General features: G+C 70.4%; 53 protein-coding genes and 5 pseudogenes (1 of these 58 running past the window's edge). 34 read left to right on the top strand and 24 right to left on the bottom strand.

The window, feature by feature from the left end; all coding sequences use genetic code 11:
- A protein-coding gene (locus IG90_RS0131515; RefSeq protein WP_030592202.1) for a nucleobase:cation symporter-2 family protein crosses the window boundary here: on the top strand, positions 1-417 show its final stretch. It extends 1,041 nt beyond the left edge of the window; 417 of the gene's 1,458 nt are visible here — the last part of the coding sequence; its start codon lies off the left edge, out of view; the stop codon is at positions 415-417.
- A 316-nt stretch (positions 418-733) separates the two neighbouring features.
- Positions 734-1,417, top strand: a complete 684-nt coding sequence (locus IG90_RS0131510; RefSeq protein WP_030592192.1) for an alpha/beta fold hydrolase — start codon at positions 734-736, stop codon at positions 1,415-1,417.
- A gap of 302 nt (positions 1,418-1,719) precedes the next feature.
- On the opposite strand, the gene IG90_RS0131500 is transcribed toward IG90_RS0131510, so the two are convergent.
- The gene (locus IG90_RS0131500) at positions 1,720-2,337 is read right to left on the bottom strand and encodes a TIGR03086 family metal-binding protein (RefSeq protein ID WP_030592186.1); all 618 of its coding nucleotides are present in this window, start codon (positions 2,335-2,337) and stop codon (positions 1,720-1,722) included.
- A 158-nt stretch (positions 2,338-2,495) separates the two neighbouring features.
- On the opposite strand from IG90_RS0131500, the gene IG90_RS0131495 reads away from it, so the two are divergent.
- The 4 genes and pseudogenes from IG90_RS0131495 to IG90_RS0131480 all read left to right on the top strand — a co-directional run bounded on the left by IG90_RS0131495 (position 2,496) and on the right by IG90_RS0131480 (position 7,228).
- The gene (locus tag IG90_RS0131495) at positions 2,496-3,488 is read left to right on the top strand and encodes a fibronectin type III domain-containing protein (protein WP_030592183.1); all 993 of its coding nucleotides are present in this window, start codon (positions 2,496-2,498) and stop codon (positions 3,486-3,488) included.
- Between the two features lie 73 nt (positions 3,489-3,561).
- Positions 3,562-3,753 (top strand): annotated as a pseudogene (locus IG90_RS0131490) (hypothetical protein); the annotation flags it as partial.
- Between the two features lie 397 nt (positions 3,754-4,150).
- On the top strand, positions 4,151-6,547 hold the full coding sequence (locus IG90_RS40885; RefSeq protein WP_169779601.1) for a NucA/NucB deoxyribonuclease domain-containing protein: 2,397 nt from the start codon (positions 4,151-4,153) through the stop codon (positions 6,545-6,547).
- A gap of 39 nt (positions 6,548-6,586) precedes the next feature.
- A complete protein-coding gene (locus tag IG90_RS0131480; RefSeq protein WP_051860332.1) occupies positions 6,587-7,228 on the top strand; it encodes an SMI1/KNR4 family protein in 642 nt (213 codons plus the stop codon).
- Positions 7,229-7,314: 86 nt separating this feature from the next.
- Here IG90_RS0131480 and aceB read toward each other — a convergent pair whose 3' ends face one another.
- Together aceB and IG90_RS0131470 are read right to left on the bottom strand one after the other, a co-directional pair.
- Positions 7,315-8,934 carry a malate synthase A gene (gene aceB, locus IG90_RS0131475; RefSeq protein ID WP_030592171.1) on the bottom strand — a complete coding sequence of 540 codons (1,620 nt, stop codon included), beginning with the start codon at positions 8,932-8,934 and terminating at the stop codon, positions 7,315-7,317.
- A gap of 263 nt (positions 8,935-9,197) precedes the next feature.
- Positions 9,198-9,839: a nucleotidyltransferase family protein gene (locus IG90_RS0131470; protein WP_411572654.1), complete on the bottom strand. Its 642-nt coding sequence runs from the start codon at positions 9,837-9,839 to the stop codon at positions 9,198-9,200.
- Between the two features lie 200 nt (positions 9,840-10,039).
- Here IG90_RS0131470 and IG90_RS0131465 point away from each other — a divergent pair, with 200 nt between their 5' ends.
- Entirely contained in the window at positions 10,040-10,342 is a 303-nt protein-coding gene (locus IG90_RS0131465; protein ID WP_033894811.1) for a DUF5955 family protein, read from the top strand.
- A gap of 45 nt (positions 10,343-10,387) precedes the next feature.
- On the opposite strand, the gene IG90_RS0131460 is transcribed toward IG90_RS0131465, so the two are convergent.
- Positions 10,388-11,029, bottom strand: a complete 642-nt coding sequence (locus tag IG90_RS0131460) for a response regulator (RefSeq protein ID WP_030592162.1) — start codon at positions 11,027-11,029, stop codon at positions 10,388-10,390.
- Entirely contained in the window at positions 11,026-12,225 is a 1,200-nt protein-coding gene (locus IG90_RS0131455) for a sensor histidine kinase (RefSeq protein ID WP_030592160.1), read from the bottom strand. Before IG90_RS0131455 ends, IG90_RS0131460 begins: the two co-directional genes overlap by 4 nt.
- 110 nt (positions 12,226-12,335) lie before the next feature.
- Here IG90_RS0131455 and IG90_RS0131450 point away from each other — a divergent pair, with 110 nt between their 5' ends.
- Complete coding sequence (locus IG90_RS0131450) at positions 12,336-13,418, top strand: ABC transporter permease (protein WP_030592157.1); 1,083 nt, start codon at positions 12,336-12,338, stop codon at positions 13,416-13,418.
- Positions 13,415-14,095, top strand: coding sequence for an ABC transporter ATP-binding protein (locus IG90_RS0131445; protein WP_030592154.1), 681 nt, complete (start codon positions 13,415-13,417; stop codon positions 14,093-14,095). Before IG90_RS0131450 ends, IG90_RS0131445 begins: the two co-directional genes overlap by 4 nt.
- A gap of 69 nt (positions 14,096-14,164) precedes the next feature.
- Here the strand turns inward: IG90_RS0131445 and IG90_RS0131440 are convergent, their stop codons facing one another.
- Positions 14,165-14,968 carry an IclR family transcriptional regulator gene (locus tag IG90_RS0131440; protein WP_030592152.1) on the bottom strand — a complete coding sequence of 268 codons (804 nt, stop codon included), beginning with the start codon at positions 14,966-14,968 and terminating at the stop codon, positions 14,165-14,167.
- Positions 14,969-15,304: 336 nt separating this feature from the next.
- Between IG90_RS0131440 and allB the strand changes: the two genes are divergently transcribed.
- The 3 genes and pseudogenes from allB to IG90_RS46260 all read left to right on the top strand — a co-directional run.
- Complete coding sequence (allB, locus tag IG90_RS0131435; protein WP_030592148.1) at positions 15,305-16,648, top strand: allantoinase AllB; 1,344 nt, start codon at positions 15,305-15,307, stop codon at positions 16,646-16,648.
- Between the two features lie 63 nt (positions 16,649-16,711).
- Positions 16,712-17,833: an allantoicase gene (alc, locus tag IG90_RS0131430; RefSeq protein ID WP_030592145.1), complete on the top strand. Its 1,122-nt coding sequence runs from the start codon at positions 16,712-16,714 to the stop codon at positions 17,831-17,833.
- A gap of 155 nt (positions 17,834-17,988) precedes the next feature.
- Positions 17,989-18,123, top strand: a pseudogene (locus tag IG90_RS46260) (putative quinol monooxygenase); the annotation flags it as partial.
- A 94-nt stretch (positions 18,124-18,217) separates the two neighbouring features.
- Here the strand turns inward: IG90_RS46260 and IG90_RS0131425 are convergent.
- The 3 genes and pseudogenes from IG90_RS0131425 to IG90_RS42700 form a co-directional block, all read right to left on the bottom strand.
- The gene (locus IG90_RS0131425) at positions 18,218-19,048 is read right to left on the bottom strand and encodes an aldo/keto reductase (RefSeq protein WP_030592142.1); all 831 of its coding nucleotides are present in this window, start codon (positions 19,046-19,048) and stop codon (positions 18,218-18,220) included.
- A gap of 339 nt (positions 19,049-19,387) precedes the next feature.
- Positions 19,388-20,167, bottom strand: a complete 780-nt coding sequence (locus IG90_RS0131420) for an SDR family NAD(P)-dependent oxidoreductase (RefSeq protein WP_030592140.1) — start codon at positions 20,165-20,167, stop codon at positions 19,388-19,390.
- A 113-nt stretch (positions 20,168-20,280) separates the two neighbouring features.
- Positions 20,281-20,415, bottom strand: a pseudogene (locus tag IG90_RS42700) (TetR/AcrR family transcriptional regulator); the annotation flags it as partial.
- Between the two features lie 205 nt (positions 20,416-20,620).
- On the opposite strand from IG90_RS42700, the gene IG90_RS0131410 reads away from it, so the two are divergent.
- On the top strand, positions 20,621-21,550 hold the full coding sequence (locus tag IG90_RS0131410; RefSeq protein WP_030592137.1) for a DMT family transporter: 930 nt from the start codon (positions 20,621-20,623) through the stop codon (positions 21,548-21,550).
- Between the two features lie 53 nt (positions 21,551-21,603).
- Here the strand turns inward: IG90_RS0131410 and IG90_RS46255 are convergent, their stop codons facing one another.
- The gene (locus IG90_RS46255) at positions 21,604-21,786 is read right to left on the bottom strand and encodes a hypothetical protein (protein WP_078585475.1); all 183 of its coding nucleotides are present in this window, start codon (positions 21,784-21,786) and stop codon (positions 21,604-21,606) included.
- A 16-nt stretch (positions 21,787-21,802) separates the two neighbouring features.
- Between IG90_RS46255 and IG90_RS42690 the strand changes: the two are divergent.
- Positions 21,803-21,952, top strand: a pseudogene (locus IG90_RS42690) (DNA-binding response regulator); the annotation flags it as partial.
- A 202-nt stretch (positions 21,953-22,154) separates the two neighbouring features.
- On the opposite strand, the gene IG90_RS0131400 reads toward IG90_RS42690, so the two are convergent.
- Positions 22,155-23,174 carry a Gfo/Idh/MocA family protein gene (locus IG90_RS0131400; protein ID WP_030592128.1) on the bottom strand — a complete coding sequence of 340 codons (1,020 nt, stop codon included), beginning with the start codon at positions 23,172-23,174 and terminating at the stop codon, positions 22,155-22,157.
- Between the two features lie 130 nt (positions 23,175-23,304).
- On the opposite strand from IG90_RS0131400, the gene IG90_RS0131395 reads away from it, so the two are divergent.
- From IG90_RS0131395 to IG90_RS0131370, 6 genes are all read left to right on the top strand, one after another.
- Complete coding sequence (locus tag IG90_RS0131395; RefSeq protein WP_030592126.1) at positions 23,305-24,063, top strand: GntR family transcriptional regulator; 759 nt, start codon at positions 23,305-23,307, stop codon at positions 24,061-24,063.
- Between the two features lie 338 nt (positions 24,064-24,401).
- Positions 24,402-25,412: a sugar ABC transporter substrate-binding protein gene (locus IG90_RS0131390; protein WP_459170905.1), complete on the top strand. Its 1,011-nt coding sequence runs from the start codon at positions 24,402-24,404 to the stop codon at positions 25,410-25,412.
- Complete coding sequence (locus IG90_RS0131385) at positions 25,409-26,464, top strand: ABC transporter permease (RefSeq protein ID WP_030592121.1); 1,056 nt, start codon at positions 25,409-25,411, stop codon at positions 26,462-26,464. The genes IG90_RS0131390 and IG90_RS0131385 overlap by 4 nt, the downstream gene beginning before the upstream one ends.
- Positions 26,461-27,327 carry an ATP-binding cassette domain-containing protein gene (locus tag IG90_RS0131380; RefSeq protein ID WP_030592119.1) on the top strand — a complete coding sequence of 289 codons (867 nt, stop codon included), beginning with the start codon at positions 26,461-26,463 and terminating at the stop codon, positions 27,325-27,327. The genes IG90_RS0131385 and IG90_RS0131380 overlap by 4 nt, the downstream gene beginning before the upstream one ends.
- A 133-nt stretch (positions 27,328-27,460) precedes the next feature.
- A complete protein-coding gene (locus IG90_RS0131375; RefSeq protein ID WP_030592117.1) occupies positions 27,461-28,627 on the top strand; it encodes an ROK family glucokinase in 1,167 nt (388 codons plus the stop codon).
- A 71-nt stretch (positions 28,628-28,698) separates the two neighbouring features.
- Positions 28,699-29,295: a hypothetical protein gene (locus tag IG90_RS0131370; protein ID WP_030592115.1), complete on the top strand. Its 597-nt coding sequence runs from the start codon at positions 28,699-28,701 to the stop codon at positions 29,293-29,295.
- A 483-nt stretch (positions 29,296-29,778) separates the two neighbouring features.
- On the opposite strand, the gene IG90_RS44475 is transcribed toward IG90_RS0131370, so the two are convergent.
- The 3 genes and pseudogenes from IG90_RS44475 to IG90_RS0131355 all read right to left on the bottom strand — a co-directional run bounded on the left by IG90_RS44475 (position 29,779) and on the right by IG90_RS0131355 (position 33,671).
- On the bottom strand, positions 29,779-30,495 hold the full coding sequence (locus IG90_RS44475) for a hypothetical protein (protein ID WP_030592114.1): 717 nt from the start codon (positions 30,493-30,495) through the stop codon (positions 29,779-29,781).
- A gap of 1,438 nt (positions 30,496-31,933) precedes the next feature.
- Positions 31,934-32,188: pseudogene (locus IG90_RS43935) on the bottom strand (helix-turn-helix domain-containing protein); the annotation flags it as partial.
- Between the two features lie 667 nt (positions 32,189-32,855).
- Entirely contained in the window at positions 32,856-33,671 is an 816-nt protein-coding gene (locus IG90_RS0131355) for a WG repeat-containing protein (protein ID WP_030592110.1), read from the bottom strand.
- Between the two features lie 73 nt (positions 33,672-33,744).
- Between IG90_RS0131355 and IG90_RS0131350 the strand changes: the two genes are divergently transcribed.
- Positions 33,745-34,296 (top strand): hypothetical protein, encoded by a 552-nt coding sequence (locus IG90_RS0131350; RefSeq protein WP_030592107.1) that lies wholly within the window; start codon positions 33,745-33,747, stop codon positions 34,294-34,296.
- Positions 34,297-34,344: 48 nt separating this feature from the next.
- Here IG90_RS0131350 and IG90_RS0131345 read toward each other — a convergent pair whose 3' ends face one another.
- Together IG90_RS0131345 and IG90_RS0131340 are read right to left on the bottom strand one after the other, a co-directional pair.
- Entirely contained in the window at positions 34,345-34,737 is a 393-nt protein-coding gene (locus IG90_RS0131345; RefSeq protein WP_030592106.1) for a hypothetical protein, read from the bottom strand.
- 77 nt (positions 34,738-34,814) lie between these two features.
- Positions 34,815-35,888, bottom strand: coding sequence for an SMI1/KNR4 family protein (locus tag IG90_RS0131340; protein WP_030592105.1), 1,074 nt, complete (start codon positions 35,886-35,888; stop codon positions 34,815-34,817).
- Positions 35,889-36,345: 457 nt separating this feature from the next.
- Between IG90_RS0131340 and IG90_RS0131335 the strand changes: the two genes are divergently transcribed.
- The 5 genes from IG90_RS0131335 to IG90_RS0131315 all read left to right on the top strand — a co-directional run bounded on the left by IG90_RS0131335 (position 36,346) and on the right by IG90_RS0131315 (position 40,427).
- Positions 36,346-36,825 (top strand): tyrosine-type recombinase/integrase, encoded by a 480-nt coding sequence (locus IG90_RS0131335; RefSeq protein ID WP_051860331.1) that lies wholly within the window; start codon positions 36,346-36,348, stop codon positions 36,823-36,825.
- Complete coding sequence (gene pcaDC, locus IG90_RS0131330; protein WP_030592103.1) at positions 36,822-38,111, top strand: bifunctional 3-oxoadipate enol-lactonase/4-carboxymuconolactone decarboxylase PcaDC; 1,290 nt, start codon at positions 36,822-36,824, stop codon at positions 38,109-38,111. Before IG90_RS0131335 ends, pcaDC begins: the two co-directional genes overlap by 4 nt.
- Positions 38,112-38,123: 12 nt before the next feature.
- The gene (locus IG90_RS0131325) at positions 38,124-38,777 is read left to right on the top strand and encodes an MBL fold metallo-hydrolase (RefSeq protein ID WP_030592102.1); all 654 of its coding nucleotides are present in this window, start codon (positions 38,124-38,126) and stop codon (positions 38,775-38,777) included.
- Between the two features lie 42 nt (positions 38,778-38,819).
- On the top strand, positions 38,820-39,599 hold the full coding sequence (locus IG90_RS0131320) for an exodeoxyribonuclease III (protein ID WP_030592089.1): 780 nt from the start codon (positions 38,820-38,822) through the stop codon (positions 39,597-39,599).
- A gap of 81 nt (positions 39,600-39,680) precedes the next feature.
- Positions 39,681-40,427, top strand: a complete 747-nt coding sequence (locus tag IG90_RS0131315; protein ID WP_030592087.1) for a Clp protease N-terminal domain-containing protein — start codon at positions 39,681-39,683, stop codon at positions 40,425-40,427.
- Between the two features lie 48 nt (positions 40,428-40,475).
- Here IG90_RS0131315 and IG90_RS0131310 read toward each other — a convergent pair whose 3' ends face one another.
- A complete protein-coding gene (locus IG90_RS0131310; protein WP_030592084.1) occupies positions 40,476-41,255 on the bottom strand; it encodes an SDR family NAD(P)-dependent oxidoreductase in 780 nt (259 codons plus the stop codon).
- A gap of 109 nt (positions 41,256-41,364) precedes the next feature.
- Here IG90_RS0131310 and IG90_RS0131305 point away from each other — a divergent pair, with 109 nt between their 5' ends.
- From IG90_RS0131305 to IG90_RS0131285, 5 genes are all read left to right on the top strand, one after another.
- Positions 41,365-41,805: a DUF6278 family protein gene (locus IG90_RS0131305; RefSeq protein ID WP_030592081.1), complete on the top strand. Its 441-nt coding sequence runs from the start codon at positions 41,365-41,367 to the stop codon at positions 41,803-41,805.
- A gap of 144 nt (positions 41,806-41,949) precedes the next feature.
- Positions 41,950-42,693, top strand: coding sequence for an amino acid ABC transporter ATP-binding protein (locus IG90_RS0131300; protein ID WP_030592078.1), 744 nt, complete (start codon positions 41,950-41,952; stop codon positions 42,691-42,693).
- 12 nt (positions 42,694-42,705) lie between these two features.
- A complete protein-coding gene (locus IG90_RS0131295) occupies positions 42,706-43,635 on the top strand; it encodes a glutamate ABC transporter substrate-binding protein (RefSeq protein WP_030592074.1) in 930 nt (309 codons plus the stop codon).
- A 16-nt stretch (positions 43,636-43,651) separates the two neighbouring features.
- On the top strand, positions 43,652-44,296 hold the full coding sequence (locus IG90_RS0131290; protein ID WP_007454866.1) for an amino acid ABC transporter permease: 645 nt from the start codon (positions 43,652-43,654) through the stop codon (positions 44,294-44,296).
- Positions 44,293-45,180, top strand: coding sequence for an amino acid ABC transporter permease (locus tag IG90_RS0131285; protein ID WP_030592069.1), 888 nt, complete (start codon positions 44,293-44,295; stop codon positions 45,178-45,180). The genes IG90_RS0131290 and IG90_RS0131285 overlap by 4 nt, the downstream gene beginning before the upstream one ends.
- Before the next feature lie 32 nt (positions 45,181-45,212).
- On the opposite strand, the gene IG90_RS0131280 is transcribed toward IG90_RS0131285, so the two are convergent.
- A complete protein-coding gene (locus IG90_RS0131280) occupies positions 45,213-46,829 on the bottom strand; it encodes a CocE/NonD family hydrolase (protein ID WP_030592066.1) in 1,617 nt (538 codons plus the stop codon).
- A 150-nt stretch (positions 46,830-46,979) separates the two neighbouring features.
- Positions 46,980-48,188: a L,D-transpeptidase gene (locus IG90_RS0131275; RefSeq protein ID WP_030592063.1), complete on the bottom strand. Its 1,209-nt coding sequence runs from the start codon at positions 48,186-48,188 to the stop codon at positions 46,980-46,982.
- Between the two features lie 156 nt (positions 48,189-48,344).
- Here IG90_RS0131275 and murJ point away from each other — a divergent pair, with 156 nt between their 5' ends.
- On the top strand, positions 48,345-49,994 hold the full coding sequence (murJ, locus tag IG90_RS0131270) for a murein biosynthesis integral membrane protein MurJ (protein ID WP_051860330.1): 1,650 nt from the start codon (positions 48,345-48,347) through the stop codon (positions 49,992-49,994).
- A 188-nt stretch (positions 49,995-50,182) separates the two neighbouring features.
- Entirely contained in the window at positions 50,183-50,518 is a 336-nt protein-coding gene (locus IG90_RS41170; protein ID WP_063739508.1) for a hypothetical protein, read from the top strand.
- A gap of 341 nt (positions 50,519-50,859) precedes the next feature.
- On the opposite strand, the gene IG90_RS0131260 is transcribed toward IG90_RS41170, so the two are convergent.
- Genes IG90_RS0131260 through IG90_RS0131240 form a run of 5 tightly spaced genes read right to left on the bottom strand, consistent with a single transcriptional unit; the run spans position 50,860 to position 53,947 of the window.
- On the bottom strand, positions 50,860-51,495 hold the full coding sequence (locus IG90_RS0131260) for a DUF6875 domain-containing protein (protein WP_030592057.1): 636 nt from the start codon (positions 51,493-51,495) through the stop codon (positions 50,860-50,862).
- Positions 51,492-52,055, bottom strand: a complete 564-nt coding sequence (locus tag IG90_RS0131255; protein WP_030592054.1) for a hypothetical protein — start codon at positions 52,053-52,055, stop codon at positions 51,492-51,494. Before IG90_RS0131255 ends, IG90_RS0131260 begins: the two co-directional genes overlap by 4 nt.
- A 9-nt stretch (positions 52,056-52,064) precedes the next feature.
- Positions 52,065-52,265 (bottom strand): MbtH family protein, encoded by a 201-nt coding sequence (locus IG90_RS0131250; RefSeq protein WP_030592051.1) that lies wholly within the window; start codon positions 52,263-52,265, stop codon positions 52,065-52,067.
- Positions 52,266-52,310: 45 nt separating this feature from the next.
- Entirely contained in the window at positions 52,311-52,523 is a 213-nt protein-coding gene (locus IG90_RS0131245) for a hypothetical protein (RefSeq protein WP_124265141.1), read from the bottom strand.
- Between the two features lie 20 nt (positions 52,524-52,543).
- On the bottom strand, positions 52,544-53,947 hold the full coding sequence (locus IG90_RS0131240; RefSeq protein ID WP_063739507.1) for a class I adenylate-forming enzyme family protein: 1,404 nt from the start codon (positions 53,945-53,947) through the stop codon (positions 52,544-52,546).
- Between the two features lie 616 nt (positions 53,948-54,563).
- Between IG90_RS0131240 and IG90_RS0131235 the strand changes: the two genes are divergently transcribed.
- Positions 54,564-55,937 (top strand): condensation domain-containing protein (locus tag IG90_RS0131235; RefSeq protein ID WP_267958703.1); only part of this gene is annotated, 1,374 nt, incomplete at its 3' end.

Genomic DNA, 55,937 nt, shown 5'->3' with positions numbered 1-55,937 from the left:
GTCGCGGTGGGCGGCGCGATCCTGATCGTCCTCGGCATGGTCCCGGTCGCCGCCTCGGTCATCGCCCTCGTACCGCTGCCCGTGCTCGGCGGCGCGGGCATCGTCCTGTTCGGCACGGTGGCGGCCAGCGGCATCCAGACCCTGGCCACCGCCGCCCTGGAGAAGGGCGAGAACGCCCTGATCGTGGCGGCGGCGGTCGGCATCGGCCTGATCCCGATCGCCGCGCCGCAGTTCTACCACGCCTTCCCCGAGGACCTGCTGGTCGTCCTCGACTCCGGCATCTCCACCGGCTGTGTGGTGGCGATCGTGCTCAACCTCGCCTTCAACCACTTCGGCCGCAGGCCGGACGCGGACGACGAGGAGACGGCGAACGGCGAACACGTGGTGCCGGCAGCCGCCGGGGTCGGCGTCCACTGACCTGACCCGTACGCTCACCGCCCCAGGGCCCGCGCGACGCGGGGCCCTGGGGCGTCTCTGCCGCGCCCCGTTCCCCGGAGTCGGCCCTCGTCGATCCGTAGGCGTCCCCGTACACCTTCCACCGCAACGGCGTCTCCAGCCCGAGCTTTCCCTCCCGTACGAAGACCCGCTGGGAGGTCGTCTCCACCCGGCCGGCGTCGGTGTCCGCGATGAGGACGTTCCAGCGCCTGGCGATGCACCGTGCGGACTGTCCGGCCCTGGTCGACGAGACACCCTCTGGAGCCGACCGGCACCCGTCGGCTGTAGCGTCAGGGGCATGGAAGATCAGTCTGTTGTGGATGTCGGCGATGTGCGCCTCGCGTACCGGACCTGGGGCGATGCGTTCGGCTCGCCCGTCGTGCTGCTGCACGGCCTCGGCGGTTCGGCCGCGAACTGGGAGGCGGCCGGCACCCTGCTGGGCCAGGAGTGGCGGGTCTTCGCCCTGGACCTGCGCGGCCACGGCGAGAGCGACTGGCCCGACGACTACGACCTGGACCTGATGGTCGAGGACGTGGTGGGCTTCCTCGACGAACTGGAACTGGACCGGGTCGGCCTCGTCGGCCACGGCATGGGCGGTGTCGTCGCCCGGCTGCTGGCGCAGGAGCACTCCGACCGGGTGGAGCGGCTGGTGCTGGTGGAGACCCCGGCCCCGTTCCCCGGCGACCCGGGTCCGGCGGGGCGGGCCGAGGGCCCGGTGGACTACGACGAGAACGCGGTGCCCGCCGTGCGGGACCAGCTCGCCGACCCCGGCCCGGACGCGGACGAGGCCCTCGGCGACATCGTGTCCCCGACGATGATCATCAGCGGGGGCCCGGAGAGCGCCATGGAGCAGCACCGGCAGGCCGACGTGGCCTCCCTGATCCCGGACTGCCGGCTGATCACGGTCCCGGGCGGCCACCGGATGCACGAGACCCGGGCGGACCAGGTGGCCGCGCACATCACGGAGTTCTTCACCAGCTGAGCCGCTGCGCCGGCAGGGCCCGACCCAACTGTGCGCTCGCATCAACGCGGCAGTCAGGCCTGGAAGATCCTGCGGACCAGTTCCGGTGTCCAGCGGCGGTGCGTGGTCGAGGTCGTCGGTCCGGAGGCGTGCGTACGTATGAGGAAGATGGTCATGAGGGCGCTCCCCGCGGTTTCTTCGTGTGTCCCGGGAACCGCGGGGAGCGGGGAGCCGACGGGGGAGAAGGTGCTTTTCGGTGAGAGAGGCACCTGAGCGAGACCGAGCGGCGCGACGCGGCCCTTCGACGTCGGGACCGCCACCGCTCAGCCGCTCCGCCGCCAGTCCGGACGGCGCCCGCTGAGGCCGATCACCCGGTCCAGCAGCGGGGCGTCGTCCGGCACCGGGACCGGCGGCCCGAAGATCCCCCCACGGTCCGGGTCGTCCTCGTCCGGAGCGAGCAGGGCCTCGCAGGACCGCAGCTCGGCCTCCCCGGCCGCGTACGGCTGCCCGGTCGAGCGGGCCAGGTCCCAGCCGTGGACGACGAGTTCGTTGAGCGCGACGGCCCCGGCCACCTCGCCGGGCAGCTCCACCCCGCCCGCCCGGGTCATGCCCGTCCAGGCGTCGGGGGAGCGCCAGGCCGCCGCGACCTCCTCCAGCCGCCGGGGCAGCACCTCACGCCAGTCGTCGTCGAGGGTGGGGAGAGCGGCGTCGGGGGAGGTGGCCGTGCTCGGCCCGAGGTCCTTGCGGGCGGCGTCGCGGAAGGCGGTGGTCAGCCCGGTGAGGTGGCCGAGCAGCTCCCGTACGGTGTAGTCGGGGCAGGGGGTGGGGCCGTCCAGCCTGCCGTCGTCGACCGAGCCGAGCAGCCCGGCGATCCGCTGGGCGGCCGGCTCCAGGTCGGGAAGGCCAGCGGCACCCCACACAGGGGTCTCATCTGTATCCATGCAGGGAAGACCCCTTCACCGCCGAAAACTCATCGGCCGAAGGGCCTGCCCGGACCGCCGACGGGGGCGCAACCCGGCATATAGCGGAAGGTTCCCGGCCGGACTCTTGTCGGAGGCCCCCACGCCATGTCATACAGGTCTGGACCATTGCTGTCCGGATGGAAGGCACCCCCGTGCAACGCCCCCACATATCTGCCGCGTTGGCCTGTTCCGCCCTGCTTCTCACCCCCCTCCTCTCCGCCTGCGGTGGCGCCGCCGAAGCCGATACGCAGCCCCCCAGCACCCCCGAGGGCGTGACCGCCCAGGCCAGCAGTTCCACCTCGGTGCACGTCATGTGGGAAGGCGCCTCCGACAACAAGAAGGTCGCCGGATACGAGATCTACCGTGGAAAGGCCAAGGTCAAGAGCGTCCCGGCGACGAAGACCATGATCGACGTCGACGGGCTGACGGCCTCGACGGACTACACCTTCAGCGTCCGGACCAAGGACACGGCAGGGAATCTCTCCGCGCCCAGCAAGGGCGTCCCCGTCACCACCCAGGCCACCCCGCCCAAGGACGACACGCCTCCCACCGCCCCCGTGAAACTGGCCGGAACCGCCGAGGGCGGCCGCGCGGCCACCCTGACCTGGCAGGCGGCCAAGGACGACGTCGGCGTCACCTCGTACGACATCTACCAGGAGGACTCCCGGATCCACAGCGTGCCGGGCACCGCGACCACGGCGAAGGTGACGGGCCTGCGCCCCGGGACCGTCTACACCTTCACCGTCCGGGCCCGGGACGCCTCCGACAAGTCCTCGCCCGACAGCAACGCCGTCGACCTCACCACCGCCCAGGCCGCCGGCGCGCCCGCGAGCACCGCCCCCACCGGGCTGCGCACCGAGGTCGGCAAGGAGGGCGCCGAGTTCACCCTCGACCTGTCCTGGGACCAGCCCGGGACGGGCGGGGTGATCCCCGCCTACGAGCTCTACCTGAACGGCAAGCTGACCACCACCATCGTCTGGGGCGGCACGCCCCCGAAGGGCCGGGCCACCTACCGCCTGAACCTCCCCGACCCGGCGGGCACCCGCTATTCGGTCAAGCTCAGGGCCAAGCTTCCGGACGGCAAGTGGGGCGACTTCTCGGCCCAGCCGACGGTGGTCCTGACGGACTGACGCGGCGAGCGTGCGACTTGTCCTCGGGTCGCCGCCTCCCTGGTGTGCGGCGACCCGCCCCTCATGGTCCATTGATCGCGGCTGGATGAACCTCTGGGTCCCGACGACGGCGGTCACCATCGGCGGGGTGGCCCTGGCGAAGGTCGGCTACGACACGTACCTGCGGTTCGTCTGGCCGTTGCCGGCGATCCTGTTCGCCCTGAACTGCGGGTTCGTGGCGCTGGGGGCGGTGTGGACCTGGGGGCGGGCGCGTCGCTGCCGTTGACCCTCACATCCTGAGACCTGCCTTGGGGCGCCACTCAGGGCCTCGGCGTGGTCGCGCTTCGAAAAGCTCTTCCATAAATGCCATGCCCATGTAATCTCTCGTGAACATCCAATAGGCGCACCCCCCACCGCCTGGGCCGAGCCCTGTGGTTGAGGAGAGGTATGCGCCAGGAACCCGCGTGTCCGCGGCCTGGCGTCCACTGTGACCCCGAGGCGTCAACAGTTGGTCCGGGGCGACGGTCGAACCTTCGCCCGCCCCGCACGCATCTCCGACCTGAGCCGGCCCGGTGTCGAGCACCTGGATTTCGTTCCGCATGCCAACGCCGAAAGAGATATTCGTGCCGCGAAGATCCAGATATTGTGCAGTGTTCTTCACTGCTCTCGTCATGGTATTGACCATGGCCCCGCAAGCGACAGGAAGTGATGCGACTCAAACGTTCGCCAAGTTATCGGTGACGGACTTCGAAGGGAATCCGTTCAAGCCTCCGACGGCCAGGAAATCACCCCAGGACCGCAAACGTGAGATCAGGCAAGGGACGACGGCCCAGGCCGACCGGTCCTCCGGCCGTGCGGCCGCAACGCCGCAGCGTACCGAGACCGCCGACTTCGTGGACATGTCCGAGTGCTGGGACGCTCTCGGCCCGGGTGTCGGTGGCGAAAAGACCATCGATCACTTCACCTGGTGCAGTGTCGGGTTGTTCACGGTCGAGGACGTGCGCTGCACCAATGGCTCGTCCTGCCAGACCGTGGGGTCCGTGACGTTCCGCATGTCGCTCCAAGGGATGGGGAATCAGGGCGCCGACAGCAGTGCTGACCGCATGACGCGAGTGTGGCTCATGCTCGATCAACCAGTCATCTCGAATCCGCCGCCGCGGATGGACAGGCGACTGAAATTCAGTGGCACATGCTCGACGCCGAGTGCCAAGACCTCATGCCGTGTCGGTGCGAACGACGGAGACACGGATTCGCTGCAGCAGTGGATCGTGGCAGGGCACACCGACTTCGACTTCCACCTTCCGGCCGGAACCCTGACCGACACTGACAGGATCGCTTACGGCGATTTCATGATCAAGTCGGAGGTGGTCGGGAACCCGCTCAATCAGGACTCCTGGATATTTGGCCCCGAGAACGGGTTCCGGTGTGACTCCTCGCCCAAGGTCCATTACCACGGCTGCGTGTATCCGGATGTCATATCCCAATTCTCGTTGCGCGCCACTCCCGATGTCTCGGAAGAAGCTCGGCACGTCTGGAAGGCTCAGAACGAGCCAGATTTGACATTGCCGACATCGGTGACGCCCAAGAGTATTCCTGGCTCCCGCAGTAGTGGTCAGCCGCTGGAAAGAATGGTCAATGCGGATGACAAGAAGGCGAACAATTCAAAATCGGCCGGTCAGTGTCGGAAGTACTGGGGTCGAGGTTACAGCCGAGGCAACACGAGGCAATGTGACGAGTATCCATTCCAGTCGACCTATCAAGGTTCGGCGATGGGTGGTGCGGGTGTCTCCCACTTCTCCGTGGATGTCATATCAACGGAGCACAACAGGAAGGCGGGTGAGCACCTCGATAAATTCTACAACGAACAGCGCATCCTCGATCTGGATCGCTTCTATGTAGTTGTTCTCACCGCGGACGGCAAGCCGTACGGCAAGAACGACGCCATGCCTTCGGGCCCGGTGGTGCCGATCCAATACCCTCAGTGCGCCAACAGTCGAGCCCCTGTCGTCCGTGACGTCAAAGCGGAAGCAGCGCCCACGAAGACGTTTCTCGACTATGCGAAGAGTACGCCCGACGGGTGGACCGGGGGAGACTCCACGTATTCGGTGACACTGCCGGACGGCAGGCGGCTATGGGTTTTCTCCGATACCTTTCTCGGTCCGCTCAACGGAGACGGTACCCGCCCGCTGGGCGCGAAACTGGTGAACAGCACCTTTGTGATCCAAGACGGAGACAGGCTGACCACGATCACGGGTGGCACGAAGGAGAATCCCGAAGCCATCATGCCGCCATCCGCTCCTGGCCACTGGTACTGGGCCGGTGATGCGATGCTTGCCCATATCGATGGAGAGCAGTATCTGCAGGTCATCTACCAGGAGTATCAGAAGTTCGGTGAGGGGGCCTGGGACTGGCGTTTCAGCAGAAATGTCGTCGCAACGTTCTCTCTGGGAGATCTCAGTGAGCCCGAACGGGTGGACCCGCTTCCTTCGGACAGTCGTGTCGCGTGGGGTTCCGCCGTGCTCGAAGCCGGCCGGAGCGGGGACGAATACACCTACATCTATGGTGTTTCGGACGCTCCCATCAACAAGAAGATGCGCGTCGCCCGGGTGAAGGGGGCCGATCTCAGCAAGGTGGACGACTGGCAGTTCTTCGACATGGCGGAGGGGAGTTGGATGCGGGGTGAGCGTGAAGGCGCCACATCGTTGAACGGTATTGCCAACGAGTACAGCGTGACTCCGTGGAACGGCGGATTCGTCCTGGTCAGCCAGGACAGTACCGAAGCCTTCAGCGGTAAGATCCGCCTCTGGCACAGCTGCAGCCCCTACGGGCCCTATACGTCGTTGGCCGACCAGGACCTCGTGTACAGAATGCCGGAACCGGGGCCGTACGGGAGCTACTGGGACGGCAACATCATCTCGTACAACGCTCATGTTCACCCCTCGCTGAGGCAAGGAGACGTCTGGACCCTGTCCTACAACGTCAACAGCATGGACAACAGGATCTCTCCCGAGGGGGCCCACTACCGCGACCCGGGGATCTACAAACCGAGGTTCGTTTCCTTCCGCCTTGTGCCGTCCTGACCCCTTGCCGGGCGGGAGGAACCCCGAAAGGATGCCCCCATGACTGTTCACGAGGCGTGGGAGCGGGTCGAGAACTGGCTTCGGAGCCATGCGCCGGCCGCATACGATTCACTTCCCGGTCCAGCCGTACCGGACGAGATCAGATCCACGGAGCAGGTGATCGGCCGTGCACTTCCACGGGAAATGGTGGATTCGTTGTCACGCCACAACGGATCGGGGGAGTTCGTTCTGCCGAATTTCCATCGACTCAACGATGTGAACATGATCGCGGTCGAGTGCATGGAATACCGGCGGATAGAGGACGAGCGACGCATGGGGGTCGAGACGTCAGCCCTTCCTCCGGGCGGGTTCTTCTACTGGAACCCGCTCTGGACCCCGTTCGCCCATGACGAGAGTGGGAACAGCCTTTTCCTCGGTCAGGCCCGCGATGATTCCCTCGGAAGGGTGGGCGTGCACGAGAAGGACGGTGGAGGCTCGTTCCCCGAGCACAGGGCGCTGACATCATTCACCGCGCTCCTGGAGTTCACGGCTCGCGGACTGCACGACGGGATCATCGACCTGTGGGGGGAGCAGGAGGCGTACGTCGACGACGACGGGTTTCTGGAGTGGCGGGAGGCGGGTGCCGACGACGAAGTGGCCTGGAACATGGAAGCGATGGGCCGGCGCTTCGGCTTCGACTGAATGAGCGCCGGCCCCGGTGAAACACCTCCGCCCCCGGCGCCGAGCGCTGCCGGGGGCGGGGCTTCGTTTCCGAAGGGGCGGACGGGTCAGCGCAGTTGGTCGTACGCCGGCAAGGTCAGGAAGTCCGCGTAGTCCTGGTCCAGGGAGACCCGGAGCAGAAGGTCGTGGGCCTGCTGCCACTTGCCTGCGGTGAAGGTGTCCTCGCCGATCTCCTCGCGGATCGCGGCCAGTTCCTCGGCGGCGACCTTGCGGGCCAGGTCGGCCGTGGCGTGTTCGCCGTTCTCGAAGACCACGTCCGCGTTGATCCACTGCCAGATCTGCGAGCGGGAGATCTCGGCGGTGGCCGCGTCCTCCATCAGGTTGAAGATGGCGACCGCGCCCAGGCCGCGCAGCCAGGCCTCGATGTAGCGGATGCCGACCGCGACGGCGTTGCGCAGGCCGTCGTAGGTGGGCTTGGCGTCGAGGGTGTCGATGGCGATCAGGTCGCCGGGCGCCACCGAGACGTCCTCGCGCAGCCGGTCCTTCTGGTGGGGCTTCTCGCCGAGGACCGCGTCGAAGGAGGCCAGGGCGATCGGGACGAGGTCGGGGTGGGCGACCCAGGAGCCGTCGAAGCCGTCGTGCGCCTCGCGGTCCTTGTCCGCCTTGACCTTCTCGAAGGCCACCTTGTTGACCTCGGCGTCGCGGCGCGAGGGGATGAAGGCGGCCATGCCGCCGATCGCGTGCGCGCCGCGCTTGTGGCAGGTGCGGACCAGGAGTTCGGTGTACGCCCGCATGAACGGGGCGGTCATCGTCACCGCGTTGCGGTCCGGGAGGACGAACCTGGTCCCGCCGTCACGGAAGTTCTTGACGATGGAGAAGAGGTAGTCCCAGCGGCCGGCGTTCAGCCCGGCGGCGTGGTCGCGCAGCTCGTAGAGGATCTCCTCCATCTCGTACGCGGCGGTGATCGTCTCGATCAGCACCGTCGCGCGGACCGTGCCCTGCGGGATGCCGACGTAGTCCTGGGCGAAGACGAAGACGTCGTTCCAGAGGCGGGCCTCCAGGTGCGACTCCGTCTTCGGCAGGTAGAAGTACGGGCCCTTGCCGAGGTCGATCAGGCGCTGCGCGTTGTGGAAGAAGTAGAGGCCGAAGTCGACCAGCGCGCCGGGCACGGAGATGCCGTCCAGTTGCAGGTGGCGCTCATCCAGGTGCCAGCCGCGGGGGCGCATGACCACGGTGGCGAGTTCGTCGGCGGACTTCAGCGCGTACGACTTGCCCGACTTCGGGTCGGTGAAGTCGATGCGGCGCTCGTAGGCGTCGGTCAGATTGAGCTGGCCGAGGACGACGTTCTCCCACGTGGGGGCGGACGCGTCCTCGAAGTCGGCGAGCCAGACCTTCGCACCCGAGTTCAGGGCGTTGACGGTCATCTTGCGGTCGGTCGGGCCGGTGATCTCCACCCGGCGGTCGTTCAGCGCGGCCGGAGCGGGTGCGACCTTCCAGGAGTCGTCCGCGCGGATCGCCGCCGTCTCGGGCAGGAAGTCCAGCGTGGAGGTGCGGGCGATCTCGGCGCGGCGCTCACCGCGCCGGGCGAGCAGCTCATCGCGGCGCGGGGTGAACCGCCGGTGCAGTTCGGCCACGAACGCGAGGGCCGCGTCGGTCAGGACCTCATCCTGCCGGGGCAGAGGCTCGGCATCGACGATGACCGGCGTGGACGGCGCTGGTGCGGACATGAGCTGTCACTCCTTCAGCGGGCGGCGGCGTCTCATGGCCGCCGGGTCGCCTGATACGGCACGGCGTGCCATGGCTCCGAGACAGGGCCGTGGGCGCCGTCTGAGGTTCAGAGGGCTTCTGACCAGTGGATAGTAGTTTCCTCATGGTGGAAGTTCAATGGTTTGTTGATATCGAGATTCTCCGGGTCGACAGAAACGGGCCGTCGGCGGCGCAGCGTGCCAGCACGGCCACGGACGGTGGACGGCGACCCGGCTCCGTCCGGTCACTCCAGGTGCTTCAGGTCCTGCGAGGTGTCGATGTCGTACGCCTCGGCCACATCCGAACACTCCACGAGCGTGATCGCATCGCGGTGCTCCCGCAGATACGCCCGCGCACCCTGGTCGCCCACCGCCCCCGCCACGACGTCCGTCCACCGGTCCGCCCCGAGCAGCACCGGATGGCCCCGCTCCCCGCCGTACGAGGCGGCCGCCAGAGTCACCCGCGAGCGGTACGCCGAACGTACCCGCGCCACCGCCTCCGCGCCGATCCCCGGCTGATCGACCAGGAGGACGAGCGCCGCATCCGCGTCCGTCGCGCTCAGGGCGGCCAGACCCAGACGGAGCGAGGAGCCCATGCCCTCCTCCCAGCCCGGGTTCGCCACCACCGCGCAGCCCGTGAGATCCGCCCGGGCCCGCACCTCGCCGGCCGCCGCGCCCAGCACCACGTGGAGTGGGCCGCAACCCCCGTTGCGCAGGGAGCGCACCGCGTGCTCGATCAGCGGGCGGCCCCGGTGCTCCAGCAGTGCCTTCGGGCGGCCGCCGAGGCGCCGGCCCCCGCCCGCGGCCAGCAGTACGCCCGCGACCTTGGGGTTCTTCCGGGCGGCAGCCACGTCCGTGGCCGTGTTCGTCGTCGTGTCCTTGACCATGGGGCCTGGATACCACTGAGCCCTTCGCACACGCGACACGCATGTCACCCTCAGGGGTAACGCCGATTTCTTTCCGTGGACTGGCGCGCACTGCCTGTCATGGCGTTAACTTGCTGGCGAACCCGGGGACTTGGCCACAGCCCGGGTTCGGGGGTCACACCGGCACAAGACGTGCGAGGGGGAGTGCTGTGTTGCGAAGCGTGGGGCAGAAGCGGCTGACCGGCAGCGACGAGGACCCGAGGGTGGCCGAGCTGCGGATTGCCGTCTCCCGGCTCCGCCGGGAACTGGCCGGGCTCCGGAACGAGTTCCCGGACCGGCAGATCGCCGAGGACGAGCTGGCGGCCCTGGACGCGATGGCCGTCAGCGGCGCGCCGGAGATCCCCCGGATGCGCCGTTCCCTGCTGCTGATCGCGGGGGCGATCGGCTCCGTGAGCGCGGTGGCCGCCGCCCTGCGCGACGTACGCAACGCGGTCGACCTCTTCGGGGAGCCCCCGCGCGGCTGACCACGAGGCGAAGCCCCGCACAGCCGATCGGCCGCGCCCGGCCCCTCAGCGGCGGATGAGCCTGCGGGCGGTTGCCGCCGCGACCGCCGACGTACGGGAGTCGACGCCCAGCTTGGCGTAGATGTGCACCAGATGGGACTTCACCGTTGCCTGGCTCAGGAACAGCCGCTTGCTGATCTGCAGGTTCGACAGGCCTTCCCCGACCAGCTGGAGCACCTCCAGCTCCCGCCGGGTCAGGGCCGCGGCCGGGGTGCGCATCCGGTCCATCAGCCGGTGTGCCACCGAGGGCGCCAGCGCCGAGCGGCCCACCGCCGCCGTGCGTACCGCCGCCGCCAGCTCCTGCGGTGGCGCGTCCTTCAGCAGATAGCCGCTCGCGCCCGCCTCGACCGCCGCCAGGATGTCCGCGTCGGAGTCGTACGTGGTGAGGATCAGTACCCGGGGGCCGTCCGGTGCGGCGGTGATCGTCGCCGTGGCCTCCGAACCGTGCAGGCCCGCGCCGAACTGGAGGTCCATCAGGACCACGTCGAAGCCGCCCCCCGCCGCCAGGGCGACGGCCTCCTCGGCGGTGGCGGCCTCACCGGCGACCCGAAAGTCCGGCTCGGTGTCCAGGACCGCGCGCAGCCCCGCCCGGACGACCGGGTGGTCGTCCGCGAGCAGCAACCGGATCGCGTCCCCGCCCCCGCTCACGCCGCACGCTCCGCTTCCGCGACGGGCAGCGGCAGGGTGAGGGCCACCGCCGTGCCCTGGCCGGGCGCCGACTCCACGCTCAGCGCACCGCCGAGCGATCCGGCCCGCGCCCGCATCGCCGGCAGCCCGAAGCCACCGTCGCCGCGCTCGTGGACCGGCGCCTCCGACGGGTCGAAGCCCTGCCCGTCGTCCACCACGTCCAGTGCCACGGAGGTGTCCATGAAGCTCAGGGTGATCTCCGCCCGCCCGGCCCGAGCATGGCGCACCGTGTTGGCCAGCGCCGACTGCGCGGTCCGCAGCAGCGCCACCTCGTACGGCGTCGGCAGCTCCACCGGAGTACCGCTGACCGCGAACCGCACGGTCAGGTCCGGTGCGCTCGTGCGGGCGCAGAGCCGCTCCAGGGCGGCAGCCAGCGAACCGTGCTCCAGGTCCGGCGGCGTCAGCGCGCGGACGAAGGAACGGGCCTCGGCCAGATTGGCCTGCGCGGCCTCGCGAGCGGCCCGGACATGCCCGGCGGCGGGGGCGTCCTCGGGCAGCGAGCGTTCGGCGGCGCGCAGCAGCAGCTGGATGCTGGACAGGCCCTGGGCCAGCGTGTCGTGGATCTCCCGGGCGAGGCGTTCACGCTCGGCGAGGGTCCCGGCCGTACGTTCGGCCTCGGCCAGGTCCGCGCGGGTGGCGACCAGCTCCACGATCAGCTCGCGCCGCCGTTCGCTCTCGCGGAAGAGCGTGTCGTACCCGAGGACGGTGGCCACGGCGACCGCCGCGCCGATCAGCGGCCCGATGAACGCGCCGGGCGCGATCTCCTGCCGGTGCACGACGAAGCTGGTGATCGCGGCCGCCGCGGTCACCACGACGGCGGGCAGCGCCCAGCGCATCGGCAGGAAGTGGAGCTGGAGGAAGTAGAGCGGGAAGGCCACCCACAGGGCCTCCGGCGACAGCACCAGCAGCGCGGCCCACAGGACCCACAGCCCGCCCAGCCACACCGCCCCCGCCCGGTTTCCCGGCTGTACGGAGGAGACCAGCGCCCCCGCCGCGTACAGGGCCGCCATCAGCACCGCCACCGCCACGACCGCCGCCGTGCGTGGCGTGTCCTCGCCCACCGTGCGGACCACCACCAGGGCCAGCAGCCCCGTCAGCAGTGCGTGCAGACAGAGCCGCAGGGCTGCGGTGACGTGGGTGTGCGAACGCGAATCCATGGTTCGTCCAGCGTAGCCGCGGCCTCCCCGGACCCGGTCAACCGAAAGGTTGATCCCGGGCCCGTCCGCCGCGCGATGTCTTCCCGCCCGCGCCGAACGACGCTGGAGCCATGTTCGTCGCATGGAGAGACCTCCGCTTCGCCAAAGGCCGGTTCGCGCTCATGGGCTCGGTCGTGGTGCTGATCACGCTGCTCGTGGGCCTGCTGTCCGGCCTGACCGCCGGTCTGGCCCGGGAGAACACCTCGGCCGTCACCGGGCTCGACGCCGACCACCTGGCGTTCGCCGCGCCCCCCGACGGGCAGGCGGAGTCGTTCACCGACTCGACCGTCCGGGAGGACGGCTGGCGGGCCTGGGCCGGACGGCCCGGGGTCGAGGCCGCGCAGCCGCTCGGCATCCGCACCCTGAACGCCACCGCCGCCGGTGAGCGGACCGCCGCCGTGTCGGCCTTCGGCGTCGAACCGGACGGCACCCTCGGGCCGGAAGGGATCGGCCCGGGGCGGGTCGTGCTCTCCGTGAAGGCCGCCGAGGAGCTGGACGTGGCCGCCGGTGACCGGATCGCGCTCGGCCGGACCGAGCGCGAGGTCGCCGCCGTCGCCGGGGACGCCGCCTACAGCCACACCCCCGTCGTCTGGACCACCCTCGACGACTGGCAGCATTTCGGCCACGACGGTGCCGGGCCCGCCGAACAGGCGACCGTGATCGCCCTGACCACCACGGGCAGCGTCGACCTGAAGGCGGGGGACGAGGCGGCGGGCACCAGCACCCTCGCCCTCGACGACTCCCTGACCGCCATCGGCTCCTACCAGGCGGAGAACGGTTCGCTGCAGCTGATGCGCGGCTTCCTCTTCGCCATCTCCGCGCTCGTCATCGGCGCGTTCTTCACCGTCTGGACGATCCAGCGCAGCGGCGACGTCGCCGTACTGAAGGCGCTCGGCGCGTCGACCCCGTACCTCCTGCGCGACGCACTGGGGCAGGCCGTGGTGATGCTCGCCATCGGTACGGGCCTGGGCACCGCGCTCGCAGCCGGGGCCGGCGCCCTGATCGGCGGGGGAGCCGTGCCGTTCGTCCTGGACGCGGCGACCGTCCTCGTCCCGGCCGCCGTGATGATCGCCCTCGGCGCGCTCGGGGCCGCCCTGTCCATCCGGCGGATCACCGCCGTCGACCCGCTCACCGCACTCGGGAGTGCCCGATGACGCTCACCCTGACCGACGTCACCCTGACCTACCCGGACGGCGAGGGCCGGCTCACCGCCCTGGACCGGGTCTCGCTGGACGTGCCCCCGGGCACGCTGACCGCCGTCGTCGGGCCGTCCGGCTCGGGCAAGTCCAGCCTGCTCGCGGCGGCCGCCACCCTGGTCACCCCGGACTCCGGCGAGGTCGTCGTGGCCGGGACGCCGACCGCCGGCCTCGGCCGGGCCGGGCGGGCGGCCCTGCGGCGGGACCGTATCGGCATCGTCTTCCAGCAGCCCAACCTGCTGCCCTCGCTGACCGCCGCCGAACAGCTCCAGGTGATGCGCCTGTTGTCCGGCGGGTCCGCCCGCGCCGCCCGCCGCCGGGCCCTGGAGCTGCTGGACGCGGTCGGTCTCGCCGACCGCGCGCACCGGCGGCCGCACCAGCTCTCGGGCGGTCAGCGCCAGCGGATCAACATCGCGCGGGCCCTGATGAACGAGCCGGCGGTCCTGCTCGTCGACGAGCCGACCAGCGCGCTCGACCACGAGCGCGGCGCGGCCGTGCTCGACCTGCTGGTCACCCTGACCCGGGAGCGCGCCACCGCCACGGTGCTGGTCACGCACGACCGGGCGCACCTGGACAGGATGGACCGGACGGTGACGATGGACGACGGGCGGCTGACCGTCCCGGCCCGGGTCTGAGACGAGTCCAGGCCCGGGTCTGGGACGAGGAGCGGCGGGGCCCGGATCCGGGCCCCGCCGCTCCTCGTCTCAGCCGCCGTTCGTGCCGCTGCTCGCCAGGGCTTCGGACAGCTCGCCCGCGACCTGCTGGAGAATCGGCACGATCCGCTCCGTGGCCGCCTCCGTCACGCGCCCCGCCGGGCCCGAGATGGAGATCGCGGCGGAGGTGGGGGAGTTCGGTACGGAGACCGCGAGGCACCGCACCCCGATCTCCTGCTCGTTGTCGTCCACCGCGTACCCGGCGCGGCGCACCAGCTCCAGGGCGTCGAGGAAGCCCTCCGGCGTGGTGATCGTCTTCTCCGTGGCGGCCGGCATGCCGGTACGGGCCAGGAGGGCGCGGACCTCGTCGGCGGGGGTGTGCGCGAGGAGCGCCTTGCCGACACCCGTGGAGTGGGGCAGCACCCGGCGGCCGACCTCGGTGAACATCCGCATGGAGTGCTTGGACGGCACCTGGGCGACGTACACGATCTCGTCCCCGTCCAGCAGCGCCATGTTCGCCGTCTCGCCGGTCTCCTCCACCAGGCGGCTGAGGTAGGGGCGGGCCCACGTGCCCAGCAGCCGGGAGGCGGACTCGCCGAGCCGGATCAGGCGAGGGCCGAGCGCGTAGCGGCGGTTGGGCTGCTGGCGTACGTACCCGCAGACGACCAGGGTGCGCATCAGCCGGTGGATGGTCGGGAGGGGCAGACCGCTGCTCGCTGACAGCTCGCTCAGCCCGACCTCGCCCCCGGCGTCCGCCATCCGCTCCAGCAGGTCGAAGGCGCGCTCAAGGGACTGCACCCCACCGCTGGAACCGGAGGGCTTGGAGTCGGCTGTGCTGGCGTGGGACGGCGGCACGTCAACGGTCCTTTCGAAGCGGAAGGCAAGGCAGCAGCCTACCGGGCGGTTCCCGGACGGCCCACAGCTCCCCGGTCGGCGTCCGTGCCGGTCAGGGACTGTTTTGTCCGGGTGCCACCGGTCGGTGCGGACGGCTCGGCGCCGCCTCTCCTGGCCCATGCTACGTTCCGCAGTTCGAAATATGACTTTTACTTTGTGGAAACCTCCAGTCGGGCGACCGGGGTGGCCCGGCGGGTCCCGGTGGCGGATGGTGGGGTCTTGACGAGGGCGATTCCCGAGTGAAGACTCCATCGAAGCTTCAACAGTTCGTTGAATTCCTGGAGTGAAGGAGCACAGGTGTCCGGTCCGGACGTGAACCTGATACTGCGCTCGACGCGCGTCGTCACCCCCGGGGGGACCCGGCCGGCGGCGGTCGCCGTCGCGGGCGGGACGATCGACGCGGTCCTGCCGTACGACACCGGGGCGCCCGCGGGCGCCCGCCTGGAGGACCTCGGCGACGACGTCCTGCTGCCGGGCCTGGTCGACACCCACGTCCATGTGAACGACCCCGGCCGCACCGAGTGGGAGGGCTTCTGGACCGCCACCCGCGCGGCGGCGGCCGGCGGCATCACCACGCTGCTGGACATGCCGCTCAACTCTCTCCCGCCGACCACCACCGTCGAGAACCTGCGGACCAAGCAGCAGGTCGCGGCCCGCAAGGCGCACGTCGATACCGGCTTCTGGGGCGGTGCGATCCCGTCCAACGTCGAGGACCTGCGCCCGCTGCACGAGGCCGGGGTCTTCGGCTTCAAGTGCTTCCTCTCGCCCTCCGGCGTCGAGGAGTTCCCGGAGCTGGACCAGGAGCAGCTGGCCCGCTCCATGGCGGAGATCGCCGGCTTCGGCGGACTGCTCATCGTGCACGCCGAGGACCCGCACCACCTGGCCGAGGCCCCGCAGCGCCCCGGACCCGCCTACGCGGACTTCCTCGCCTCCCGCCCGCGCGACGCCGAGAACACCGCGATCGAAGGGCTCATCGCCCACGCCGAGCGGCTGAACGCCCGCGTCCACGTCCTGCACCTCTCCTCCGGCGACGCCCTGCCGTTGATCGCCGCCGCCAAGCGCCGGGGTGTCCGCGTCACCGTCGAGTCCTGCCCGCACTTCCTCACCCTCACCGCCGAGGAAGTCCCGGACGGCGCCACCGAGTTCAAGTGCTGCCCGCCGATCCGCGAGGCCGCCAACCAGGACGCGCTGTGGGCCGGGCTCGCCGACGGCACCATCGACTGCGTCGTCAGCGACCACTCCCCGTGCACCACGGACCTCAAGACCCCGGACTTCGCCTCCGCCTGGGGCGGCATCTCCTCCCTCCAGCTCGGCCTGCCCGCCATCTGGACCGAGGCCCGCAGGCGCGGCCACTCCCTCGACGACGTCGCCCGCTGGATGTCCGCCGCCCCCGCCGAACTCGCCGGGCTGACCCGTAAGGGCGCCATCGAGGCCGGACGCGACGCCGACTTCGCGGTCCTCGCCCCCGAGGCGACCTTCACCGTCGACCCCGCCGAGCTCTTCCACCGCAACCAGGTCACCGCCTACGCCGGGAAGACCCTGCACGGCGTGGTCCGCTCCAGTTGGCTGCGCGGTGTCCGCATCGCCTCCGACGGCGTCCTCGCTGAGCCCGCCGGCCGCCTCCTCGAACGAGACCACTGACCGAGCCCGCCGGTCCCTTCCTCGAACGAGACCACTGACCGAGCCCGAAAGGAACTCCTGACCATGACGGACGCCGTGATACCCCGCTTCACCGGTGACGCCCGCCCGTACGCGGGCGGCGACCCGTACGCCGACCACCGCACCGCCGACTTCCCCTTCACCCACCTCGTCGACCTGGCCGACCGCCGCCTCGGGGCGGGGGTCATCGCCGCCAACGACGAGTTCTTCGCCGAGCGCGAGAACCTGCTGAAGCCCGGACCCGCCGTCTTCGACCCGGAACACTTCGGGCACAAGGGCAAGATCATGGACGGCTGGGAGACCCGCCGCCGACGCGGTGTCAGCGCCGCCGAACCGCACCCCACCGCCGACGACCACGACTGGGCCCTCGTCCGCCTCGGCGCGCCCGGCGTCATCCGGGGCATCGTCCTGGACACCGCCCACTTCCGCGGCAACTACCCACAGGCGGTCTCCGTCGAGGCCGCCTCGCTGCCCGGCTCCCCGTCGCCCGACGACCTCCACGCCCCCGACGTGAAGTGGGTGACGCTCGTCCCCCGTACGGCGGTCGGCGGCCACGCGGCCAACGGCTTCACCGTCGACGCCGAGCAGCGCTTCACCCATCTGCGGGTCAACCAGCACCCGGACGGCGGGATCGCCCGGCTGCGCGTGTACGGAGAGGTCGCCCCGGACCCCGCCTGGCTCGGCGCGCTCGGCACGTTCGACCTCGCGGCCCTGGAGAACGGCGGCCAGGTCGAGGACGCCTCCGACCGCTTCTACTCCCCGGCCACCAACACCATCCAGCCGGGACGCTCGCGCAAGATGGACGACGGCTGGGAGACCCGCCGCCGGCGCGACCGGGGCAACGACTGGATCCGCTACCGCCTCGCCGCGCAGTCCGGGATCCGGGCCGTCGAGATCGACACCGCCTGCCTCAAGGGCAACTCCGCGGGCTGGGCGAGCCTTTCGGTGCAGGACGGCGAGGGCGCCGACTGGACGGAGATCCTGCCGCGGACCCGCCTCCAGCCCGACACCGACCACCGATTCGTCCTGGACGGGATCGTCCGGGCCACCCATGTGCGGATCGACATCTTCCCGGACGGCGGCATCTCCCGGCTCCGGCTGTTCGGATCGCTCACCGACGAGGGCGCCGCCGCCCTGGCGGCCCGGCACCGGGAGCTCGGCGGCTGATCCCGATGGTGGGCAGGGCCGGGCGCAACGCGGTCGCAGGCGGGATCGCGGTGTGCCCGGCCGGTCCCGTTACGTGAGGGTGTGTCACCCTGGTCGGGGTGCGGCGAGCAGGCTAGGGCGAGCCGCACCTTCCGACGTCCCGACCTGGAGCCTCCATGATCTTCATCGCCGTCAAGTTCACCGCCCTCGTCGCCGAGCGCGACAACTGGCTCCCCCGGCTGGAGGACTTCACCGTCGCCACCCGCAGCGAGCCCGGCAACCTCTTCTTCGACTGGTCCTACAGCGTGGAGCCGGTATCGGGGCGACCCTCCGCCTTGCGATCGCACGCACCAGACGCCGCCGAGCCCGCCCTCCGGGCGGACGGCGCTACTTTCGAAACACGCCCTAGAACTCCTCGTGCGACTCCGGGTCGCCGCCGAACCGCCGCTGCCGCCCGGACGCGATCGTCGTCAGCTCCTGCGCCGTCAGCTCGAACCCGAACAGATCGAGGTTCTCGCGCTGCCGGCCCGGGTCCGCCGACTTCGGGATCGGCACCGCGCCCAGCTGGGTGTGCCAGCGCAGCACCACCTGGCCGGGGCTCACCCCGTGGTCCTCAGCGATCGCCACGGTCGAGGGATCCTCCAGCACCTCGCGGCCCCGGGCCAGCGGGCTCCAGCTCTCCGTGACGATGCCCTTCGCCGCGTGCACCGCCCGCAACTCCTCCTGCGGGAGCAGCGGATGCATCTCGATCTGGTTCACCGAGGGCAGCACGCCCGTCTCCCGCTCCAGCCGCTCCAGGTGCGCGGCGGTGAAGTTGGACACCCCGATGGAGCGGACCAGACCGTCCTCGCGGAGCCGGATCATCGCCTTCCAGGTGTCCACGTACTTGCCTACGCGGGGGAGCGGCCAGTGGATCAGGTAGAGGTCGACGTACTCGACGCCCAGCCGGGCCCGTGACTCCTCGAACGAGGTGAGCGTCTCCTCGTACCCCTGGTGCCGGCCGGGCACCTTCGTGGTGACGAAGACCTCCTCGCGGGGGACGCCGCTGCGGGCGATGCCCCGGCCGGTGCCGGTCTCGTTGCCGTAGTTGAGGGCCGTGTCGACCAGCCGGTAGCCGAGCTCCAGGGCCCCGGCGACGGCCTCCTCGGCCGCCGCGTCGTCCAGCGGATAGGTGCCGAGCCCCACAGCGGGGAGCCGTGTGCCGTCGTTGAGCGTGTGAACCGGTGTGCCGGACATGTGCTGGTCCTGTCCTTCCCGTCGCTGCCCCGTCCCGGCCAGCGTAGGGGCGCGGCCGGTACGGGGCAGGCTGGACGGGGCCGCCGGGGAGCGTGCCGGGGGGAGCGCCCCGCGGCGGACCGGGGGAGCGCGCCGGGTGATGGACCGGCAGCGCCCCGGCGGCGGCGCCGCTCAGAGCCTGTCGGGTGGCCTTCGATCGGAAAGCGGACACGGTCCGGTGCTTGCGGTTCCAAGGGCGCCGGGATGCCCTCGTAGCGGAGCTGCCGGGGCATCTCGGCAACGCCCGGAAGCGTGCGTGCCAGGGCGTGGCCGCCCGGTCAGAGGTCACCCGACACGCTCTCAGGCCGCGTGGCCGCCGTCCACGACGACCTCCGTACCCGTGATGAAGCCCGCCTCCGCGCTCGTGAGGTACGCGACCAGTGAGGCGACCTCCTCCGCCGTGCCGAAGCGGCCCAGGGCGGTCGCCGCGCGCTGGCCCTCGGCGAACGGCCCGTCGGCCGGGTTGAGATCGGTGTCCACGGGCCCCGGCTGGATCAGGTTGACCGTGATGCCGCGCGGCCCCAGTTCCCTGGCGAGCGGCTTGGTCAGTCCGACCAGGGCGGACTTGCTGAGCCCGTAGAGGGTGGAGCCGGGCCCGCCCACGTACCGGCTCAGGGCGGAGCCCACGGAGACGATGCGGCCCCCGTCGGCCAGCCGCTCCGCCGCCGCCCGGCAGGCGAGGAAGACCGCCCGCACGTTCACCGCCAGCGTCCGGTCCACCTCCGGCCCGGCGAGCCCGGAGATCGGGCCGAGGACACCGATCCCCGCGTTGTTGACCAGGATGTCGAGCCGGCCGAGCGCGTCCGCCGCCCGGTGCACGGTGTCGGCGGCCGCGTCTGCGTCCGCCGCGTCGCAGCGCAGGGCCACGCCCCGGCGGCCGAAGCCCTCGATCTTCGCGACGACGGCGCGGGCCGCCTCCTCGTCCCGTACATAGGTGACGGCGACGTCCGCGCCGTCCTGGGCGAGCCGCAGCGCGGTCGCGGCGCCGATGCCCCGGCTGCCGCCGGTGACCAGGGCGGCGCGGGGCGTAAGGCCGGTGGGAGCGGTGGCGGGAGCGGTGCTGGAAAGGGTGCTGGACATGGCCGGTTCCTCGCTGATCGGGGGTGCCGTCGCTCCGACGGCACCCCCCAAGCAAACGCGCGTCGGGGCCCGCGCACCGGCGGGTATCGGACACCCACGGCCGCCCGCGCCGCCTACCGTGAGGGCAGCGGCGAGGGGTCCGTCGCCGCCGCCCGCAGGCGGTCCAGGATGGCCCGCGCCGCCTTGTCGTAGCCGAGGTTGTTGTTCTGGAGCACCGACTCGGCGTTGGCCAGCTCCAGCAGGGCGACGTCTAGGGAGCGGCGGCGTGGCCGACCGACCCTCCGCCGCCCGGCCGAACGGCCCGACCGTCCCTGACCACGGGCGATGCTCGGGAACGATTCGACCGTTGAGACAGGTGTTCCTTTCCCAGGAGCCCGCCGGGTAGCGTGATCGCTCCGCGTGCGAGCCGGTGAGGTCTCCGCAACACGTTCCGTGGAGATCCAGGAGAACCAGGTGTCCGCTGTCGCCGTGCCCGTCCTCGCGCCCCCACGCCGCGCCTGGGTCACCGATCTGCCCGTGCTGGCGGTCGCCGTCGTCTGGGGCGCCAGCTACCTCGCTGCCAAGGGCATCACCACCACCCACACCGTGATCGCCGTGCTCGTTCTGCGCTTCGCGATCGTGCTCCCGGTGCTCGTGGCGACCGGATGGCGCAGGCTGCGGGCGCTGACCTGTGCGCAGTGGCGGGGCGGCGGGCTGCTGGGCCTGGTGCTGAGCGGGATCTTCCTGCTGGAGACGTACGGGGTGGTGCACACCTCCGCGACCAACGCCGGGCTGATCATCAGCCTCACCATGATCTTCACACCGCTGGCCGAGGCCGCCGTGACCCGCGTGCGTCCGTCGGCCGGATTCGTCGCCGCGGCCGGACTCTCCGTCGCCGGAGTGGTCCTGCTGACCCAGGGCGGCGGGTTCACCAGCCCCTCGACCGGTGACCTGCTGATGCTGCTCGCCGCCCTCGCGCGCACCGTCCACGTACTGGCGATGGCCCGGATCGAGGCGGTCCAGGACGCCGACTCGCTCTCCCTGACCACCGTCCAGCTCGGCAGCGCGGCCACCGTCTTCCTCGTCCTCGCCGCCGTCCCCGGCACCGGCGCCTCGCCGTGGAGCGCGGCGGCCGGCTTCGGCGCCCGGGAGTGGGCGGGCCTGGTCTTCCTCTCGGTGTTCTGCACGCTGTTCGCGTTCTTCGTGCAGATGTGGTCCGTACGCCGCACCTCGCCGTCCCGGGTCAGCCTGCTGCTCGGTACGGAACCGCTGTGGGCCGCCGCCGTCGGCATCAGCCTCGGCGGGGAACGGCTCGGGCTGCTCGGGGCGGCCGGAGTGGTCCTCGTCCTTGCGGGCACCGCGTGGGGGCGGCGCGGCGCGGACCGGGAGCGCGCCGGAGTGTGAGCCGGACCGTTGAGCTGTCAGGACGTGACCGCCGCCAGGGCGAGGACCCGCTGTCAGGACTTGAGGGAATCCGCGGCGATCATCACGGCCACCCCTGCCACGATCAGCACGATGTTGACGAACAGTCCGCGGTCGCTGAGGAAGTCGATCCGCCGCAACACCGTCCGCAGCCGGAACCAGCCCATCCACTCGTACAGCAGCCCGCCCGCGCCCTGGGCGAAGGCGAGGAACCCGATCGTCTCGGCGACGGCCTCCCTCTACCTCGGCGTCGCGACCGTCAGGCCCCGCGTCTCGCGGATTCTCGCCAGACTCGAACTCAACAACCGTGTCCAGATCGCGCTGTTGGTCCACGATGCAAGACTCCTCGACACGGACGGGGAAGGCGAGGGCGGCCTACGCTGACCGGACCGGACCGGAGCGGACCGGAGCGGACCGGAGCGGACCGGAACGGAAGAGGGGCCGACCGCCATGGCTGTGCTCGATCTGCGCGGCGACGCTCGCCTGGCGCACCGGGATGCTGATGCGGGGGCCGTTGAGCCTTCCGGTCGCGTGGTAGCGGAGCAGGCGGGAGCAGCGCCGGACCCAGGACGCGGAAGGCCGTGGTTCAGCCGCCGGGGATCTCGGTCATCGCCACCGGCCGGCGCTCGCGGCGGGAGACCTCGCACGCCTCGGCGATCCGCAGGGCGTGCAAGGCCTCCCGCCCGTCGCACGGATTGGCCAGCTCGCCGCGGACCACGCGCAGGAACGCGTCCAGCTCCGCCTCGTACGCCGGGGCGAACCGTTCCAGGAACCCCGGCCAGGGCTTGGCCGGGGCGCCGGGGCCTCCGGGCTCCACCGAGGTCAGCGGCGTACGGTCGTCCAGGCCGACGGCGAGCTGGTCCAGCTCGCCGGCCAGCTCCATCCGTACGTCGTACCCGGCGCCGTTGCACCGGGTCGCGGTGGCGGTGGCGAGCGTCCCGTCGTCGAGGGTGAGCAGGGCGGCGGCCGTGTCCACGTCCCCGGCCTCCCGGAACATCGCGGGCCCGGCGTCCGCGCCGGTGGCGTACACCTCGCCGACCTCGCGGCCCGTCACCCACCGCAGGATGTCGAAGTCGTGGACCAGGCAGTCGCGGTACAGCCCGCCGGAGAGCGGGAGGTAGGCGGCGGGCGGCGGGGCGGGGTCGGAGGTGACCGCCCGCACGGTGTGCAGCCGGCCGAGCCTCCCCTCCCGTACGGCGGCCCTGGCCTCGCCGTACCCGGTGTCGAAGCGCCGCATGAAGCCGATCTGGAGGACGCTCCCCGCCGCCTCGACCTCCCCGAGCGCGGCGAGTGTGCCGGGCAGGTCCAGGGCGATCGGCTTCTCGCAGAAGACGGGCAGACCGGCGCGGGCGGCCCGGGCGATGAGACCGGCATGGGCCGAGGTCGCCGAACAGATCACCACGGCGTCGGGCGGGCCCCCGGCCTGGCCCTCCCCGGTGAACAGGCCGTCCACCGCGACGGCCGCCGCCCCGGTCCGTGTGGCGGCTGCGGCCGCCCGCTCCGGGTCCGCGTCGGCCAGCAGCAGGGCGTCCACAGCGGGATGACGACTCAGCACCTCCGCATGGAATGTGCCGATCCGTCCCGTTCCGATCAGTCCGATGCGCATGGGCCCCAAGGTGACGTTCGCCCGGTCATCATGTCAAGCGTTTGTCCTGACAAATGGCGGCCGCATCGATCGACGGTTCCCGCCCCGATGTGCCATGGCTTTGTCCGGACAAGCGAACTACGCTCGCCCCGTGACCGCACAAGGAACCGACCGGCCGCTGCCGCTGAGCGTGGACCGCACCAGCCCGGTGCCGCTCTACTTCCAGCTGGCACAGCAGCTGGAGGCCGCCGTGGAACAGGGCCGGCTGGCCCCCGGCACCCTGCTCGGGAACGAGATCGACCTCGCCGCCCGCCTCGGACTGTCCCGGCCGACCGTCCGCCAGGCCATCCAGTTGCTTGTCGACAAGGGCCTGATGGTGCGCCGCCGGGGAGTCGGCACCCAGGTCGTCCACAGCCAGGTCCGCCGCCCGCTGGAGCTCAGCTCGCTCTACGACGACCTGGAGGCGGCCGGCCAGCGCCCCGCCACCGGCGTCCTGCGCAACACCGTGGAACCGGCCACCGCCGAGGTCGCCGCCGCGCTCGGCGTCGCCGAGGGCAGCGAGGTCCACCTCGTCGAACGGCTGCGCAGCGCCCACGGCGAACCGGTGGCCCTCCTGCGCAACCACCTGCCGCCGGGGCTGCTGCCCCTGCCCACCGAGGAACTGGAGGCCACCGGCCTCTACCGGCTGATGCGCGCCTCGGGCATCACGCTGCACAGCGCCCGCCAGTCGGTGGGCGCGCGCGCCGCGGACGAACGCCAGGCACGGGCGCTCCAGGAGCCGGTGGGCGCGCCGCTGCTCACGATGGAGCGCACCGCGTACGACGACACCGGCCGGGTGGTCGAGTTCGGCTCGCACGTCTACCGGGCGGACCGGTACGCCTTCGAGTTCCAGCTCCTGGTACGCCCCTGAGCGGCGAAGCCGGCCCGTCCGGCGTTCGAGGACGGAAGCGTCGAGGCGGGCTCGGCCGCGGCCGGCGGGTTCCCGTGCGTCGGGTTATCGCGGCTGCAGGGTCACCTGCTCATGGAACCGTTTCCTGCACACGGGTTGCGCTCCGCGGGTCCCGTGCCCCAGGCTCCTGTGTCCGTCGGGCCCGCCCACGCGAGGGGTCCGTCCTCGAACGCCGGACGGGCTGGGGGTGCGGGCGGGAGCGGGCAGGGCTCGGGGATACTTGGGCAGCCGGGCCGGGACCGTACACTCCCCGGCCCCGTCGAACAGCACAGCGAGCAGCAGTAGAAGGGCACGGCGTCGTGGCAAGGGTTCGGACAGGGGTACGCGCGATGGGCGCCGTGCTGGCAGTGGTGCTGGGCGCCTCCCTCGCGGGATGCAGCAGCACCGGCGGCAAGCGGGCGGAAGAGCGCGCGGCCGAGGCCGCCGAGGGCCGGGCCGCGGTGAACACACCGCGCTGGACCTTCGCCATGGTCACCCACTCGGGCGACGGCGACACCTTCTGGGACATCGTCCAGAAGGGCGCCGAGCAGGCGGCCCTCAAGGACAACATCAACTTCCTCTACTCGCACAACGACGAGGCCAACCAGCAGGCCCAGCTCGTCCAGACCGCGATCGACAAGAAGGTCGACGGGCTGATCGTCTCGCTGGCCAAGCCGGACGCGATGAAGGCCGTGATCGCCAAGGCCGTCAAGGCGGGCATCCCGGTCGTCACCGTGAACTCCGGCTCCGCGGAGTCCGAGGAGTTCGGCGCCCTGACCCACATCGGCCAGGACGAGTCGGTCGCCGGCGAGGCCGTCGGCGACGAGCTGAACAGCCGGGACCGCAAGAAGGCCCTGTGCGTCCTGCACGAGCAGGGCAACGTGGGCCACGAACAGCGCTGCGCCGGAGCGAAGAAGACCTTCGACGGCACGATGCAGAACCTGTACGTCGACGGCACCAACATGCCCGACGTCACGGCGTCCATCGAGGCCAAGCTCCAGTCCGACAAGAGCATCGACGCGGTCGTCACCCTCGGCGCCCCCTTCGCCGACGCCGCCGTCCAGGCCAAGCAGACGGCGGGCAGCAAGGCGGAGATCGACACCTTCGACCTCAACGCCAAGGTCGCCACCGGGCTCCAGACCGACAAGCTCGGCTTCGCCGTCGACCAGCAGCCCTACCTCCAGGGGTACGAGGCCGTGGACCTGCTCTGGCTCCACCGCTACAACCGCAACGTCCTCGGCGGCGGCCTGCCCGTCCTGACCGGCCCGCAGATCATCACCAAGGACGACGCGGACGCCCTGGCCGACTACACCAAGCGGGGCACCCGATGAGCGGCGCCACCGCCGCGCCGGAGAACCCGGATCAGCTGGACGAGCGGCTGGTGCGCACCTCACCGCTGCGCAAGCTGCTCGGCCGCCCCGAGCTCGGCTCGGTCGTCGGCGCGGCAGCCGTGTTCCTGTTCTTCGCGATCGTCGCCGACAGCTTCCTCCAGGCCTCCAGCTTCGGCACCGTGCTGTACGCGGCCTCCGTCCTCGGCATCATGGCCGCCCCGGTCGCGCTGCTGATGATCGGCGGCGAGTTCGACCTCTCCGCCGGTGTCCTGGTGACCAGCTCGGCGCTGATCTCCTCGATGTTCAGCTACCAGATGACGGCCAACGTCTGGGTCGGCGTCCTCGTGTCGCTGCTGGTCACGCTCGCCATCGGCGCGTTCAACGGCTTCGTGCTGACCCGCACCGGACTGCCGAGCTTCATCATCACGCTCGGCACGTTCCTGATGCTGACCGGCCTGAACCTCGGCTTCACCAAGCTGATCAGCGGCACCGTCTCCACCAAGGCCATCGGCGACATGGAGGGCTTCGAGTCCGCCCGTGCGCTGTTCGCCTCGACGCTGACCCTCGGCGGCGTCGAGTTCAAGGTGACGATCCTGTGGTGGGCGGCGCTCGTCGGCGTCGCCACCTGGATCCTCCTCCGTACCCGCTTCGGCAACTGGATCTTCGCGGTCGGCGGCGAGGCCGACGCGGCCCGCGCGGTCGGCGTCCCGGTCATCCGCACCAAGATCGGGCTCTACCTGGGCGTCGCCTTCGCGGCCTGGATCTCCGGCCAGCACCTGCTGTTCAGCTACGACGTGGTCCAGTCCGGCGAGGGCGTCGGCAACGAGCTGACGTACATCATCGCCGCCGTCATCGGCGGCTGCCTGATCACCGGCGGCTACGGCTCCGCGATCGGCTCGGCGGTCGGCGCCTTCATCTTCGGCATGACCAGCAAGGGCATCGTGTACGCCGAGTGGAACCCGGACTGGTTCAAATTCTTCCTGGGAGCGATGCTGCTCCTGGCCACCCTGCTCAACGCGTGGGTGCGCAAGCGAGCGGAGGCGACGTCATGACGGCCACCCCTGAGCAGACCACGGCCGTCCCCGAGCAGTCCGCCGGACCCCTGGTCGAGCTGGACGACGTATCGAAGTTCTACGGCAACATCAAGGCGCTGGAACACGTCTCGCTGGAGGTCCACGCGGGCGAGATCACCTGCGTCCTCGGCGACAACGGCGCCGGCAAGTCCACCCTCATCAAGATCATCGCCGGGCTGCACCGGCATGACGCCGGACGCTTCCTGATCGACGGCGAGGAGACCACCCTCGCCAACCCGCGCGACGCCCTGGACCGGGGCATCGCCACCGTCTACCAGGACCTCGCCGTCGTCCCGCTGATGCCGGTCTGGCGGAACTTCTTCCTCGGCTCCGAGCCCACCGTCGGCGTCGGCCCCTTCAAGCGCCTCGACGTCCGGAAGATGCGCGAGAGCACCCGTACCGAACTGCTGCGCATGGGCATCGACCTGCGCGACGTCGACCAGCCCATCGGCACCCTGTCCGGCGGCGAGCGCCAGTGCGTGGCCATCGCCCGCGCCGTCTACTTCGGCGCCAAGGTCCTGGTCCTGGACGAGCCGACCGCCGCCCTCGGCGTCAAGCAGTCCGGCGTGGTCCTCAAGTACGTGGCGGCCGCCCGCGACGCGGGCCTCGGCGTGGTCCTCATCACGCACAACCCGCACCACGCGCACCTGGTCGGCGACCGGTTCATCCTCCTCAAGCGCGGCGCGATGTCCGGCAGCCACACCAAGGACGACGTCACGCTGGACGAGCTGACCCGGCAGATGGCGGGCGGCAGCGAGCTGGAGGAGCTCAGCCACGAGCTGGAACGCACTCCGACGCCCACCCTCCCGGGCGCCCACGGACCGAAGGACGGCACTCCCTGAGCACCTGTCGTCCCGGCGCGGCCGACCCCGCCCACCGGCCCCCGGGAGCCGGGCAGTGGCAGAATCGAGCCCGGCGGGCGCCGTCCGCCGCCGGCCGTGACAGCGGCCCGGCCCCCCAGACCCCGCAGGGACGATGAGCACGTACCGCGACTTCGCACACCGCGGCTCCGCCCGCGCCACCGTCCTCAAGACCGTCGGCACCAAGGAACGCCGCTCGCACCTCACCGCCCCCCGGGTCCCCACGGTCGGGATCGACATCGGCGGCACCAAGGTGATGGCGGGCGTCGTCGACGCCGACGGCAACATCCTGGAACAGCTGCGCACGGAGACGCCCGACAAGTCCAAGAGCCCCAAGGTCGTCGAGGACACCATCGTCGAACTGGTCCTGGACCTCTCCGACCGGCACGACGTCCACGCCGTGGGCATCGGCGCTGCGGGCTGGGTGGACGCCGACCGCTCCAAGGTCCTGTTCGCCCCGCACCTCGCCTGGCGCGACGAGCCCCTGCGCGACGCGATCGCCTCCCGCCTCGTCGTCCCCGTCATGGTCGACAACGACGCCAACACCGCCGCCTGGGCGGAATGGCGCTTCGGCGCCGGCCGCGGCGAGGACCACCTCGTCATGATCACCCTCGGTACGGGCATCGGCGGTGCGATCCTGGAGGACGGCCAGGTCAAGCGCGGCAAGTACGGGGTGGCCGGTGAGTTCGGCCACATGCAGGTCGTGCCCTCGGGCCACCGCTGCCCGTGCGGCAACCGCGGCTGCTGGGAGCAGTACAGCTCCGGCAACGCCCTGGTCCGCGAGGCCAGGGAGCTGGCCGCCGCCGACTCCCCGGTCGCGCACTATCTGCTGGACCGGGTGAAGGGGAACATCCCCGACATCACCGGGCCGCTCATCACCGAACTGGCCCGTGAGGGCGATGCGATGTGCATCGAGCTCCTCCAGGACATCGGCCAGTGGCTCGGCGTCGGCATCGCCAACCTCGCCGCCGCGCTCGACCCGTCCTGCTTCGTGATCGGAGGCGGCGTCAGCGCCGCCGACGACCTCCTGATCAACCCCGCCCGGGACGCCTTCAAACGCCATCTCACCGGCCGCGGCTACCGCCCCGAGGCCCGGATCGCGAAGGCGCAGCTCGGCCCCGAGGCGGGTATGGTCGGCGCCGCGGACCTGGCCCGGCTGGTCGCCCGCCGGTTCCGCCGGGCCAACCGGCGGCGCGTCGAACGGTACGAGCGGTACGCCCAGATCTACGACCAGGCGGCGAGCACCATCCGCAACACGCGGTCCACCCGTACCGCTGACTGAACCGCAGCCGCCCTCTCAGGCGTCCACCCTTCAGTACGCCGTCACCGCAGCACCTTAGGGACCACCTGATCATGATCGCAGCCGAGCACCCCGTGGTGCCGCACCAGTCGGAGTCTCCCGGCGACGGCGAGCGCAAACCGCCCGAGGACCGCCGACGTGTGTTCAAGCGGCGCTTCATCACCGCCACGATCATCGTGCTGCTGATCGGCATCCCGGCCGGCTACCTGCTGATCTCGGCCGGCCAGAGCCGCCGCTCGGGCCAGGACAAGGAGGCCGAGGCGGCCGCCCAGGGCCTCCGTGAGGGCTGGCCCTCCAAGATGCAGCGCCGGATCTTCGAGATCCCCATCCCCGGCAACGGGCTCGGCGTCCAGTACTACGAGACGAACAACTGGAAAGCCAGCCGGATGTACGCGAAGTTCCGGACGACCTCCGCCGGTCTCGACCGCTTCCTGACCGGGGTGGGCACGGGACGCGCGGCGCTGGAGCCCGGCACGATCGACATCAGCCGGCGAGACATCAAGATCACCGGCTGGTCCTTCGGCCCGGGCGAGCACTGGGCCAGCACCACGCACAGCAACAAGAAGCCGCGCCCCACCCAGAACATCACGGTCAATATGACCGATCCGGCCAGCCCGGTCGTTTATGTCGTATCGGCAGCGACCCCCTGACGGTGAGCCGGAGGGGCGCTCAGTAATCCGGAGCGAGTGAGCGAAGTGAGCGAGACGACCCCGCAGCCCGTGCAGGCCCCCCACCCCGGTGGGCCCGCCCCGCACCCCGGAGCGCCTCACCAGGCGGCTATGGCCCCGCACCAGGGACCGGACGCCGTGCCCCCGCCGGCCGCCCCGGAGTCCTACCCGGTGCCCTACCCGGCCCCCGGCGGCCATGGGGCGCCCGGACGCCCGCCGGTACCAGGGGCCGCACAGCCGGACCGTAACCCGCTCGCCCCGCCTGCGCCGCTGACCCCGCAGAGTGTCCTGTCGCGTTGAGCTTGTCTGTGGATCTTGCGCCGAGCTGCGGTGTTGCCAGGTCGAGTGAGAACAGTCGGCTCGGGATTCTCAGTGCATCTGGCTTCTGCGGAATCCGGGGGCTGTGAGCCGAGTCATGGCAGAGCAGTCGGGGGGAATCCGGACTGGGCCTGGGGCGACGTAGGCTCACGGGCTGTGAGCCAACAGGGTGAGGTCGGGAAGACGCGCTATCTGGTCCTTCATGACTATGGGATGGGGGGTCTGTGGTGGTGGGTTCGGGCGGGCTCGGCGGAGGAGATCGTCAGTGCCTGCGCCGAGGTTGAGGTGATCGCGGACCCGGATGCTGTGAGACGTGCCGAGACGTGGGGTTTGGAGGAGGTCCGTCTTGACGATCCGGACCCGAATCCGCTGTCCAGCCTCCGCGCTCAGCGGGATGCCCAGCGTGGTCAGCCGGGATTCGGTGTCCTGGCGGGACGGGACCGTGTGTGCCTGCGCTGGGCGGAGGGCGAGGAAGGAGAGGTCTTCCTGATGGAACTCGGACCGGACGGACGGCGGTTGCGGCAGGTTGAGATCGGCCCGGACGGTGATTCGGTCAAGACGGGCGTTGAGGATTGGCCGTTCAACCCGCCGTGCGACCTTCATGATCCGCAGTATGCGTCCATGGAGATCAGACCCGGTGACTTTGAGGAAGCGTGGCAGCGGGCTCGTCACGAGTCCGAAGCCTGATCTGGCGGCTCCCCGGCCTGTGCGAGGTCGGCAGAAGCGCTGGTAGAGCGGGTCCTGGCGGCCGCGGGTGATGTAGATCCGCGCGAATCCTCGGCTCAGCTCGGCCGTTGTGGCCAGGTAGAGCTCCTTGGGATCGACGGCCTCCGTCAGCGGGGCGAGGATCAGGTCCGTCAGCACCGCGGCCTCGGGGAAGGACGCCAGGCGATGGCGATCCTCGAAGGGGATCTTCGTGCCGGCGGAGTGGAGCTCGATGCGGTCGAGACGGCGGGTCCGCCATTGGTCTCCGTCTGTCAGCTTTGTACAGCACGGCTACGACGATGCTGTCCGTGAGGCGGCCACTGCGTCCGCCGGCAGGGGTCGCATTGTGACGGATAGGGGCGTAGCACGTCACACTACTGACCAGTCACGTTGCGTAGATCTACCCACACGCCCTACCGATGCCACCGGTAACGGGCGTGTGCAAGAGTCGCCGTACGGCCGTCGGCGGCTGCCCGCCGTATGCGTGGCTGAGGGAACAGCACCTCCGGGTCCGTACAGAATGTGAGTGACGACATGTCCCCGCGCAACGGGCGAAGAGCTGGGCACCGGTGCCGCCGGCGGAGGCGACGGAGCGCTACGACATCGGCGAAGCCAGCAACGGGCTGGTGGACGGCCTGGAGGACATCTTCGGGGCCACGTCATCGACGCGTCGGCGGCTCACTCACCGTCGGGGGTTCTCTGATGACGGAACTCACCGACGGCGGAATGCTTGTCGTGCACGGTGCCGCATCTGCGGGCGCGTGGCTCGAAATGTGGGAAAGGGGCGAGGTCACTCCTCCAGGACCTGGAAGGCCGCACTCGAAGGACGGCCTCTGCTGCGCCCGGGACCCGGCCCTCGGCCGGGACGGGCGGCAGCGATGGGTAAGCGCGTCACGCGGCCTGCCGCGTCCTCGCCTCCCGCGCGGTGCGGGCAGGGGGACGGTGGCGCCGTGGCGCGCGTTGATTGGCCAACGGCAACAAGAACGGAGCAACACCGTTGACACAGCAGGTACATGAGAGCCTGGCAATCCTCCACCGCGCCGCCGGAGACGGAACGGTCTCGGTCACCGCATCGGGGCCTGCCCCGGCCAAGGCCGTAGCGAAGCGGGAGACGGACCTCGAGCCGCACGTCGGCACCGTCAGCTGGACGGCACCTCCCAGTTACCGCGCCTTCCTGGCCTCGCACAACGCGTTCGTCTGCCAACGGGAAGTGGGCGGATTCTGGGCGGAGTTCGACATCGTCGACGACGAAGCCATGGTTGAGCTGAACGCCGACCTCGTGCACCTGCCGGAGGACGTGGACCGCGGTGACGGCCGCCTGTTGTCCACGAACCACCTGGTCGGGTTTGCCGCCGACGGGGGCGGTGAGGCGGTCTGGTGCTTCGACGCCACCCGGCCGGACGCGGACGGCGAGTACCCCGTCCACTACCACCACCAGGATGCCCCGGTCGGGCTCGCATGCTTCGTCGACGGCGGCGCATGGGAGTTCCCGGACGAGGCATCGCCCGCCTTCCCCTCATTCGCGGCCTGGCTGAGCGCGATGGCCACGGCATTCACCGCTGCCGAGCCGCCGGGCTGGCTCGAGAATCTGGGCGCCCCGGTGCTTCATCGAGTAGTACGGCTCGTCCGCCGCGATGCGGTCGGTGGCGATCAGGGTGCCGTCGAGGACGACGAACCCCTCCCTCGGCAACTCGCGCAGGGCCTCGGGCAGGCTCGGGGCGCGCTCGGCGAGGATGTCGACCGTTTCGCTCACGTAGCGGCCGGCGGTCGCGATGGAGACGCCGAACCCCGCTGCGACCTGGGCCAGGGTCTCGTTCTAGCGCAGGTGCACCAGGACGAGCAGCGCCTGCCGCAGGATGAGAAGCGTTCAGTGAGGCCATTGGGAAGCGATGTCCTGCATTCGAGGAGAGAGGAACGAGCAGTGAGCAGGGTGGAACTTCCCACATTCCCTTGGAACGACGGTGAGGGTGAGAAGGGCTGGTTCGAAGGAATTGATCTGACCCTTGACACATGGAAATATGACGACCACATGCCGTTCGACGACGCCGAGGGGGTCTGGCAGGAGCTGGTCGAGCGGTTGGAGGAGGAGGGCGTCGAACTGACCGCAGACCAGGAAACGGTCGTGCGCCGCCTCTTCGACGGGCTCTGGAGCAACTACCGGGAGCCACAGGAGCAGGCCGGGGACTGAGCCCGAGGCTGACCGTCGTCGACGCCGGAGCAGGAATCACCCGGCGGGCGGACGGCGTCCGGCGGCGGATGGCCTCCCGCCAAGTGACAGGTCGTGGGACACGACCCGGCAGCGGCTGTTGTCCGGCGTCGAAGACTCCCTCAAGGTTTGAATCAGCCCTCCACACACAGCACGCACGCAGGACGCGAACCGGGGACCGGCCGTCGGTCGGGCTGCCGCTCGACGCCCGGCGGATCAGGTCGGCGTACGAGCAGGCGCGACAGGCACTGACGAGGGATCAGCTGTTCGTCGAGAACGGCCGGTACGCCCGGTTTCCGCCGCGTGTGTTCCGCTACTGCCCGACCGTCTCGCCCTCGGTGTCGATCCGCACCCACGGCCCGCCGTAGGAGCCGTCCTCGGCGGGCAGCCGCACCTCGGCGACTCCGTCGCGGAACGGCCGGACCTCGACGTACCGTCGGCCCATCGGGATGCGCCACCGCCCCGACGCGTCGATCAGGCCGTACGAATAGGGGCTGCCGACCTGCTCCTCGACCCAACTCAGCTCGAGATCCGCCGCACTGTAGGGAGACCGGTCAGTGAAGTTCGATTCGAGTGAGTAGCCGAACAGCCGGTGGGGGTCGGCCGCCTCGTCGGGCTCCGTGCAGTCCGCGAAACCGGGTTCGGCGATTTCCTGTTCCAGCCTCTTGAGCTCATCCTGCAGCCACTGCGTGAAGGTTCCCGCGTGTTCGACCACACTGGAGTCCTCGACCACCCACACCCCGTCTTCCGTCAGCGCGAAGCCGTGGATGTCAGACAGGTCGTAGCCGGCGAAGAAGGCATGACGGCACATGGTGGGCTCGCCCTCCGTCTCCTCCGGGAAGCCGTGGTCGTGGTCATGGACCATGGGCGACAGCACGGCCATCGGCTCAGGTGGCAGGAACGACATCCCCTGGCGGTCGTAGTACTCGAAACCGAGCACCGGATAGCCGACCTCCTTGACGAAGGCAAGGTAGTCGGCGGGCAGCAGACGGTCCAGCCGTGCCCCGTACGGGTGGCGGTGCATCCGTGCCGTGCGCAGGTCGGCGGGCGCGTACTCCAGTGCCCAGCCGAGCCCCTTCGCCTGGAGCGTCTGCTCGAACTCCCGCCAGTAGGAGACGATGTCGGTCATTTCATCCCTCATGTCCAAGTTGAAAGTGATGGTTACGATGCCCGATAAGGCAGTTGATCAAGAAGTCGGTGGGATGGACCACACGGAACTGTCCGAGCAGTTGCGTCATCGCGGTGACCTCGTCGTCCCCGGCCATCTCGGCGTGGCGGCGTCGCTGGTGGTCAGCGGCTCGCTCGTCGTCGGCGGTTGCCTGTACGACCACGGCTCCGAGGGGCGGATCGTCGTCGACGGAGACCTGACGGCGCGCGCGGTGTTCAGCGCCGGCGACCTGCTGGTGCAGGGAGACATCCGTGCGGACGTCGTCTGCTGCGTCAGTCTCGACCCTCGTACGACCGCCTCGGGTACGGTCCGGGCGCGGCTGGTCCTGGAGGAGGATCCCTCGGGCGCCTCGGTGGAGGCGGCCGTCCACGTCGACTACGACAGCTACCTCGCGGGATGGTCGGACGGCCAGCAGGGACTGGCGGAACGGTTGCGGGCCCTGCTGGTGGACGAGGTCTTCACCGACAACGACGGGGACGCCGAGGCACGAGTGGACCGGTACGAACTCTTCGACCGATTGCTGGCGGGGCAATCGGTGTTCCGCAGCGACGTGGCATCGACCAGCACAAGGGTGGGCGGTGAATGAGACCTGGCGGCGAACAAGTCCGGCTCCACGCGATTCGGTCGTGAAGGCTCAACTGTCGCGGGTCTCAGCAGGGCTGAGCGGTAGACCTGCGTTGACCCGTCGCTTCAGCTCGCGGAAGTCGCGGAAACCGTCCACGTGGGTGATCGCGTTGCCGTTCGTGTCATGGTCGTCGAACACGCGCAGTAGGTCGCGGTCGAAATGTTCCAGCATGCGGATGTCGTCTACGTCGATCACCTCCGGTGGGGTGGCGATCTCCAGCCTCGGCCGACCGATTACCGCGTTGGCATTCAGTGCGCCACCGACGGTGAAGTGATGGTGTTCGCCATAGAAGAGCCGGGCCTGAACGTCGCCGCCGGTGTCGTTGCAGAATTGCGCGATGATCTTGTTGCCGCCGGCATGCGGGGTGGTGGCGTCGCCGTCGACGAAATGGATGGGCAGCACGTGCGGCTCTCCTGGTGGTGTAGGGCCGGGACGAGCATTCGTCCCGACCAGTCGCGCGGCCGGTGGAGCACGGCCGTTCACGGGCGTCGGTCACGGTCACAAGGCGTCGGGTCGGGCCGCGTCCGTCGTGACCTCGCGGTGCCCGCCCGCTGGTCGAGCAGGGCGCGCAGGGCCGACGTGCCCGGTGCGGGCTTCATGTGCTCGACGGCGGCCGCGACCGCGTCATCGGTGAGCGTCCCGTCCGCCAGGCCGTCGCACACGAAGCCGAACTTGTTCAACGGCCTCACCCCGGGCGCCATTCGAAGGGAGACCAGCGCGGCGCGCGCGTACTGTTCCGGCTCGGTGGCCGCTTCCAGCAGAGCCAGTGACCGGCGGGCCCGGAAACCGGGGACGACCGGGACGTCCCCGTCGAGCGGCAGCGCGCCGAACACCGCGGCGAACGCCTCGACCAGCGGCGGGCGCCCGCCCTCCGGGCCGATCGCCGCCAGCACCTGCGCCCGCTGCTCGTCCAGCGCCGGCAGCGAGGTGTGCAGCAGCCAGTAGACCGCCAGGTGGGGATCGGCGGTGAGATGCGGCAGCTCGGCCCGCAGCGCCGTCTGAGCGTCCTCGTCCGTCGGCCAGACGGCGCGCAGATGTCCGGCGGCATTGCGCGCGAGGTATTCGTCGCTCTGGACATCTTTGCCCTCACCGTCGAGCAACGGCTGGGTCAGCAGCCACACCAGCCACTGGTAGCGCCCGGCGAGCGTCTTCGTGGTGGGCACGCCGGGTGCGTCCTGCCGTGCGGGCCGACCGGTGCGGTAGGCGTCGCGGAGCTCGTCCTCGTCGGTACCGTCGGCCAGCTCCTTCTTGAAGGAGACCCAGTCCTCCAGCGAGTCGAACCGGTCGTACAGCTCACGGGTCTCGTGATCCTGCCACCACACCCGCCCGTCCCCGCGTACATCCAGCACCGTGAAGTTGTCACCCTCGTCGTCGAGGACGAAGAAGCCGGCGAGGGTCTTGTCGATCGCCCCGAAGCAGGAGTAGTTGGCCGCCAGATGGGCGTTCACCAGATCGCCGTCGTACGACCCGGTCAGCTGTTCGTCGGACGCCTCCAGCATCCGGGGCGTGATCGGCAGCCCGTAGAACCTGTCGGCCTCGTCGTGGCTGGGCATCGTCGCTCCTCTTCAGGGCGGGTTGGAGGACGGGTCGGCCCGGCGCGATCACCACCCGTCCTTGAGACTGTTGACGGTTCGGGCCGCCCTCGTCCGCAGGACCGGGCCGAGGCCGCTCCCCGCCGACGGACGGGCTCACCTCGGGGGCCTGATGGGGGTGAGCCACGTGCGGACGGCGTGTGCCGCCACCTCTGTCTGGCCCCCGGACGGAGCCTCGCACACGCCGCATACCGAAGAGATCCGTTGAAGTACCGAACCCGGTACGCAAAATCCGGCTTCACGCGGAGAACGGGCAACCGATTGCCTGATGCGCGGGCTAACCACGCGCTCCCGCCCGCCCGTGCCCGGGCTGCCGGGGTGATCGCTGCCGGGCGCACTGCTGCCGCCTTTGAGACGATGAAGCCCGCCGGGAAACTCCGGCGGGGCGTCTGCGCACGGCGGGCTACGACGGCGTGCAGTGTCCGGCGAGGGCACCGTTGAGGACACCAAGCCCTCTGCAGGGGAGCGTCAGCTTCCGCTTCCCGGCCTGGTGGGCGGCGCCCTCGCCGCTTTCAAGGCCACACAGATCGCCGAGAAGCTCGCGGCGGGGGAGAGGTACGAGGACAAGGCATACGTGCTCGTGGACGGCCTTGGCAGGGCACTCAATGGGCGGCAGTTGCGTGAGCGCGCCTACAGAGTCATGGCCGAGAACGGGCTGCGCCGGGTCCGTCTGTACGACGCCCGCGGGAGCTGTTTCACGTACCTGGCGAACAAGGGGGTGCCGGACCACCTTCCTGCCCGCTGGGCCGGGCACATCGACATCCGCACGACCAAGCGCTGGTATGTGAAGCCGGATGTGGAGGATCTACGGTCGGCGGCGGATATGTGGGGAGGTCTGGCGAGCGCTCCGGCCCCAGCTCACGAGGCGAATGTGAGATGTGGGAGCGTGAGTGGGTGAGTGAGAAGAACGTTGAGTCCCTGAAATACTGCCTTGACGGGCCCGAGGACGCCCCGGTCCTGGTCATCGGCCCCTCCCTCGGGACGACGTGGCACATGTGGGATCGCCAGATACCCGAGCTGTCCCAGCACTGGCGGGTCTTCCGCTACGACCTGCCCGGCCACGGCGGCGCGCCCGCCCACGCCGCCGCCTCCGTCGCCGAGCTCGCCGACCGGCTGCTCGCGACGCTCGACGGGCTCGGCATCCAGCGCTTCGGCTACGCGGGCTGCTCGATCGGCGGGGCGGTCGGCGCCGACCTGGCCCTGCGCCACCCGCACCGGGTCGCCTCGCTGGCGCTCGTAGCCTCCTCGCCCCGGTTCGGCACGGCCGACGAGTTCCGCCGGCGTGGCGTGATCGTCCGCACCAACGGCCTGGAGCCGATGGCCCGCACCGCGCCGGAGCGCTGGTTCACCCCCGGCTTCGCCGCCGCGCAGCCCGCCATCGTGGAGTGGGCCGTCCAGATGGTCCGAACCACCGACCCCGGCTGCTACATCGCCGCCTGTGAGGCGCTCGCGGCGTTCGACATCCGCGGCGCGCTGGGCCGGATCGGCGTCCCCACCCTGGTGCTGGTCGGGGCGGAGGACCAGGTCACCGGGCCCGCCGAGGCCCGCACCCTGGTCGCCGGGATACCGGACGCCCGCCTCGCGCTGGTCCCCGGGGCCTCCCACCTCGCCCCCGTCGAACAGCCCGCCGCCGTCAGCGATCTGCTGCTGATGCACTTCTCCACCGCCTGGCAGCAGGACACCTCGGCCGCGATCCCCGTGCTGCCGCTCGTCCCCGGGCCCGCGACGCCCGCAGCCTCGTTCGCCCCGGTGGCCGAGATCGCCCCGGCCGCCGCCGCGCCCGAGAGCTCCGCGCCGGTGCCGGACGACCGGCACGAGCAGGGCACGAAGGTGCGCCGCGAGGTCCTCGGGGACGCCCATGTCGACGCGGTGAACGCCTCCGCCGACGCCTTCACCGAGGACTTCCAGGAGCTGGTGACCCGGTACGCCTGGGGCGAGGTGTGGAGCCGGGACGGCCTCGACCGCCGCACCCGCAGCTGCATCACGCTCACCGCGCTCGTCGCCTCAGGCCGTCTGGAGGGCCTGGCCGCGCACACCCGTGCCGCCCTGCGCAACGGCCTGACGCCCGCCGAGATCAAGGAAGTTCTGCTCCAGACCGCCGTCTACTGCGGCATCCCGGCCGCCGGAGCCGCCTTCGCCGTCGCGCAGAACGTGATCCAGGAGGAAACCACGCCGCCCGCGTAGCAGGATGGAGCCATGAACGCATCGCCTCGGGCTCTCACCCTCACCAAGAAGACCCACTCCTGCGTCCGGATCGCGAAGGAGGGGCGGGTCCTCGTCATCGACCCCGGAGGATTCTCCGAGGACGACGCGGCGCTCGGCGCGGACGTCATGCTGGTGACGCACGAGCACCCGGACCACTTCAACGAGGCGCGGCTGCGGGCGGGCCTGGAGGCGAACCCGGCGGCCGAGGTCTGGACGCTGCGCAGCGTGGCCGAACAGCTCTCGGCGGCCTTCCCGGGGCGGGTGCACACGGTGGGCGACGGGGACGCGTTCTCCGCCGCCGGATTCGACGTCACCGTGCACGGCGAGCTGCACGCGGTGATCCACCCGGACATCCCGAGGATCACCAACGTCGGCTTCCTCGTCGACGGTTCGGTCTTCCACCCAGGCGACGCGCTCACCGTTCCCGAGCGCCCCGTGGACACGCTGCTGCTGCCGGTCATGGCCCCCTGGAACAAGATCTCCGAGGTCATCGACTACGTACGCGAGGTCAAGCCGCGGCGCGCCATCGACGTCCACGACGCCCTGCTGACCGATCTGGCGCGGCCGATCTACGACAACCAGATCGGGGCCCTGGGCGGCACGGACCACGGCCGGCTCGCCCCGGGCGGTGTCACCGAGCTGTGAGCCCACCGGCGACTGTCAGTGGGAGCCGCTAGGTTGGCTGCCATGCGCATCGCCACCTATAACGTCAATTCGATCACCGCCCGGCTGCCGAGGCTCCTGGCCTGGCTGGAGAGCAGCGGCACCGATGTGCTGTGCGTCCAGGAGACCAAGTGCACGGCGGAGCAGTTCCCCACCGCCGCGCTCGCCGAGCTGGGTTACGAGTCCGCGGTCAACGCCACCGGCCGGTGGAACGGGGTCGCGCTGCTCTCCCGCGTCGGCCTCGCCGACGTCGTCACCGGGCTGCCCGACGGCCCGGACTACGACGGGGTGCAGGAGCCCCGCGCGATCTCGGCGACCTGCGGCCCGCTGCGCCTCTGGTCGGTGTACGTGCCCAACGGCCGCGAGGTCGAGCACGAGCACTACGCGTACAAGCTGCGCTGGCTGGAGGCGCTGCGGAAGGCCGTGGCGGCGGACGCGGCGGGGGCTCTGCCGTTCGCGGTCCTGGGCGACTTCAACGTGGCCCCCACCGACGAGGACGTCTGGGACCCGGCGCTGTTCGTGGGCGCCACGCACGTGACGCCCGCCGAGCGCGCCGCCCTCGCGGCCCTGGAGGCGGAGGGCCTCGGCGAGGTGCTGCCCCGCCCGCTCAAGTACGACCGCGCCTACACCTTCTGGGACTACCGCGAGCTGCGGTTCCCCAAGAACAAGGGCATGCGGATCGACCTGACCTTCGGCAACGCCCCGTTCACCGCCGCCGTCAAGGACAGCTACGTCGACCGCGAGGAGCGCAAGGGCAAGGGCGCGTCCGACCACGCCCCGGTGGTCGTCGACCTCGATCTCTGAGCCAGGATCCGGGAGGGGAGCCGCCCGCCGAGCTGACAACCCAAGGTTGACACTCCATGGGTGTCAACTTAGGGTTGACGTATGACGCAGCCGCTCCCTGTCACCCCTTCCGTGCGCCTCGACGACCTGATCGAGGCCATCAAGAAGTCGAACTCCGACGCCCTGGAGCAACTCTCCGGCGCGGTCATCGCCGCCGACCACCTCGGCGATGTGGCCGACCACCTGATCGGCCACTTCGTGGACCAGGCGCGGCGCTCCGGCGCCTCCTGGACGGACATCGGCCGGAGCATGGGGGTCACCCGCCAGGCGGCCCAGAAGCGCTTCGTCACCAAGAAGTCCGACGAGACGTCCGACCTGGACCCGAGCCAGGGCTTCGGCCGCTTCACCCAGCGCGCCCGCAATGCCGTCGCAGCCGCCCACAACGAGGCCCAGGCCGCCCGGCACGCCGAGATCCTCCCGGCCCACCTGGTGCTCGGCCTCCTCGCCGAGCCCGAGGGCATCGCCGCCCGGGTCATCACCGGCCAGGGGGTGACGCCGGAGGCCGTCCGCACGGCGGCGACCGCCGCGCTGCCCGCCGCCGCCGACGAACTGCCCGAGCTGATCCCGTACGACGCGGACTCCCGCAAGGTCCTGGAGCTGACGTTCCGCGAGGCCCTGCGGCTCGGCCACAACCACGTCGGCACCGAGCACGTCCTGCTGGCCCTGCTGGAGTTCGAGGACGGCGCCGGCCTGCTGACCGGCCTCGGCATCGGCAAGGGCGCCGCCTCGGCCGCCGTGGACGCCGCGGTGACCGAAGCGGCCGCAGCCTTCCGGCAGCAGAACGCCTGACCGGAGGCCGCCGGGTGCGGACGGCGGGGTCTTCGTGCGGGCCACGCCCTAATGCACGGAGAACCCGCCGTCCACGAACACCGACTGCCCGGTGACGTACGCCGAGGAGCGCCCCGCCAGGAACACCGCGGCCCCCGCGAAATCCTCCGCGAGACCGTTGCGGCCGGTCAGGGTCCGCGCGGCGAGCGACGCCACCTTCTCCGGGTCGGAGGCGAGACGCTCGTTCAGCGGCGTCAGCACGAACCCGGGCACCAGGGTGTTCACGGTGACGCCGTACGACGACCACGCCTCGGCCTGGGACCGGGCCAGCGACTCCAGGCCGCCCTTGGACACCCCGTACGCACCGCTGTTCACGAAGGCCCGGTGCGCCTGCTGCGAGGAGACGTGGATGATCCGCCCGTAACCCCGCTCGGCCATGCCGGGCCCGAAGCGCTGCCCCAGCAGGAACGGCGCCTTCAGGTTCACCGCCATCGTGGTGTCCCACACGTCCTCGCCGAGCTCGGTCATCGGCGGGCGCAGATTGATCCCGGCGCAGTTCACCAGGATGTCCGGCTCACCGAACGCCGCCACGGCCTCCTCGGCCCCCGCGCGGACCCCCTCGGGGGTGCTCAGGTCCGCGCTCACCCAGGCCGCCCGGCAGCCCTCGGCGGTCAGCCCGCCCACGGTCGCCCTCAGCTCCGCCTCCCGGCGGGCCACCACGACGACGCCCGCGCCGGCCCGGGCCAGGGCGCCGGTGATCGCCCGGCCGATGCCGGAACTGCCGCCGGTGACCACCGCCACCCGGCCTTCCAGCGAGAACAGTTCCGAGACGTACGCCTGTGCACTCATGTGCGTACCTTAGATATGCGCTCGGTTCCCGGGCCGGAGCGGGGTGGGGGAACGGTGAATGCCGCGTGCCCTGTGGTGCGGAACCTGGCCGGGATGGGACCCTAGTGGTATGAACATCCCTTTCTTGGACAACTGGCGTAAGCGTCAGGGTGGTACGCATTCAGGCGCACTCGCCGCCGCCGTCGAGACGGACCCCGACGGCGTGGCCGAGCTGCTCGCCGAGTGCGAACTGCTACGCGTCCGGGCGGGGCAGAACGGACTCGAACTCGACGACACTCCCGCCTCGTTGACCGCGCTCGACCAGCTGCCGCCCCGCTGGCGCGACGACCCCGAGGAACTGCCCTGGCTCGGCAACGACGCCGGTCTCTATCTCGGCACGGTGATCGTGCGGACCGTCCCGGGCGCAGCGTGGGACGTCTGGCCGAGCGGTCAGCCCGTGGTGCGGCTGGAGTCCGGGCGGGAGATCGACGTCGTCGCGGCCGGTCTCGACTGGGCGATGGCGGGCAGCCCTGAGCTCTCCCAGGTGTACGCGGAGTCCGCGGAGGGCTGAGCGGGTGCCGGCGGGCCCCGCTCGCCTCGCCTAATCCAGTTTAAAAGCCTTTTGCGTTATTTACGCGTGTCGGGTGCGAAGTCCCTTTTCGCGATGGATAGTTTGCGCTGACCTCGACACAGCGACAAGTGGGTAGGGCAGCGCATGGCCGTCGATCCGTTGATCGAACTGAGGGACGTCAACAAACACTTCGGAGAGTTGCACGTACTTCAGGACATCAATCTCACCGTCGGCCGCGGGGAGGTGGTGGTGGTCATCGGCCCCTCCGGCTCCGGGAAATCCACCCTGTGCCGGGCGATCAACCGGCTGGAGACGATCGAGTCCGGCAGCATCACGATCGACGGCAGACCCCTCCCCGCGGAGGGAAAGGGCCTGGCCCAGCTCCGTGCCGAAGTCGGCATGGTCTTCCAGTCGTTCAACCTCTTCGCCCACAAGACCGTGCTGGACAACGTCTCGCTGGCCCAGCTCAAGGTCCGCAAGCGCAAGAAGGAAGAGGCCGACGCGCGGTCCCGCGAGCTGCTGGAACGGGTCGGCCTGGCCGCCCACGCCGACAAGTTCCCCGCGCAGATCTCCGGCGGCCAGCAGCAGCGCGTGGCCATCGCCCGCGCCCTCGCCATGGACCCCAAGGCGCTCCTCTTCGACGAGCCCACCTCGGCGCTCGACCCGGAGATGATCAACGAGGTCCTCGAAGTCATGCAGCAGCTCGCCCGGGACGGCATGACCATGGTCGTTGTCACCCATGAGATGGGCTTCGCCCGCTCCGCGGCCAACCGCGTCGTGTTCATGTCCGACGGTTGTGTCGTCGAGGACCGCACCCCGGAGGACTTCTTCACGTCCCCGTCGAGCGACCGCGCCAAGGACTTCCTGTCCAAGATCCTCAAGCACTGAGGGGAGGCTTCCATGTTGCGTACGAGGAACACGCGTACGGGCAGGGCCGCCGCCCTCGTGGCCGGTCTCCTGCTCACCGCACTCGCCGCGGGCTGTGGCAAGGACGGCAGTCCGCCGGTCAAGGGGCCCAAGGCCGAGACCCTGCCGGAGTACCGGGTCGACACCGGCTTCGAACTGCCCGGCTCCCGCACCTGGACCAAGGCGAAGAGGCGCGGCCATCTGGTGGTCGGCGCCAAGGAGGACCAGCCGTACCTGGGGGAGAAGGACCCGGCGAGCGGGATCTACTCCGGGTTCGACATCGAGATCGCCCGGATGACGGCGGCCTCGCTCGGCTTCGAACCGCAGACGATCCGCTTCCGCACGATCGCCTCCGCCAACCGCGAAACGGCCCTGCAGAACGGCCAGATCGACTACTACGTCGGCACCTACACCATCAACGACATGCGCAAGAAGCTCGTCGGCTTCGCCGGCCCGTACTACATGGCGGGTCAGGGGCTGCTGGTGCGCACCGACGAGGACGACATCGACGGGCCGCAGGACCTGGCGGGCAGGACCGTCTGTTCGGCGGCCGGATCCACGCCCTACCAGCGCATCGCCGCCGACCACCCCGACGCGACGCTCGTCGCGTACGACACGTACTCGATCTGCGTCGACAACCTCCTCACCTACCAGGTCGACGCCGTCACCACCGACGACGCGATCCTGCTCGGCTTCGCGGCCAAGGCGCCCGAGGAGATGAAGGTGGTCGGCAAGCCCTTCTCCGAGGAGCCGTACGGCATCGGCGTGCCACGCAGCGACGACGCGCTGCGGAACGCCCTCAACGAGGCGCTGGAGACGAACGAGAAGAACGGCAACTGGAAGAAGGCGTACGAAGCGACGCTGGGTCGCTCCGGAGCGCCCGCGCCGACCCCGCCGCCCATCGACCGCTACCCGGCGACCTGAGGGGACGGCCTCACCCATGGATGTACTGACAGAGAACTTCTCCCTCTACGGCAAGGGCTTCCTCGGCACGGTCGAGCTGACCGTCTACGCCTCCGCGCTGGCGCTCGTCCTCGGCTTCCTGATGGCGTCCTTCCGGGTCGCGCCCGTCGGCTCCTTCCGGGTGCTGGGCACGGTCTGGGTCACCGTCCTCCGCAACACCCCGCTGACGCTGCTCTTCTTCGCGGTGCTGCTCGGCCTGCCCCGCTTCGGGCTCGTCCTGCCCTTCCAGGTCTTCGCGGTGCTGGCGCTCGGCTGCTACACCTCCGCGTTCATCTGCGAGGTGCTGCGCTCCGGCATCAACACCGTGCCCAAGGGCCAGGGCGAGGCCGCCCGCAGCCTCGGCATGAACTTCGGCCAGACCCTGAGCACCGTGGTGCTGCCGCAGGCGTTCCGGTCGGTGATCCCGCCGGTCGGCTCGACCCTGATCGCACTCGCGAAGAACTCCGCGATCGCAGGGGCGTTCAGCGTCACGGAACTCCTCGGCACCTACAAGACGCTCAACGAGCTGGGCTACAGCATCATCTGGTCCTTCATCTGGATCGCCGTCGGCTACCTGATCATCACCCTGACCATCAGCGCGGTGTTCAACGTGATGGAGAAGCGCTGGGGAGTGGCACGATGACCAAGACCCTCACCCGCGGCCCGTCACGGCCCGAGGCCACCGCGCTCTACGACATCCCCGGCCCGGTGACCCGCAAACGGCACCTGATGTACGGGATCGCCTCCACCGTGGTGATCCTGGCGCTGTTCGGCTGGATCGTCTACCTGCTCTTCGACACCGACCAGTTCACCTCCGCGAAGTGGACGCCCTTCGCGTACAAGGGCATCCAGGAACTGCTGCTGCGCGGACTGGGCAACACTCTCAAGGCGTTCGCTTACGCCGCGGTCCTCTCGCTCGCCCTGGGCGCGGTCCTCGCGGTCGGCCGGCTCTCCGAGCACCGGGTGCTGCGCTGGATCTCGACCCTGCTGGTCGAGTTCTTCCGGGCCATGCCGGTGCTGGTGATGATCTTCTTCATCTTCGTGGCGCTGAAGGTCCAGCCGCTGCCCGCCCTGGTCGCCGGACTGACGCTCTACAACGGCTCGGTCCTCGCGGAGGTGTTCCGCACCGGGATCAACTCCGTGGACCGGGGCCAGCGCGAGGCCGCGTACGCGCTCGGGATGCGCAAGACGCAGGTCACCACGTTCGTCCTGGCCCCCCAGGCCGTTCGCGCGATGCTGCCGACCATCATCAGCCAACTGGTGGTCGCGCTCAAGGACACCTCACTGGGCTATCTGATCACCTACGAGGAATTCCTCCACGCCGGAAAGCTGATCGCGTCGAATCTCGACTACGATCTTCCCTTCATCCCCGTCGTGATGGTGATCTCTCCGATCTACATCGGGATGTGCATGCTGCTCTCGTGGTTCGCCACCTGGGTGGCCCGTCGTCAGCGGCGCAATCCGAAGACGAAGGCGGTGGGGGTGGCCCCGGCCGAACCGGGGACGCTGCTGCCGGGAGGGCAGTAGCCGGGCCCTGCCCGCCCGGCAGCAGTCGGTGATCACTTCTCGCGCAGCGGGACCGAGAGATGACTCGGGTCCGTGCCGGGCGAGGAGAAGGTCAGCTGCGCGCCGGTCGGGTTGTGCTCGATGTACAGCGGATCGACGGTGTCGATCACCAGGGCGAGCCGGTGACCGGCCGGGACGTCGTAGGCCGTGGAGAACAGCTCCAGGTCGACGGGGAACGGCCGGCCCGGTGTCTGCCCGTGGAAGGTGTACGGAGCATTGCTGACCAGTTTGCCGACGCCGAGCGGCCCCACGTCGTAGAGATACGCGACGAGGGTGCCGCTCGGCTTCGTGCTGGTGACCGTGGTGTGCAGCGCGGACGTGCCCCGGATCCGCTGCTCGGTGGCGTACCGTTCCGACTGCCACACGCTCGCGAAGGTGCGCGGCAGGAGGGGCACGGAGACCATCGGCGGCAGCTTGAGGAACTGGTCCAGCGCGTTGGACAGGATCGCGATGCCGCCGTTGGCGCCCGAATCGACGCCGCCCCAGATCTTCTTGGTGCCGTCCAGCGGGATCCGGTTCTTCGCCGCGCCGACCGACTTCCAGTCGGGGTAGCCCTCGTAGCCTTTGTCCGTCCGGGACTTGAGCTGCACGGGCTGCTCGGAGTCGATGCCGTTGCGCTCGCCCTTGAGATAGCGGTCGAACCAGCGGCGGGTGCTCGTCCAGGTGTCGTTCGGCAGCCCGAGGAGCCCGGTGGCCTCGGCGGTGGCGTGGTCGCCGGGGCGGAACTCCAGCCGCTTGGGGCCGGTGAGCTTGTCGTAGAACGAGGCGTACTGGTTGGGCGGGAAGATCGTGTCGCCCCAGGCGTTGCCCATCATGATCGCGGCGCCGTTGGCGTTGATCCGGTCCAGATACGTCGCGGGAGAGCGCTTCTTCCCCCAGGCGATCATCTCCGGTTCCTTCTCCAGGTCGGAGCCGAGGAAGTCCTTGAGCGTCTGCGTCAGCTCGTCGCTGGGGCGCCCGGTGACCAGGCCCGTGCCGCCGAGCAGGGCGGCGGCCTGGAGGTGCTGGGTGCGCCCGCTGTAGATCGAGTCGATCAGGTCGGCCCAGCCGCTGAGCGCGGCGACCGCCTTGATGCGCGGGTCGTGTCCGGCCGCCAGCAGGCTGATGCCCGCACCGTAGGAGACGCCGCCCATGCCGATGCGGTCCGGGTCGGCGGAGGTGTGCTCCAGCGCCCAGTCGATGACGGCGGAGGCGTCCGCGATGTCCGGCGGTCCTGCCACCTCGATCTTCCCGCCGGAGAGCCAGAAGCCGCGCGAGGTGTAACTCACGACGACGTAGCCGGAGTCGGCGAGCTTCTGGGCCTGCGCCAGGTACTCGATCTGCGGCATGGCCCAGCTCGTCGGGAAGACGATCAGCGGGTGCTTCGCCCCGGCCGCCGCACCGGCGGGGGTTCCGGGGGCCGGGGTGAACACATTGCCCTTGAGGGTGATGCCCCCGGAACCGGGGATGTCGTGGAACGTCAGTCCCCCGGCCGTCGTGCCCGCCGGAGCGGTGGCGGGGACGGGGGTGGCGGTCGCCGCCGGGGCGGCGCCGAGCGCACCCCCGGCGAGCAGGACGACGGCGGTGGTGATCGAAGCGGTGGTGCGCAGTGCCGGTTTCGGACGTGCCACAGGGTCACTCCTCACGCGTGTCAGTGCAAAGTGACCCGACGGTAACCCTGATTGTTTACCGCTGGTAACTCCCCGGCGCGTTGCGCGAAGGTAACGATTGTTGGACGTGGCGTCAGTAGCGTGACGTGGAGGCGGAGCGGGCGCTGCCGGTCACTTCAGGGCGCTCTTGGCCTGCCAGTCGGCCCACGAGACGTTCCACGCGCCGTACCCGTTGCCCTCGGCGACCGGACCCTTGGCCTCCGTGCCGGTCATCTCGAACGGGTCGCCCACCCGCACCTGTCCGTACAGGGCGGCGGCGTCGGCGTCGCTCATCCCGACGCAGCCCGAACTCCGGTTGGCCTGGCCGAAATAGCCCGCGTTCCACGGGGCCGCGTGCGCGTACATCCCTGACCAGGTCAGCCGCATCGAGTAGTCGACCATCTTGTCGTAGGCGTCGCCGAGGCCCACCGTCTCGGAGCGCATGTTGATGGTGCCCTCCTTCGACATCAGGACCGCCGTGCCCCGCCAGGAGGCCTTCTCGCCACCGGGGGTGCCCGCCGACATCGGGACGTCCATGACCTGCTTCCCGTCCCGCCGCAGCGCGATCCGGTGCCGGTCGAGGTCGACCTCGACCACCTGGGCCGCGCCGATCGTGAACGTCGTCGTGTAGTCGCGGACGAACCAGCCGCCGTCCGCCCCCGTGTCGACGCCGTTCAACCGGGCGTCCAGGGTGACCTTCGTGCCGGGCTTCCAGTACTCCTCGGGCCGCCAGTCGACGCGGTCCTTGCCCGAGTAGTCCTGGAGCCAGCCCCAGGAGCCCTCGGTGGCGTTCGACGTCGAGACCTTCAGGGCCTTCTCGACGGCCGCCTTGTCCTTCACGGGGTGGTCGAAGACGACGGACAGCGGCTGCGCGATGCCCACGGTCGTGTTCTTCCCCGGCGCCAGCGAGAGTTTGTTGACCTTCTGGGCCTCGGCGGTGGCGAACGTGGCCCTGTCGCTGCCGCCGTCCGCGTCCTCCGCCTCGACCGTGTACGCGGTGCCCGGCGCGGCGACCCGCTCGGATGTCCAGGTCCGGCCGTCGGCGGATATCTTCCCGGCCAGCGCGCCGCCCTCGGCAGCCGTCACCGAGACCGCCTTGAGCTTCCCCTCCGCCAGGGTCACCGTCACCGGCTCGCCGGGTGCCGCCGCCTTACCGGTGAGGTTCACCGAGACGCTGGTGCCGGGCGCCTTGCCGTCCCCGCCCACCGCCGCGGAGCCCGAAGCGCCCCCCGAGCACGCGGTGAGCGCGGCGGCGAGCAGCGCCGCGGGCCCGGTCAGGGCGAGCCGGGACCTCCGGCCGGCCGGAGCGGAGTGGCGGATGCGCGGACGTGCGGAACTCAACGGAAAAACCTCCAGGGCAGGGACACTCAGCAAGGGAGAGGTATTTCCCTCATGTCGGGTTCCGTCCTCAACCGGAAATCCCTGACGCGGAGGCGCTCCCTCGGCCCGGAGTACGCTCCACCGTCGGCCAGAACCTCGGAACCCGGGAGACCATCAGTGAGCGCGATCGTCGACAGCACCACCGAGCCCCCGGCCCGGCCCGCATCGGTGCTGCGCAGCGGGGCCGTGATGGCGGCCGGCTCCGTCGTCTCGCGCGCCACCGGCTTCGTCCGCTCGGCCGTCGTCGTCGCCGCACTCGGCACCGGCCTGATCGCCGACGGCTACACGGTCGCCAACACCGTGCCCAACATCCTGTACATCCTGCTCATCGGCGGCGCGCTCAACGCGGTCTTCGTCCCCGAACTGGTCCGCGCCGCCAAGGAGCACGCCGACGGGGGAGCGGCGTACACCGACCGGCTGCTCACCCTGTGCACCGTCGGCCTCCTCGCCCTCACCGCGCTCGCCGTGGCGGCGGCACCCCTCATCGTCGGCGTCTACACGGACTACGACGGCCGCCAGGCCGAACTGACCGTCGCCCTCGCCCGCTACTGCCTGCCGCAGATCCTCTTCTACGGGCTGTTCACCCTGCTCGGCCAGGTCCTCAACGCCCGCGGCCGCTTCGGCGCGATGATGTGGACCCCGGTCCTCAACAACATCGTGATCATCGGGGTGTTCGGGCTCTACATCGCGGTCGCCGCGAACTCCGACGGCGGCCTCTCCGACGCGCACGCGCACCTCCTGGGCTGGGGCACCACCGCCGGGATAGCCGTCCAGACCCTCGCCCTGATCCCCGCGCTGCGCGCCGCGAAGTTCCGCTGGCGGCCCCGGTTCGACTGGCGCGGCAGCGGACTGACCCGGCCCATGCGCGCGGCCGGCTGGCTGGTGCTGCTGGTCCTCACCAACCAGCTCGCGTACTGGGTCGTCACCCGGCTCTCCACCGCCACCGGGCAGCACGCCGTCGAGCAGGGCGTCGTCGGCGGCGCGGGCTACACCGCGTACAGCTACGCCTATCAGCTCTGGGTCGTTCCGCAGGGGATCATCACGGTCTCGCTGGTCACCGCCCTGATGCCCCGGATGAGCCGGGCCGCGGCCGATGGCGACCTCGCGGGGCTGCGGCGCGACGTCGCGTACGCCCTGCGCACCAGCGCCGCCGTCGTGGTGCCCGCCGCCACCGCCCTGCTGGTGCTCGCGCCGTGGGTGATCGGCTCCGTCTTCGGTTACGGGCGCGCCACCGACGCCGACGTCACCGTGATGGCCGGGATGATGGCGGCGTTCGCCCCCGGGCTGATCGCCTTCTCCGGGCAGTACGTCCTCTCCCGCGCCTTCTACGCGATGAGCGACACCCGCACCCCGTTCCTCCTCAACCTGGTGATCGCCGCCGTCCAGGCGGGCCTCTCGGCCGCCGCGTATCTGCTGCTGCCGGCGCGCTGGGCGGTGACCGGGATGGCCGGGGCGAGCACGGTGGCCTTCTTCGCCGGGTTCGCCGTCACCGGGTACGTCCTGTCCCGCCGGTTCTCGGGGCCCGCCGCCGGCCCGCTGCGGCGGTCGCCGACCGTCGGCGCGCACGCCCGTCTGATCGCCGCCTGCCTGCCCGCCGGTGCCCTGGCGTACGGTGCGGCGCGCGCGGCGGAGGGGGCCGGGGACGTGGCGGCGGCCGGCGCCGGGACCCTCACGCTGCTGCTCGGGGTGGTGCTGCTGGCCCGGCCGTTCGGGATCGGCGAGATCACCGCGATGGTGACTGCCGGCCGGGCCCGGCTGCGCCGCTGACGGCAGGCCGGTCAGCTGCCCGCCCGGCGCGATACGGGTGTGGTGGGTACGGGGGCCTGGCCTCCACGCCCTCAGCACGGCTCAACTCACCAGCCACACCAACAACTTGACGACGTCGTACCGGGCGTTCGCCGGGTGGGACTCGATCCCGTGTCAGGGCCGGCAGCTCGCTGCTCGATCACCGCACGATGGATCACGCCGCCGACGCCGCCCAGACACGGGTGCCCGAACTGCTGCGCATGGTCGCGGTCACAGAGAAGAACACCAGACATCGCCTCCTGGAGTCAGCGCGCCCGTTACAACTCACAGCTGACGTCCTCGCCCGGACGGACTCACCCCTGGTCTTCCCCGGCGGCCAGCCCGCCCGGCCGATCAGCGCCTGGGCCATGGGCGAACGGTTCCGCGAACTCGGCATCCGGCTCGCGGAAGCCCGCTCGACCGCCCTGTTCCAGCTCGCCACCGAACTGCCCGCCGCCGTCCTCGCCCGCAGCCTCGGCTTCGACATCACCGTCGCCGTCAAGTAGCAGCGAGCCGCTGCCGGAGACTGGGCCGCCTACGTGGCCGAGGTCAGCCGCTGCACTCCACCACAGCCTTCGATCTATACACCAGGAGCACCGACATGAGATTCGACGATCACCGCGTGGTCATTACCGCCGCCGGCCGCGATTCCCTGAGGCAGTCCGCTTGCTGTCCGCCGGTGACGACCAGGGACAGCGGCGGCAACGGCCGTCGTGCTCGAGCCGGACAACCAGGCTCGTGACCACCCCGTCCATCCAACGGCCCCGGGCCGGTTTCGGGACATGTCTCGCCGGTGGGGGACTCCAACAGTGTCGGAGCCCCCCGGTGGCCAAGCGGTCGTCGGCACCTACGGCGGCGGACCACCGTAAGCCTGCTCGGCCTCCTGGTAGCACTCCACCAAGAGCGGGTCCATCACGGTGGACCCCGGTCCGAAGAACTTGCCGAACCGCTCCCGGTACTGCTGGAACCAGTGCGGTCGCTCGGACAGGAAGAAGACGTCGTGCAGGGCGATAGCGCGGATGGCGAACAGGGGTGAGGGTGCCTTGCTCACCGCGAAACGGGGGTTGCGGGCGGCCGTCACCTCGCAGTTCTCGTGGAACTGGCCGATCATGAGCCCCTGTGCCACGAAGGCGTCCTTCACCCGGGCATGGGCCTGGTCGAGCAGTCCGGTGTCCTCGCTGCGCAGGTCGGGAAGTGCGACCACCATGGCCCGCAGCATGGGATTGCGGCCTTGCCAGGTCGTCAGCTCGTACTCTCGCAGACTGCTGCGGGCGATCTCCTCGATCAGCTCGAGGGTCGGCGCATGGCCGGCCAACCGCAGGCGGATCTCCATCGTCCGGTTCTTGCGCGAGGGTGCCACGAAGGGACAGATGGGCCCCGTGCGGCCGATCTCCGGATGGCTCGCCGAGATGTACTCGGTCAGCCATTCCTCGACCGTCTCCAGCGCTGACGCGAAGTCGACCAGGGATGCCGTGGACGTCATGACGCACCGGTCGGTTCGGTGACGCGGTCGACGGCGATGCGTGCGAGCCGCTGGATCTCCGACTCGTCCGGGACACGGGCGTTGACGAAGGTGAGAATGTCGTCCTTCGCGACGATCACCCAGGCCGTCTCGATGCGGAAGTGGTCGACGGTGGACAACCACCGCACCAGAAAGCCGCCGTCTCCCAGCTCGACAGGCCCCAGGTCCACCCTCGAGATGTCGAGCTGCACGCCGTCGTTGAGTTCCATCCGGTACTGCGCGCAGGCGTGCACCGCGTCGAAGAGCTGCTGGTAGATCTGCCGGCAGGTCCCGTGGCCGAACTGGGCGACATGGTGGAACACCACCGATCCCACGACGTTCGTGAACAGCGCGGAGGCGTGGTGCACCGTCTCGGGATGCGTGCCGTGCGTGAGCATGTTGGTCAGGTCGACGATAGCCCGACCCGACTCGTCGCCGGAGACGAAGGCGGGATCGTAGGCGGCGCTCGGCTCCTCGCCGTAGAACGACTCCTCGAGGTCCTCCTCCCGTAACAGAAGCTGCTGGAATGCGGCGTCGTCCATCGAGGTCTCCTATCGGCGCACGAGGCTCAGCGGGCGCATGTCGGTCCAGTGCTCCTCGACGTAGGCGAGGCAGGTCTGGCGGTCGCTCGTGCCGAGCGCGACCGTCCAGCCCGCGGGCACCTCGGCGTACGAAGGCCACAGCGAGTGCTGGCCCTCGTCGTTGACGAGCACCAGGAAGGTTCCGTCGGGGTTCTCGAAGGGGTTGCTCATCATTGCTCCTTGCGCATGCGGTCGGATGGGCGCCAGGTGTGCCGGTCAGTGCTCCTGCGCGACCCTGGTCACGTAGGTGTGGATGCCGTCGATCGAGGTGAACTGGCCCATGTCGTCGAACTGCGGGTCGATGACCACGCCGTGCCGCTCCTCCAGGACGTGCTGAAGGACCACCAGGGTGAAGGAGTCGATCACCAGCTCGGCGTCGTCGGTCAGTTCCTCGGGCGGCCCGAGTCCCGCGTTCTCGGTCAATATCACCCTGAGGTCGTCTTTCGAGATCACCGGTCCCCCTGTGCCCGCGAGGGCGATTCCGGCAGGACGCGTCCGTGCATCAGCGCACGGTCGCGGATCAGCTTCCCCATCGAGTTCCGCGGCAGCAGTCGCGTGACGTGGAACCTCTTGGGGACCTTGACGGGGCTCAGCCGCTCCCGGCACCAGGCCGTCAACTCGTCCGCGCCGACGGCGGGGTCGGCACCCACGAACGCCTCGATGACCTCTCCGTGCGTCACGACGGCTTCCGTCACCCGGTCGTGGGTCAGGAGGACGTTCTCCACTTCCGTGAGGTCGACCTTCAGTCCGCCGATCACGGCCAGCGAGTCGGCCCGGCCGAGCATGCTGAGCACCCCGGTCGCAGGGTCCTGCCGGACCCGGTCGTAGGTCCGCAGCCAGCCGTCCGTGTAGCGGTCCACGTGCTCGCCGTACAGATACGGCGAGTGGTCAATCCGCACGTACAGCTCCTCGTCGACGACCTTGACCTCGGCCCCCGGCACCGGAAGCCCCAGCTGCGGAGGAACGGACGTGCCGGACAGGTCACCCGCGATCAGTCCGATCTCGGTCAGTCCGTAGACCGGGCTGATCGGCAGGCCGAAGCATGCACGGAAGGTTTCGTACGTCTCCTGCGGCACCCGCTCGCCGCCGGACACCGCAAGGCGCAGTGCGGGCAGTTGGGGCCGGTCGGCGACGCGGGACAGCAGGTCGTAGTGGACGGGCGTTCCGTAGACGGCGGTCGTCCCGGTGGCCGCCATGAGCCGTGCGACCTCGGCCGGGCGCAGCGTCGGCGGGATGATCAGCGTCGCCCCGGTTGCGAGGGCGTGCAGCACGCCGCTGACCAGGCCCATGTTGTGCATGACCGAGTTCAGCAGCATCATCCGGTCGCCCGCGCCGGGGATTCCGGGGAGGGCGGCATGCCGGTCGATTTCGGCCAGCACGGAGTCGGCGGGGCGGCCGATCACCTTGGGCCGGCCGGACGAGCCCGAGCTGAACTGCACCAGTCGGATGCCGTCGACGGCGGGCCGGCCGTCCGGCAGCCGCCGGACCGTGAAGTCGGACTCCTGACGGAATCCGGCCACTGGCCCTCCGGCGCCGGACGCGGCGACGAGGTACTGCGGACGCACCAGTTGCGCCAGCGGTTCGTACTCTGCCGGTTTCAGCCGGAAGTCGACCAGAACCACCTGCGCCCCACGGCTCCACAGGGCCAACAGAACCTGAATATAGGTGAAACTCGGCGTCATCCTCAGGAGAACCGAGCTGCCTTCGCCGATTCCCTGGTTCCGGAAACGCTCCTCAAACTCGGATACCGCACCGCGTAACTGTCCCCGGGTGACCGAAGTGCTCGAAACGGCCCACGGGTCGTCGTCCGCGCCGCGGTTCAGCAGATGACTTACCCACTGCGTTTTTGCCATACGGGTTTCCTTTTGTGGAACAGCCTCGGGAAACGTGCGATCGACATTTGTGGAAAGTGAAGCTAACACCGCCGAGAAACGGCGGGCAAGAGTTCGTCGATCAAAGCGAACCGCCCCGCGATCGTCGCGCGGGTCCCTACGCCGGTCGCCGCACCGGCAGGGTGCAGCCTGCGGGAAAGGACTCCGTCCGGCGTGTGGCGAGCATCGGCCACGCTCCGCCGCAAGCGCGGGCGGCGGTCCTTCACCAGTCATTCCGGGGGCAGTTGGTCGCCAGGCCGCATTGGCGGGCACCGCGGTCGATGCCGGGCGTGCGCGCGGGTCCCGCCCGGGTTGTCCCGCGTGTCCCGCCGGCGGGACACGGCCCGGGCATGCACGTGGCATAGCCGATTGATCCCCTTGACCCTCCGGATCTCCCGGGGTTAGGTTCCCTCTGTCGCGTTTCCGGGCGGTTATGTCCGGCTCCTGTACACACGGCGATCCACGTCGCTCCGGCGGAGCAGAGGTCGCCGTTTCACTTCTGTGCGATCGAATTGACGACGCGTTTTCCAGGACATTGTGAGCTTTTCATTCCTGCCTCTCCGGCCGTCCGCGCGGGGAAATTCTCGGAGGTGGAGACTTGTCCGTCAGTGCCGGCATCACGCTGCCCCTCACGGCTGCGCAACGCGAAATATGGATGGCCGAGCAGCGGCTGGGGAGAGGGAATTGCGTTTTCCGGGTGGGGGAGTACCTGGAGATCCACGGAGGCGTGGATCCGGAGCTGTTCGCGCAAGCCCTGAGACTCGTCGTCGCCGAGGCGGAGGCGCTGCACGTCCGCTTCGTCGAGGAACCTGGCGAGGTCCGGCAAGCCCTCCAGGAGCCTGCCGACTGGCCGCTCGCAGTCACCGACCTGAGCGCGGAGCCAAACCCCGAACAGGCCGCCCGCGCCTGGATGGACACCGCGGTCGCCCGGCCCATGAGCCTGACCGAGAACCCCCTGTTCGAGTACGCGCTCCTGAAGCTGAGCGCCGACCGCTTCTGGTGGTATCAGGGCTACCACCACGCCGTGATGGACGCCTTCGGGTCCTTGCTGATCACACGCCGGGTCGCCGACGTCTACACCGCACTGGCCGGAGGCGGCACGGTGGGAGCGAGCCCATTCGGCACGCTGTCCGACCTGATCACGGCCGAACAGGCTTACCAGACATCGGAGCAATTCGGTCAAGATAGGGCGTACTGGGTGGAACGCTTCACCGACCGTCCGCAGCCGGCCGGAATCGTCGGCACGCCTTCGACCACGCCGGAGCGCTATCTCCGGCACACCACCGCATTGGAGCCGGCGGAACACACGGCACTGCGCGACGCGGCCCGCCGGGCCCGCGCCCCCTGGTCGCACCTGGTCATCGCCGCCGCGGCCCTCCACGTCCACCGGACGACCGGCACGGCCACCGTCGTCCTGGGCCTGCCGGTGACGGCCCGCCTCACCCAGGTGGAGCGCCGCACCCCCGGCACGGCCGCCAACGTCCTACCGCTCCGGCTCACGCTACGACCGGAGCTGACGCTCGGCGAACTCCTCGCCCAGATCGGCAAGCGTGTGCGCGAACTGGGCGGCCACCAGCGGTACCGGGCCGAGGACATCCAGCGCGACCTCGCACTGCCCGGCCGCCCGGGAACGTGGTACGCGCCGGTCGTCAACGTCATGTCCTTCGACTACGCGATCACCTTCGCCGGCCTGCCGACCACCGCGCACAACCTCTCCTCCGGCCTGGTGGGCGACTTCACCCTCGCCGTGTGGGACCGACGCGACGGCGCCGGGCCGGCCGTCGACGTGAACGCCCACCCCGACCTGTGCACGCGCGACGAACTGGCCGTTCACCACCGGCGTCTGCGCACGGCCCTGCGCGCCGTCACGGCAACGGATCCCTCCCGGCCGATCGGGCGGATCGATCTGCTCTCCGCGGAGGAGCGGGCGGCTGTGCTGGCGGTGCCTTCGGTTGTTGTGCCGTCGCGGGTG

Source organism: Streptomyces anulatus (assembly GCF_000721175.1).
In the GTDB taxonomy this organism is placed as follows: domain Bacteria; phylum Actinomycetota; class Actinomycetes; order Streptomycetales; family Streptomycetaceae; genus Streptomyces; species Streptomyces anulatus_C.
The sequence above is the reverse complement of the archived record's forward strand: the minus strand, read 5'-3'. Positions and strand labels throughout refer to the sequence as shown.

Coding starts and splice junctions, on each gene's coding strand:
- IG90_RS0131240 (WP_063739507.1), bottom strand. CDS start 53,947: ATGGCAAAAACGCAGTGGGTAAGTCATCTGCTGAACCGCGGCGCGGAC.
- IG90_RS0131355 (WP_030592110.1), bottom strand. CDS start 33,671: ATGACCGACATCGTCTCCTACTGGCGGGAGTTCGAGCAGACGCTCCAG.
- IG90_RS0131315 (WP_030592087.1), top strand. CDS start 39,681: ATGACGCAGCCGCTCCCTGTCACCCCTTCCGTGCGCCTCGACGACCTG.
- IG90_RS0131470 (WP_411572654.1), bottom strand. CDS start 9,839: ATGGTCAAGGACACGACGACGAACACGGCCACGGACGTGGCTGCCGCC.
- IG90_RS0131260 (WP_030592057.1), bottom strand. CDS start 51,495: ATGACGTCCACGGCATCCCTGGTCGACTTCGCGTCAGCGCTGGAGACG.
- IG90_RS0131370 (WP_030592115.1), top strand. CDS start 28,699: ATGATCGCAGCCGAGCACCCCGTGGTGCCGCACCAGTCGGAGTCTCCC.
- IG90_RS0131510 (WP_030592192.1), top strand. CDS start 734: ATGGAAGATCAGTCTGTTGTGGATGTCGGCGATGTGCGCCTCGCGTAC.
- IG90_RS0131495 (WP_030592183.1), top strand. CDS start 2,496: ATGGAAGGCACCCCCGTGCAACGCCCCCACATATCTGCCGCGTTGGCC.
- IG90_RS0131400 (WP_030592128.1), bottom strand. CDS start 23,174: ATGCGCATCGGACTGATCGGAACGGGACGGATCGGCACATTCCATGCG.
- IG90_RS0131420 (WP_030592140.1), bottom strand. CDS start 20,167: ATGTCCAGCACCCTTTCCAGCACCGCTCCCGCCACCGCTCCCACCGGC.
- IG90_RS0131385 (WP_030592121.1), top strand. CDS start 25,409: ATGAGCGGCGCCACCGCCGCGCCGGAGAACCCGGATCAGCTGGACGAG.
- IG90_RS0131450 (WP_030592157.1), top strand. CDS start 12,336: ATGTTCGTCGCATGGAGAGACCTCCGCTTCGCCAAAGGCCGGTTCGCG.
- IG90_RS41170 (WP_063739508.1), top strand. CDS start 50,183: ATGGATCACGCCGCCGACGCCGCCCAGACACGGGTGCCCGAACTGCTG.
- IG90_RS0131340 (WP_030592105.1), bottom strand. CDS start 35,888: ATGCCCAGCCACGACGAGGCCGACAGGTTCTACGGGCTGCCGATCACG.
- IG90_RS0131325 (WP_030592102.1), top strand. CDS start 38,124: ATGAACGCATCGCCTCGGGCTCTCACCCTCACCAAGAAGACCCACTCC.
- IG90_RS0131425 (WP_030592142.1), bottom strand. CDS start 19,048: ATGTCCGGCACACCGGTTCACACGCTCAACGACGGCACACGGCTCCCC.
- IG90_RS0131305 (WP_030592081.1), top strand. CDS start 41,365: ATGAACATCCCTTTCTTGGACAACTGGCGTAAGCGTCAGGGTGGTACG.
- IG90_RS0131445 (WP_030592154.1), top strand. CDS start 13,415: ATGACGCTCACCCTGACCGACGTCACCCTGACCTACCCGGACGGCGAG.
- IG90_RS0131255 (WP_030592054.1), bottom strand. CDS start 52,055: ATGGACGACGCCGCATTCCAGCAGCTTCTGTTACGGGAGGAGGACCTC.
- IG90_RS0131290 (WP_007454866.1), top strand. CDS start 43,652: ATGGATGTACTGACAGAGAACTTCTCCCTCTACGGCAAGGGCTTCCTC.
- IG90_RS0131500 (WP_030592186.1), bottom strand. CDS start 2,337: ATGGATACAGATGAGACCCCTGTGTGGGGTGCCGCTGGCCTTCCCGAC.
- IG90_RS0131310 (WP_030592084.1), bottom strand. CDS start 41,255: ATGAGTGCACAGGCGTACGTCTCGGAACTGTTCTCGCTGGAAGGCCGG.
- IG90_RS0131380 (WP_030592119.1), top strand. CDS start 26,461: ATGACGGCCACCCCTGAGCAGACCACGGCCGTCCCCGAGCAGTCCGCC.
- IG90_RS0131455 (WP_030592160.1), bottom strand. CDS start 12,225: ATGGATTCGCGTTCGCACACCCACGTCACCGCAGCCCTGCGGCTCTGT.
- IG90_RS0131250 (WP_030592051.1), bottom strand. CDS start 52,265: ATGAGCAACCCCTTCGAGAACCCCGACGGAACCTTCCTGGTGCTCGTC.
- IG90_RS0131480 (WP_051860332.1), top strand. CDS start 6,587: ATGACTGTTCACGAGGCGTGGGAGCGGGTCGAGAACTGGCTTCGGAGC.
- IG90_RS40885 (WP_169779601.1), top strand. CDS start 4,151: ATGGCCCCGCAAGCGACAGGAAGTGATGCGACTCAAACGTTCGCCAAG.
- aceB (WP_030592171.1), bottom strand. CDS start 8,934: ATGTCCGCACCAGCGCCGTCCACGCCGGTCATCGTCGATGCCGAGCCT.
- IG90_RS0131320 (WP_030592089.1), top strand. CDS start 38,820: ATGCGCATCGCCACCTATAACGTCAATTCGATCACCGCCCGGCTGCCG.
- IG90_RS0131375 (WP_030592117.1), top strand. CDS start 27,461: ATGAGCACGTACCGCGACTTCGCACACCGCGGCTCCGCCCGCGCCACC.
- IG90_RS0131295 (WP_030592074.1), top strand. CDS start 42,706: ATGTTGCGTACGAGGAACACGCGTACGGGCAGGGCCGCCGCCCTCGTG.
- IG90_RS0131285 (WP_030592069.1), top strand. CDS start 44,293: ATGACCAAGACCCTCACCCGCGGCCCGTCACGGCCCGAGGCCACCGCG.
- IG90_RS0131300 (WP_030592078.1), top strand. CDS start 41,950: ATGGCCGTCGATCCGTTGATCGAACTGAGGGACGTCAACAAACACTTC.
- alc (WP_030592145.1), top strand. CDS start 16,712: ATGACGGACGCCGTGATACCCCGCTTCACCGGTGACGCCCGCCCGTAC.
- IG90_RS0131350 (WP_030592107.1), top strand. CDS start 33,745: ATGGACCACACGGAACTGTCCGAGCAGTTGCGTCATCGCGGTGACCTC.